Raw genomic sequence first — 57,671 nt, forward strand, 5'->3', positions numbered from 1 at the left:
TAATACAACAACTATATACTATTTTATAACAACTTTAATTAACTATACATAATTATACATTAATAATTTCTATATTTAAAGCTTTATCCTATCTTTTGGATAAACTTTAATAAGTCATTTATAATGAAATTTGCTTGTTTTTCTGTATATAACATGAATTTGCATATAAAAAACTTTAAACTTAAATAATTATATATTTTCAAAAAATTATGTATGTTACTAATTTCTAATTTGTGCTATTATAGTATTGTAGATTAATTTAAAAATAGTTATACAGGAGGTATTTAAGAATGATTTTATCAAAACGAATCACTGCAATGCAAGAATCTCCAATTAGAAAACTTGTACCATTTGCACAGGCTGCAAAAGCGCAAGGCAAAAAAGTATATCACTTAAATATTGGACAGCCTGACATTGAAACTCCAAGTTCATTTATGGAAGCAGTAAAAAATTTCGATGAAAAAGTTTTATCTTATGCTCTATCCCAAGGTTCTCCAGAATTAATTGATGGAATAAGACAATACTATGCAAAACATGGTATGAACTTTGAAAATGATGAAATCTTAATTACTAACGGAGGTTCAGAAGCAATTTTATTTGCAATTATAGCAATAGCAGATCCAGGAGACGAAATATTAGTGCCAGAACCTTTCTATACAAATTATAATGGATTTAGCTCAGCTGTAAATGTAAATGTATCTCCTATTACATGTAAAGCTGAAGATGGTTTCCACTTACCAAGCAAAAAAGCTATTGAAGAAGTTATTAATACAAAAACAAAAGCTATCTTATTATCTAATCCTGGTAATCCTACAGGTGTAGTATATACAAAAGAAGAAATTCAAATGTTGGCTCAATTAGCAAAGGAATATAACTTATTCATTATAGCTGATGAGGTATACAGAGAGTTCGTATATGATGGACTTGAATTTACAAGCTTTGGTGAAATTAAGGAGATTGAAGATAGAGTTATTATAGTAGATAGTATTTCTAAACGTTATAGTGCTTGTGGTGCTAGAATTGGTTCAATTGCAAGTAAAAACAAAGAATTAATGAAACAAATACTTAAATTATGTCAAGGAAGACTTTGTGTACCAACTCTCGAACAAGTAGGTGCTGTTGAGCTATACAAAACTTCAGATACATATTTTAATGCTGTTAATCAGGAATACGATAAGCGTAGAAAAATTGTATATGAAGCATTACAAACTATGCCTGGTGTATTATGTAAAAAGCCTACAGGAGCTTTCTATGTAGTAGCAAAACTACCTGTAGATGATGCTGAAAAATTTGTTGTTTGGCTATTAAGTGAATTCGATGTTAATGGTGAAACTGTAATGATGGCTCCAGCAGAAGGTTTCTATGCTACCCCTGGACTAGGAAAAGATGAAGCTAGAATAGCTTATATATTAAACGAAGATGATTTAACAAAAGCAATGGAAATCTTAAAAATTGCTCTTGAAAAATATCCAAATAAAACAATCTAATTAAACTGACATAATTCTTATATTATAAATATTAAAGCCCAGCTTAGCTGGGCTTTAATATTTATAATATACAAACTAAAGTATTCGCAATTATGTAGCACTTTTTATTTTTAATATTCTTTGAAATATGGATGTTTTTTGGTACTCTTGCCTTTTTAACTTATCCTTTAATTCTGCTATTTCATATGATTTTTCTTTTACTTTTAATTTTAACTTAGCATTTTCACAAATTAATACGTCTTTATCTTTATTTTTCTCTTCATTATTTAATTGCTGTGTTAGTTCTTCAATTTTTTGTTTTAATTCATTTATCTCATTTTTATAGTTATATTTTTCTAAAGTTGTCAATATTTCATTTTTAAACTGCACAGTAATATTATCAGTACTTTTTAATACATTTGTTAAATTACATGAATCATCTAATATACTAACAGCTACATCATTACTAAAATCGATTTCATTTTCTATGTTTTCTTTGCTTTGTAATATCTCCTTTATTTGTTTATTACTAGATCCACCACTTTGTAGCTCTTTGATATATAATAACTGATCTATCTCCCTATTTGTAAAATATCTCCTATTATTATCTTCCCTAGGTATATTCAGATTAAATTCTTTTTCATAAAAACGAATTACATGAGGTTTAAATCCTGTACGATCTGATACCTCACTTATTGAATAAGTGCTTTTATTATTAATCATTAGTTTCCACCTCCGATTAATATTTTCAATAAAAGAATAGCAATTTCCTTTTAATTTATATAAGAATCGTTAAACAAATTACATCAATATTATATAAAATTTTATATAATATTGTAATTAAAGTCGAAATATAAAAGAAATATACATAATTATAATAATGTATATTTCTTTTGTATAATATATTAAATTTCTTCTTCTAGTATTCTTAATGATAACTCAACCGCATTTGATACATCGATTAATGATACCATTTCACAATCACTATGAATATATCTTGAAGGAATTGATAATACACCTGAAGGAACTCCGGCCCTAGTTAAATGAATTGCTCCAGAGTCTGTACCACCAAATTCTAACACTTCTAATTGATATGGTATTGAATTTTTTTCAGCTTGTTCAATCATTAGATTCTTTACCTTAGGATGGCATAAAATAGAATTATCTTTAATTTTAACTGCAGGACCATCACCTAATTTAACAGCCATAGGCTTAGACTTTGGTGTATCACCAGTAGCTGTAACGTCATAAGATATTGCAATATCTGGCTCTATAGCATAACCTGCCGTCTTAGCTCCTCTAGTTCCTACTTCCTCTTGCACCGTGAAAACAAAATAAATATCATTTTCAGAAGCTTTAAGTGACTTTAAGATTTCAATCATAATAAAACAGCCTATACGATCATCTAATGCTGGTGCAATAATATTTTTATCATCCATAATTACTTCACTATAGTACACGCATATATCTCCTATAGAAATCTTTTCTTCCGCTTCTTCCTTTGATGAAGCCCCTATGTCTATAAACAGTTTATCTAAGGTTAAATCCTTCAAACTATCTATTTTTTCACATCCTACTACACCAATGGTACCATTTTCAAATATAACTCTTTGGGAAAAGGTAACTGCTGGAGATATTCCACCAACATTAGTAAATCTAATAAATCCTTTATCGTCAATATATGTAACCATAAGTCCTATTTGGTCCATATGTCCAGCTAAAAGAACTTTTTTACCTTGTCCTTTTTTTCTTACAATAAGGTTCCCAAGAGGATCGGTATAAACTTCATCTGCATAATCTTTAACTTCTTCTTTAATTAATTCACAAACTCTAGTTTCATTTCCGGATGGAGAATAAGTAGCTACTATTCTTTTTAATAAATCTAAATTCAAATTTCTCATTACAATAATCCCCTTTCGCTAATTCTATCAACGAATTTAAATAAAAGATTTTTACAATTATAGTAATCATCTTTGCTTAATACAGACACAGGTGAGTGTATATACCTACAAGGAACTGCTAAGGATACACATGGTGTTCCTCCTTTTGCTGTATGAAATTTTCCTGCATCATTTCCACCAAATGATGACCTTCGGTATTGCCAAGGAATTTCGGATTCTGTAGCAGTTTTAACCAACATATCTACGAACTTTCTATTGTATATTGAAGTTCTGTCCATCAATGATATGGCTGGACCTTTATCTAGCTCTGTCACTTGCAAGTGAGGGTCTATACTTGGTATATCAGAACAAGTTGTACCTTCCAAAACAATTGCAAGATCAATATCAATTTGATTAGCTACTACTTCCGCACCCCTAAGCCCTACTTCCTCTTGTACTGAAAATACCCCTGTAATACTAAGCGGCGTTTCACTTTTTAATAATTCTATTAATATTGCACATCCTACTCTATTATCTAATGCTTTCGCTTTAATACGATTTCTACCAAATTCAACATATTCACTATAGAAGGCAATATAATCTCCCATCTGTACTAACTTTTCTGTTTCAGCCTTAGTTTTACATCCGATATCTATATATAATTCATTTATAGATATTGCTTGCTTTCTTTCATCCGGTTTTTGCATATGAATTGCCTTGGCACCAATAACTCCATTAATTTTATTCTTACCAATAATAACTTGTTTGGATACTAATACTCTGGCATCCATACCTCCAATTGGTGCAAACTTAATCAAACCACTATCATCAATACCTTTGACTATAAAGCCTACCTCATCCATATGGGCTGCTACAGCAACATTAATATCCTCTCTTTTACCTTTCTTATAAGCAATTATATTACCCATTGTATCAATTTTAATATTATCAACATAGTTTTTGATTTCATCAATTATAACCTCTCGAATTTCTTTTTCATTTCCAGAAACACCCAAAGCATCAGTTAATCTTTTTAATAACATAATAATTCCTCCATATCAATTTCATTCAAACTTACAATAAAATTGGCAAGTAGTTTTCCTGTTTTTTTAATGTCAGATAAACTGAGAGTTTCTACAGATGTGTGCATATATCTTAATGGAATAGATAATACTCCTGTAGCAATGCCTGATCGGCTTACTTGCATTGGCCAAGCATCTGTACCAGAGTGTCCTGGAGCTACTTCAATTTGATAATCAATATAATCTTGAATCGCAACCTGTTTTATTTTATCAAATATGTTTGGATGGATATTTGGACCGACAGTAATAGCAGGACCATTGCCCATTTCAATTGTTTCATATTGACTTAGTTCAGGTGTTTTACCAAATCCAACATCAACAGCTATCCCTATATCAGGATTAATTGAGTAAGCTGATGTAGTTGCACCTCTTGTTCCGACTTCTTCTTGAACAGTAGCAACAAAGTAGATGTCAACCTCATGGTTACAATGCTGCAATTCTTTTAAACATACTAACAGTGAGGCAATACCAGCCCTATCATCCATTGCCTTGCCTGCTACCCAATCATTCTGTAGAGTTATCATACTCCTTTTAATTGTGATTACATCTCCAATCTTAACCCTAGATGTAAGTTCATTCTTTGTAAATCCTGTATCAATCGCTAGGTCATCTATGCTTAAAGCTTTCTGTCTTTCTTCTTCATTTGTTATATGTGGAGGTTTAGCCCCTATTATCCCATAAGTCTTTTTCTTACCATGAATAATCACTTCTTGACATAGAAGTGTCCTTTGGTCTACTCCCCCAATATTAGTAAATTGTATGAATCCATTATCATCAATATTCTTTACCATTAGACCTATCTCATCTACATGAGCAGCTAACATAATCTTTTTATTGTCAACTCCTCTGCCCTTTTTTAATCCAATAATGTTTCCTAAAGGGTCTTCTATAATTTCGTCACAATACTTTTGAAAGTGCTCTTTAACTATTTGAGCTGCCTCTTGTTCATATCCAGAAACTCCAGAAGCTTCTGATATTTGTTTTAATATTTTTTCTAAATTCATAAGTGTCCTCCTTTCCATTTTTAACCCACTATACTATTATACCACTTGTTAATTTAAAAATAATATAGATACATATTATTTTTTGAAAATTCTATACTTAACTTCGAAAATTATATATTTAGCTTAGCCTTTTTATAAAAAAATGTTTTCAATGGAGTTAAGTTGTACCTATTTGGTAAAATTATTTGTTCAGTACTACCTACAAATAAAACTCCTTCATTACTTAGTGAGTCATGAAAATTTTTATACATATCATTTTTAGCTTCTTCAGTAAAATAAATCATCACATTTCTACATAAAATTAAATCACATTGTTTTGGATATTCATCTTCAAGCAAATTGAATTGCTTAAAAGTTACTTGTTTTTTTATTTCTTCTTTTATTTTATATTCCTCGTTATGTTTCTCAAAAAATGAATTTATAAACTCTTTAGGTAAGTTTTCTAAACTTTTAGCAGAATAAATGCCTTTGTTAGCTTTGCTAATTGCTCCTTCATCAATATCTGTAGCTAATACACTAATTTGACTAAGAGGAAAAAACTTAGAAAGTAACATTACTAATGAGTATGGTTCTTCTCCAGTAGAGCAAGCAGAACTCCAAATCTTTAACTTAGATTTATTTTTTAGTAAATGAGGTATTACTGTACTTTCTAATACTTCCCATTGTTGAGGATTACGATAAAATTCTGATACATTTATAGTTAAGTAATTAATAAATTCATCTAACAATTTTAAATCTTTATTTATAGCATTAAAATAAGAATCATAAGAGGTAAAATTATTACGTGTAATTAAAGACTCTATCCTGCGTTTCATTTGACGTTCCTTATAACTACTTAAGTTTATTCCTGTTTTTTTATAAACTTTATCTTTGAAAATTTCATACCCTTCCATAAAATTTCCCCCTTAAATTTAAATAAAAAATAGTACCTTATTATAAAAGTTATTTACTCAAGTATATCATAAAAAATAAAGAGTCAAAGACTCTTTATTTTTTATGATCATTTTCTAAAATTTCTCCAATTGTTGTTGTATTGTTAGCATCAATATATTCGATTTCTTCTGTTTCATTTTCTTCATCAACTGCTGTAATACTTAGGCTAATACGTTTTTCATCTGGTTTAATATCTAATACTTTCACATTGATTTTTTGGCCAATATGAAGTTCTTCTGATGGCTTTGAAATATGTTTTTCACTAATTTGCGAAATATGAACTAATCCATCTAATCCCAATTCTAATTCAACAAAGGCACCAAAATCTACTAGTCTAACAACTTTTCCCTCAACTACACTTCCTATAGGGTATTTTTCTAATGCAGCTTCCCATGGTTGTTGCTGTGTTTGTTTTAATCCCAAAGCCACTTTTCCCTTTTCTTTTTCAAAATCTAACACTTCTACCTCTATAATATCTCCAACCTTTACTACCTCTGTTGGATGCTTTATTCTACCCCAAGATAACTCTGAAATATGGATAAGACCGTCAACTCCACCAATATCTACAAATGCACCAAAATCAGTAATACGTTTAACTTCTCCTTTAATGCGTGTACCTTTCTCTAGATTAGAGAATAATTCTAGTTTTTTGTTTTTGTTTTCTTCTTCTAGTACAAGTTTTCTTGATAAAACTACTTTGTTTTTCCTACGATCGATTTCAATTACTTTAGTATTAAAATTTTTACCTTCAAAGGACTTTAGATCATCTACATAACGATCAGATAACTGACTTGCTGGTATAAAGCATCGAATACCACGAGCTACAGCTACCACTCCACCTCTTACTGCCTCAATTATCTTTGTTTCAACTAAGGACTGAGCATCTTTTATTTTTTCTAAATCATCCCATCCTTTTACCATATCTACTCTTTTTTTAGATAATAGAACATTACCTTCTCCATCGTCTAGACTTAATACATAAACCTTAATTTCATCTCCTTCTTTTGCTACTTCAATAGGATTTATCGTTGTATCATTTGATATCTCATTCTTTGGTATAATTCCATCTGATTTATATCCTACATTTACTATAATTTCATTATGAGTAACATTAATTACTTTACCTGTAACAATTTCTCCTCTTCGTAGTCTTACCATCGTTTTTTCTATTTCTTCCATTAAATTTTGCATATCGTTAGTCATATTAAGACCTCCTAAAATAAGTTATTATAAACTATTAATTTTCTCTATTACTTCATCAATAATCCATTTAGGAGTGGATGCACCTGCTGTAACACCTACAGTTTCATATCCTCCTAGTAAATTAATTGGTAATTCACTTGCTGTTTCAATATGAAAAGTTGTATTTGGTTTTTCTTCCTTACAAATTTCTACAAGTTTTTGGGTGTTAGAACTATGGTATCCACCTACTACTATCATTACATCCACTTCTTTAGCTAGATCTCTAGCAGATTCTTGTCTATCTCTAGTAGCAGAACAAATGGTATTAAACTTTACAACATCAATAGCCTTCTTTTCTAGTATATCAGTAAGTTTAAGGTACAGAGACGTAGACATAGTTGTTTGAACAACTATACACATCTTATCTAAAAAAGGAATTTTTTCAATGTCATCTTCTGTTTTTACAACATAAGCTTCATTATTACACCATCCATTAATTCCTACTACCTCTGGATGATCAGGATTCCCTATAATAACAATATTATATCCCTTTTCCTTATATTCTTTGACGATATTTTGAATTTTTCTAACAAAGGGACAAGTTGCATCAACTAGGTTTATTTTTTTTTCATAAGCTATATCATATATATTTTTAGAAACCCCATGAGAACGAATAATTACAGTACCATCTGAGACTTCATTCAGATGGCCAATTACCTTTATTCCATCATTTTCTAATTTATTTACAGCTTGTTGGTTATGAATAAGAGGTCCTAGTGTATAAATATCTCTTTTAATATTACTATTATTATTCACCTCATCGAAAGCAGTATGTATAGCTTTTTCTACACCAAAGCAAAAGCCAGAATGATTTGCCACAATTACTTTCATTATTATCCTCCTGTGGATTTTATAATGTAAAATTAAATACATAACTTTATAAAATTTCTACATAATATATGAAAATCCTTCTTTAATAATCAGTATTTCCACATTTTTTTTAATTCATTAATTTTTTTATATGCTCTAACACACTTTGACTTAATTGTTGGTATTCTTCAATAGAAATTTTTTGATCATAATAATCTGAAAAATCTATTGGCTTATCAATTATTATCTTTATTTTACTAAAAGGTTTATAATTTCCTATAATAGCAACAGGAATAATAGAACTTTGTGACTTAATTGCTATCATAGCAAGACCAGGCTTAGCCTCCAGCATTTCACCAGTTTTACTTCTAGTGCCCTCTGGAAATATTCCAAATACCTCTTCATTCTTTAAAATTTTTAATGCAGTTTTGATGGCACTAATATCAGCACCACCTCTCTTCACGGGAAACACTCCTAATTTATTTAAAATTAAAGCAAAAATCTTATTTGAAAACAGTTCTTCCTTTGCCATATAATTAATCTTTCTTGGTAAACAAGTTCCAATAAAAACTGGATCTAATAAATTAAAGTGATTTGAACAAACGATAGATTTGCCTTCCATGGGTATATTTTCTTTACCTTGAATTTCAACTCTATAAATTAATGAGAGTATGAATCTAATCGAATTTTTTACTACTTTGTAAAACATCACTTCATTATTCCCCCCTTAGAAGATCTATTATTTTTTCTACAACATCATCTATCGATAAGCCTGTTGTATCAATAACAATAGCATCTTCTGCTTTAACCAATGGCGCAGACTTTCTTTCACTATCAATTTTATCCCTATTTATGATATCTTTTTTTATTTCATTAAAGCTTATATCATTACACTTTCCTTTGAGCTCAGTATATCTTCTAGTAGCTCGTTCTTCAACAGATGCAGTTAAAAAAATTTTCAATCTAGCATTAGGCAATACATGGGTTCCTATATCTCTACCATCCATTATTACATCTTGATCTAATGCAATTTTTCTCTGTAAATTAACTAAAATTAGTCTTACTTCTCTAATTTTAGCTACATAAGAAACATTTTTATTTACTTCAATACTTCTAATTTCTTCATTAACTTTCTGATTATCTAGGTAAATATTTTCTTGAAAAAATTTTATATCACTTTCTCTGGCTAATTTAATTATTTCCTCCTCATTATAAATATCTACATTATTAACTAAAACTTTATAAGTAAGAGCTCTGTACATTGCACCTGTATCTATGTACGTTATATCTAAGCATTTAGCTATTTTTTTTGCAATTGTACTTTTACCTGCCCCAGCAGGTCCATCTATTGCAATTTGAATATATTCCATATAATACCTCCTTAGAATAGATTTAACCACCAGTTATGGTGGTTATTTCAAACAAAGATCAGGTCTTAAATTTTTAGCCTCTCTTAAATACACATGAACCATATCCTCTTTTTCTTTATCAGTATGTATGTATATTAGCACCCGAATGCATTTCTCTAAGCTATTAACTATGTCCTTTTCTTCAAAGTTTAAAATGGGAGTGTTTCTCCAGTTAAAATGACTTCTGATAATAGTAGAAGGATATTGCTGATTCAAGTCTTTAGTTGCTGTAAATATAATACTTATAACGTCGTTTTCATTAATTGAGTTTAAATTAATGATTTCTTTCATCATTTCATATGTAGCATCTTCTATTTGTTGAGCCGTATTTTCTTCAACCGTTATGGCTCCTCTAATACCTCTTATATTCATATGTATCCCTCACTTTAACCTACCTAAAGAAATTATACATCAAATTATAATATTCCTCAAGTATATCTACATCCTTATTATAGCTAAAGTGCTTATATTTTTTTTCACAACTACTTTCCTATTGCTTAAGTAATCAATAATATTTGAAGATATATCTTTTATACTAACTATAATATCATCATTATACATAGAACCATTTATCTGTACAATATCCCTATCAGTAACATTTATTGTTACTTCATTATTTTCACCGAACTTATCAACTAATTCGCCATTCACAATTATCTCTAACAATGGGTATACTTCATTTGATTCGATTGTAAGAGTTAGGGTTCCACTTGGAAATAAAATACTTTCGAAGTCATGGACGGCTTTAGTTTCAGAATGCTGCACTATTATGTAATCTCTACATATTCTTAAAATATTAAGTCCTATTAATAAAAAGATCATAAACATAACAATAATAGCAATACAGTTGTCTATTCTAAAGTAATGTACGTTGTTTCTTCGATCATTCATTAATCACATCCCTCCTTAATAATTTATATATATACTATACATTTATTCCCGCAACATAGCCTGTAGAAAAAGCAATTTGCAAATTATATCCTCCTGTAAGAGCATCAATATCTATTACTTCACCAGCAAAATATAATCCCTTCATAAGTTTAGATTCCATTGTTTTACTATCAATTTCTTTAACTGAAATCCCGCCAGATGTAACAATTGCTTCTTTTATATGTCTAAATCCATTTGTTGTTAATGTTAAAGACTTTATTGTATTTATAATCTTATTTCTATCCTTTTTTGATAATTGACCTAACTTAATATACTCATCGATATTTAATAAATCTAGTAATTTACTACAAAGATTTTTAGGTAACAAATCTGTTAAAACTGTTTTAACTAACTTACTTCCATTAAATTGAGATTCTTGATGGAAAATTTGTTCTAATTCTTCTTGGTTATAATTAGGTAGTAGGTCTAGATGTATTGTGGATTCTAATATTTCAGAGTATTGGCTTAAATATGCACTGTGCTCTAATACCGCTGGACCAGATATACCATAATGAGTGAATAACAAATCGCCTTTAGAAGATATTTTCTTTTTATTGCTAATTTTAGTTGTTATCTTAACAGAATTTAAAGAGATTCCCATTAAATCCTTTATCCACTTTTCCTTAATATTAATTGGTACTAAACTCGGTCTAATCTTAACAATATTATGTTCTAAATCACTTGCAAAACGATATCCATCACCCGTACTACCTAGGTGAGGATAGGACATTCCCCCAGTTGAAATTACAACCCCATCACATCTTATAATATTGTTATCCTGTAATCTAACACCACTAACCTTATTATCAGAAACTAAAACTTCCTTTACTTCGCAATTCATCTTTAAAATAACTTCATTATTATTTAGTACTTTTGAAAATACATTAATAATATCATCTGATTTATCACTAACAGGGAAAACTTTTCCCTTATGTTCAACTTTTAGTTTACAACCGTTACTTTCAATAAAGTTAATTAAATTTATGTTGCTAAATTTATTTAAGCTATTATATAAAAACTTTCCGTTACTTAAGGTTTTTTCAATTATTTCATTAATACTACAGTTATTTGTAATATTACATCTTCCACCACCAGTTATTCTTAATTTTCTACCAATGTGATCATTTTTATCAATTAAAACTACTTCTTTATTATGCTCTGCTGCTGATATAGCTGCCATAATTCCCGCTGGTCCCGCACCAATTACAACTACCTTCTTCTTCATTTAATTTCACCTTTCTATAATTATGTCCAGATGGCATGTATCATTATACTTTAATAATACGGGACCATGATGTCTAAATTCTATTAAGTTAATTGCACAATTATCCTGTTTTAGCTTATAATAGTGCATTAGATCCATAGAAAGAAGATGAAGTAAAAGTAACCGTATTGTTGTACCATGGCTAACTATTAAAAATGTATTATTATTAGATTTTATAATCCTATCGTTGACAAACTCAACCATACGTTTTTGAGCAATTTCTATGGTTTCACCCTTTGGTATCTTTGCAATATGAGGTTCTTTCCTCCAAGATTTAAAGTCTTCTGGGTAATTTTGTTCAATTTCCGCATGGGTTAGTCCTTCCCACTCCCCAAAACTCATTTCCATTAATCTATTATCTAGTATACAATCAAGATTTTGCATATTAGCAATAATTTGCGCTGTTGAGTATGCGCGTTTTAATGGACTACAATAAATTGCATCTAGTTGTACTTTGCTCAATCCTTGTCCCAAAAGTTCCGCTTGCTCTAGACCAAGAGGAGTTAAATTAGAATCCTTATTGCCTTGAGTTCTTCCTTCCAAATTCCATGATGTTTGTCCATGTCTAACTAAATATAACCTTTTAATTTTAATCAACTCCTTATTAATTAGTTTGTATATAGTATTTTAACAAATAACAAATTAAATTAGTACATAATCCATAAAATAAATATTTATACTTTTAAATTTCACATTTATAACATATATAAATATATTTTCTTAAACTATAATAAACAAAGCGATCTTACGGATCGCTTTGTTTATTCAAAGGAAATTATTTGTTAATTTTAGCTTTGATTTTTTCTCTCATAAACATTATACTTTTCCCAAATTCCTTCCAACTTGTTAAAATACTCAGTTATTTCATCTTTCTCTCGCATTCCAACAGCAACAATTAGTGCATTTATTAAACTTAAAGGAGCTACTAAAGAATCAACAAAAGAAGCCATATTACTTTTTGCAGTTAAAGGATAATCTGCTATACTCGCAAGTGGAGACAGTAGACTATCAGTAATTCCTACAATTGTTGCTCCTTGTTCCTTTGCATAGGTTAATGCATCAACAGTTTGGATAGAATATCTAGGGAATCCAATACCGATAACCAAATCTCGTTCGGATATTCTTAACATCTGCTCAAAAATATTGCTAATACCATAACTAACTATTTTTACATTATCCAAAATTAAATTTAAATAGAAACCAAAATAATCAGCTAGTGCGGTGGAACTTCTTAAACCAACTATATATATTTTTTCAGCACTACATATCTTATCTATTACTTGTTGAAAAACATCATAATCTATTTTTTCTAAAGTAGTTCTAATATTATCCATATCAGATTTTAATACTTTTTTTAATATTGCTCCTTCATTTGAATATTCACTTGCCATTTCAACACGTTGGACAGTTGTTAGTTTTGTTTTTATAATCTCTTCTAACCCCTTCTGAAGCTGTGGATAACCCTCAAATCCTAGAGCATTAGCAAATCTAACAACAGTTGATTCACTTACTCCAACTTTGTTAGCCAGTTTAGATGCTGTCATAAATGCAGCTTTATCATAGTTCTCAATAATGTATTGAGCAATTAGCTTTTGTCCTTTACTTAATTTAGGAAACTTTTTTTGTATTTGGTTAATTAAGTCTCTTTTACTTTCATCTATCATAGTTAATCATCCTATTTTTTATTTTATCCTTTAATCAAATTATAGCCTTCCATCAAAGCATCCCTGTTTAATTGTTCCGTTCCCTTGGGAACTCTTTTTAATACCGAAGCTTCTAAAGAATTTTTAGATACAACATCTGTTATTGCCTGAATCGCTCCTAATGCAATTATGTTAGCGACCATAGGCTTTTTTATTTTTTCAATAGCAGTATTTAGTATTGGAATTTTAATTATATTAAAAGGTAGATCATCAAGTAATTCAATACTAGAATCTATAACTAATATACCACCTTCCTTAAGAGTATCTATATATTTATCACAAGAAACTTGAGTTAGTGACAACAAAAGATCTGCTTGTTCCACCTTTGGATAATCTATTTCATCATTGCTAATAATAACTTCGGCTTTACTAGCTCCTCCTCTTGCTTCAGGGCCATATGACTGAGATTGGATAGCATTCTTTCCATCAAGTATTGCAGCCTCAGCTAAAATAATTCCACCTAGAATTAAACCTTGACCCCCTGATCCACTAAGTCTTATTTCTTTTTGCCCCTCCATATTATCTCTCCTTTTTAAATTTATCAATAATTTTTCCATATTCCTCTGTATACTCAGGTTCTATAGCACTTTTAAACTCGCCAATTAGTAGCTTGCCTTTTTGTTTGTCTAAAGGTAATTTTTCTGCAACCTTTACATCTATAGTTGAATCCCTAAGCTCACTTAACATATCTACAGAAGACCCTTTTTTATTTTTACGTCCATAATAGGTTGGGCAAACACTTATAGCATCAACTACAGAAAAACCTTTATTCTCAATAGCTTTTTCGATTAGTTTAATAAGTTGATTAGCATGGTATGCAGTTCCACGAGCTACATATGTTGCTCCAGCGGCATCAACCAATTTACAAATATCAAATGGTTTATCTATATTGCCGAACGGAGCAGTAGTTCCATAGGCTTGGTTAGGAGTAGTCGGAGAGTATTGCCCTCCTGTCATACCATAAATATTATTATTAAAAACAATAGTGGTAATACCAATATTTCTTCTACTAGCATGTATTAAGTGGTTTCCTCCAATAGCTGAGCAGTCACCATCTCCAGTTATTACAATAACCTCTAGCTCTGGATTCGCCAATTTAATACCTGTTGCAAAGGCTAATGCTCTACCATGGGTAGTGTGAAGCGTATTAAAATCCATATAACCAGTAGCTCTTGAGGAACAACCTATACCAGATACTATACACACATTATCTTTATCTAATTTTAGGTTATCTATAGCTTTAGCCAAAGCTCGCATAATAATTCCATGTCCACAACCTGGACACCAGATATGCGGTAATCTATCCATCCTAAAATTATTATAAATTAACTCACTAGCCATATTATAAGACCTCCCTAATTTTTGTCAGTATTTCTTCAGGAGTTATTGCTTCACCAGTTACCTTGCATAAACTATAAATAGTACTTTGTCCTGATACAATTCTTTCCACTTCTAAACAATATTGACCTAAATTCAGTTCAGGAACTAATATTTTATCTACCTTTTTACTTATTTCTTTAATTTGTTTCTCTGGAGCTGGCCATATTGTTATAGGTTTAAACAATCCTACTTTGTAGCCTAATTTCCTTGCCTGTTTTACTGCGCTTCTTGCAGATCTGTATGTACCGCCATAAGCTAACACGACAATCTCAGCGTCATCCATATATTCTTCATCATACATAACAATATCATCTACATTGTCACTAACCTTATTTATAATTCTTCTAAGTAACTTATCTGATGTTCCAGCGTTATTAGTTGGAAATCCAAATTCATCATGCATTAAACCGGTCACATGAAATTTAAATCCTTCACCAAAAGCAGCCATTCTTGGAACAATTTCATTTTCCTTTACTTTATAAGCTCTATAATCAGAGTCTCCTTTTTCTGGTTTTAATCTATTATATATTTCAATATCTTCTATATTAGGTATTTCTATTTTTTCTCTCATATGTCCTACTATTTCATCAAGCATTAACAATACTGGCGTTCTGTATTTTTCTGCTAAGTTAAAGGCTTTAATCGTTAAGTCATAAGTTTCTCTTACAGAGGTTGGACTTAAAGCGATTACTGGATGATCTCCATGGGTTCCCCATTTAGCTTGCATAATATCTCCTTGTGCAGGAGCAGTTGGTAATCCTGTACTTGGACCATATCTTTGAACATTTACGATAACACATGGTATTTCTGTTAATGCCGCATATCCCATATTCTCTTGTTTAAGTGAAAATCCTGGTCCACTAGTTGCTGTCATAGATTTTAATCCAGCTAAAGATCCTCCAATCGTTGCTGCCATTCCAGCTATTTCATCTTCCATTTGAATAAACTTACCTCCTACTAGAGGTAATTTCTGTGCACATATTTCTGCAATTTCAGTAGATGGAGTAATAGGATAACCTGCGTAAAAGCGCATTCCGGCTGTAAGTGCTCCCTCAACACAAGCCTCGTTTCCTTGCATTAATTTAATTACTCTATTTTTCATTACCTACCACCTCCAAATAAATAGCATAGTCTGGACATCTTAATTCACATTGACCGCATTTAATACAGCTATCTATATCCTTTATGTTAATTTTGTCGTTTTTTATATCAAGTACATTTTTAGGGCAAAAATTAACACAAATTTCACACCCTTTACACCATTCCGTTTTGATTTTTAACTCTTTATTTACTTTGTTATTTTCCACGCCTCTCTCTCCCTTTCGACAAAGTGACTTTCTAACAATTCTTACTAATCAAATCATATCAGATTTAACTGAGTATTGCAATTTTTATTTCATCTTTCTAAAAGTTTTTTATGTTTTGCAAGATTAAATTCATTTTTTGCATTTCTACTTAATTAAAATAAAAAATAGCCTAGTTTAAATTAACTAGACTATATATGAAAGTCCCATTTTTTCAGTTCTTCGAAGTGTTTGAAGTGTGTTAAATCAAAATGTATTGGTGTAATAGAAATATAATTTTTATTAATTGCTGCAATATCACTTTCCACATCCTGCTTAATATCTCTTACCGTGCCTGAAATCCAATAATATGAGTTTCCCCAAGGATCTTTTCTTTCAATAAATGCATTGTCATATCTTCTTGTACCTAATGTAGTTATTTTAACACCTTTTATTTCACTTTTAGGTTTAGCTGGATAATTAACATTAATAATAATGTTATGCAGACTACTACTTTCAATCATTTTTTTAAATATTGATGAAATAAATTGTGCCGCATCATCAAATTGGTTTGACTCATAACTTCCCATTGAAACTGCAATTGATGGAATATCTAAAATAGCTGATTCTACAGCTGCTGAAACAGTACCAGAGTATATTACATCGGTTCCTAAATTAGGTCCATTATTAATCCCTGAAATAACTAAATCTGGTTTTTGAGTTTTGCATAACACTTCTACTCCTATTTTTACACAGTCTGCTGGTGTCCCATTTACCGAATAAGCTTCGATTTCTGTATTAAAAAATTTCACTTTCTTAACTGTTAATGGACTATGCATAGTGATTGCATGTCCACTAGCACTTCTTTCACTATCTGGAGCAACTACAACTACTTCCCCATTAGATTGCATATGCTTTGCTAGTTTATATATACCTTCTGCAAAAATACCGTCGTCATTAGTAACTAAAATACGCATATATTTTCTTATTCCTCCCTATAATTTATTTATTTGTTTACAACCTTTTTTATCAGTAGTACATAATATGTTACACATATATTTAAATAGTTATAAGCATAATAAAAATATCATTTAATTTATAATGTTGTTATTAACATAAATTTTAAAAATATATTGATTGCTTGAGGTGATATTTTGATTCAAATAGATGATGCAGGAAGTGGCAGTTTACTTGGTGGTACAGTAATTGGCATAACAAGGGTAGAAACAAAAGAATATGCATTCGATATTATACCCTTAAAATATTATCGAAATAGTTTCTTTGAAAATAAAGAATATATTAACCACGTAGTTACAATAGTAAAAAAACTTTTTAATGATTTAAATGTTACTCACAAAGAAAAAATTGAAGTTTGTAGAGGCTATATGTTTGATAAATTAAAAATATGGTTAGAAAACAATAACTATAGTTATGTATGTACACAAATAAATGATCCATTACAAAGTCTTGTGGAGACAACATTTGAAAATTATACAATTGATTTAGGTCTACCACGAAACTTTATTACATATACAAAGTATCCATTTCACTTTCATCGTATATTAAAATGGGTATATGCAGATTATGAAAATCGTAGTTTGCTTTGTAAAACAGGTTGGAAAAGTTGGCAAAAATACGGTAATCTACCCATTGAAATCACTGAAGAAAAAGTAAAAAATATTAATTTAATATGTTTTAAATGCAATAAACCTATACAGCAAAACTCTGTTGCAAAAGTAAAAAAATATCATAGTGATCGACCAAACAAAGTATTTTTGCATAGTAATTGCATATAAGAAAATTTTCTTTTAGAAAATCTACCGGTTGAACTTTTTAGAATTTATATGGCATTCATCCTCTACAATATAATATAGAGTAGAGAATGAATGCCATAGTTGTTATAAAAGACTGCTATTTTGTAGGAGCTTTTATATGTATATTTCTTTAATATGTTTTATTTTACACTGGATGAGTCTTTGCTTCCTCGTCGTACAAAGTAGTTTCTATTTTATATTTCTTAGCCCATCTCTCTTTAAAAAAGCTCTCCGCAATCTGTGGAAATAGTGCGTAAGAAAGCACATCTTCTTCTTGTTCACTGTATTCTTTCATTTCTTCTTTAAGAATTTCTAGTTGAGGTTGTATAAGATCAGCTGGTCGACAGGTGATGACCTCCTCATTACCAATAATTTTTTCTTTAATATCATCTTTAATAGGTACTGTTGTTTGTCCATATAGACCTTTAACATAATCTTTTATTTCTTTAGGAACCATTTTATATCTCTCACCAGTAATAACATTAAATACCGCCTGTGTACCTACCATCTGACTCATAGGAGTTACCAATGGAGGGTATCCTAGCTCTTCCCTAACCCTTGGTACTTCTTGAAGTACTTCTTCAAATTTATCTAACTTATTTTGAGATTTTAACTGCGATATTAAGTTGGATAACATTCCACCAGGAACTTGATATACTAATGTTTTTGCATCTACACCTAAAACCTTAGGATCGATTAAACCTGACTTTAAGTATTGTTCTTTTATAGGTCTAAAGTATTCTGCAACTTCATTAAGTAGTTCCAAATCTAAACCAGTGTCATACTTAGTATCTTTAAACGCTGCTACTAAAGGCTCAGTTGGTGGCTGAGATGTTCCTAATGCTAATGGAGAAATTGCTGTATCAACTACATCGATACCTGCTTCTATAGCCTTTAAATATGTCATTGATGCAATTCCACTAGTATAATGAGTATGTATTTGAAGTGGAATATTAACTGTCTTTTTTAATTCTGTAACTAATTCAAATGCTGCATAAGGCGTTAAAATTCCTGACATATCCTTAATACAAATAGAACTAGCTCCTAAACTTTCCATATCCTTTGCTTTATTTACATAATATTCTATATTATGTGCTGGACTAATAGTATAAGATAGAGCACATTGTGCATGTCCACCTTCTTCTAGTGTTGCCTTGACTGCTGTTTCTAAGTTTCTAATATCGTTTAAAGCATCAAAGATTCGTATAATATCAATTCCATTATAAATCGATTTTTTAACAAATTCTGATACAACATCATCAGCATAATGTTTATATCCCAATAAATTTTGACCTCTTAAAAGCATTTGAAGTTTTGTATTTTTAACAACCTTCCTTATACTACGTAATCTTTCCCAAGGATCTTCATTTAAAAATCTCAAACTAGCATCAAATGTAGCTCCCCCCCACATTTCTAGTGAATGATAGCCTACTTGGTCTAGCTTTTTAGCAATAGGAAGCATTTCCTCTGTCTTCATTCTTGTTGCAAATAAAGATTGATGTGCATCTCTTAACACTGTTTCTGTAATTTTTAACTTAGTCATCCTTTCCCCTCCTATATCTAATATATAATGCTAAAATAACATAATATTTAATGATATAAAATTATCAATCTCAGCCATATTATTCTATATCAAACTCAAAAACCCTTTATTTGTTTTTTTCAATAAAAATAATAATTGGCGGATTATTGTCATGATTAGTATAGTTACATTGCATTACAGTAACATCTTCTTGAGATAGTTTTTGTAAAAAATTCAACACCTCATCCTTCTCTTCTTTACCTCCATCATGCCCGTAGTATATGATTATAGATATAATCCCTCCAGGCTTAAGTATACTTAATATAGATAAAATACTTTTAATAGTAGAGCTAGCTTTTGTTATAATGGAATGATCTCCCTTAGGCAAATATCCCAGATTAAACATTGCTGCATTCACAGTACCCATTATATATTTATCTATATTTTCATGACTATCATTAATAAGTTTAATGTTATAACTATCTAATTTATTGCTACTAACTTTATTTTTAGTACTTTCCAATGCTACTGATTGTATATCGAAAGCAAAAACCATTCCTTTTAAGCCAACAAGTTTAGCTAAAAATAATGTATCATTTCCATTACCCATAGTTGCATCAATTACTACATTTCCTTCTTTAATTTTTTCTCTTAATATATATTGTACAAAAGATGTCGCCCTTTTAATTGAATTTAACATAATAATTCCTTTCTTGTATATATCTTATAGTATTTAATACCCACTTGTTTAGCTATTATGCATAATAAGTCATCTACTCATCTTATACTTTTAGATTATGTGAATTTAATTCACTTCCCTTACATTTTTGTTTAAAAAATTCTTCAATATTGCATATATAATATTCATGTAAATCCTCTTTTTCAAAGTGACTTTTAATTTGGTATGGTAATTTGCTGTAGTCTATTTGTTCTATACCTCTATTTATTAAAAACTTATCTAAATTTGTATGACTTTTTATAATAGTCCAAACAAAAAAATTAATACGTAAATAGTGAAATACTGCTCTTAATAATGCATCTCCTAAACCATTATTTCTTTCTTGGGGTAGAATATATATTTCATTGACTTGAGCAGTTGAAATGCTTGAAAATAAAATAACTGAAGCATGTCCTAAAAGTTTTTTCCCATCAGTCACAGCAAAAAATTCTATTCTGTTATTACTATTATATTGTTTTTCTAAACTAATATCTATTTCAGCATAGGTTATTAAGTCATAAACATCACTAGTATTAATTCTTCTAATAGTTATCATATTAAATTTTCTACCTTTCTAATTTGTTCTTAAAAAAATATTACTATCTTAAAATATAGTTCGTGCAAAGGAAACTTTTATATAGAAAGATATATTAAATTTGCCTTTGCACGAATTATCTCTGATATGAGGTTAAAATTACACCCTGGTTTAATTACTTGTCTTGTTAATCAAATAATATAATAAAACTAAAGTTGTTTTAAATAGTCAATTTCTCTTTCAGTAAAGTATCTCCAATTTCCTACTTCTAAGTTTCCAAGATGTATTCTTCCCATCTTAATTCTTTTTAACTCTAACACCGGATGACCTATTGTGTCACACATTTTTCTAACTTGACGATTTCTTCCTTCTCGAATTGTTACTTCAACAACACAATTACCGTTTAGCTCTTTTAATATCTTTATTTTTGAGGGTGCCGTAATATAATTTTCAATTTTTAATCCATTCTCAAAAGCATTTAATTCATCTTTAGTAGGAACACCTTTAATTTTTGCAACATATACTTTTTCAACTTTAAACTTTGGATGAGTTAATCTAAAAGTTAGCTCGCCATCATTCGTTAATATAAGTAATCCTGAAGTATTATAATCTAGCCGTCCAACCGGGAATATGCGATAAGGTACATCGACTAAATCAGTAACTTTTTTTCTATTGAATTGTTCTGCTACTGTAGTTACATATCCTATAGGCTTGTTCAGCATAATATAAACCTTACGCTCCTCTAAAACTACATTTCTATCATCTACAAATACATGATCAATATCTGGATTTACCTTAAATCCCATCTCAGTAATTATATTACCATTAACCTTTACTCTACCACTAATAATTAGTTCTTCACTTTTTCTTCTGGATGCAACACCACATGTGGCCAAAAATTTCTGTAGTCTCATCTATTTCACCCCATCTTTTGTCTGCTAATTCTATTTTAATCTTTCAGAGTAAATATTCAATAGGTTTAATCTTTCTAATTTATTTTTTATAACTTCTGTATCTACAGTATATAAATTAAGATCCTTCATACGTTTAAAATAATCTGATCCAGCAAATGTAAATCTTTCTTTCAACCCTTCTGAAGTAGAAATTCTTTCATTTGCATAAGCTATCAAATCACCAGACGCAATGTCTCTTGGTAACTGTAAAAGTGGAATTCCTAAAAATGCTCTAATACTATTATGCCCTGCTAAGCTTCCTGTTACAATAGCTTCTGTATGCCCTACAAAAAGTCCCGATTTTTCTCCTGCACAAAGTAGATTTTTTATTCCTTTTACATTCATATTATTTTCTCTAGGTGCCATAGATAAGTAACGTACTGAATTTCCTATTCCACCTGAATAAGGATCTTCATATTTTGCATTTTCAAATCCCTTAAGTTTTCTAAGTTTTTCTAATGGATAGAATGGAGCCATAAGTTTAGCATGACCTGTATCAAGTAATATTATGTTTTCTGCATATTCTCTTAATGCATATTGCTGACAAACTTTCATATCAAGCTTACCCATATTAATATCTTCTTCAGGAACTGGAACAACTACTACTCCATTTATATTTAATTCATTAACAATTTCTTTTGATAATGAATCTTTATTAAGTTTACAAGAACCACTAAATGCACCAAACTCCCCGCTTGCTCTTTGTCCTAAAATATCTTCTACACCAGCTCTTTGACTTAAGCTTATTCTTGGCCCAAATGAAGGACACCTTAATACACACATAGCACAACCATTTCCATGCTTTATACAGTTACCCATAGGTCCTGTGGAACCTGTAGCTTCTATAAATATATCACCTTCAAATGTAATATCGTTATGAAGTTTAATTGCTGTAATCTTATCACCATCTTTAACTATATCAGTTACCCGATGTTGAAGATATAATTTAATCCCCATAGATTCAATTAACTTTCTAACTTGAGATTCTATAATTGCTACATCATATAAGCTAGAATGCTTATGTCCTGGAAAGTCCAAATTTTTATGTCGCGAACAACGGTCGGTTACTTCAAACAGTTCTGGTGCTCCTAATAATATAGTTTCCTCGGCAGCAGTATATCTTCCATTGTTCCGCATAATTCCTCCTGCATTTCCTAACCCTAAGAGCATATCTGTTCTTTCAAAAAGATGAACATCTCCTCCTGCCTTTTTAGCAGTTATAGCTGCAGCACACCCTGCCCATCCGCCACCTACAATTATAATTTTAGCCATTCCGAATCCCCCTTTAGATTTAATCTACTCTTTGAACCTTACAAGTTTTTATCCATATTCCATCCTCATTCATCTTTGCACAAGCTCCGCAAATTCCTTCGCCACAACATATTGCATTGTTATTTGTTGTAACAAACTTAACTTGATTTAATTCTTCTATATTTTTAATTATTTTTCTTTGTAAAGAATCTGAACCCCCTATAAATATTAACTTATAATTATTTTCTTCCATCAATCGTCTACACAAAATAGCTACATCATTAGACCCCATATCTACTTCTTGTATTGAATCTAGATTAAAATATTCATTAATGAAATTATATTCATGAGCTCTCTTATTTACGATTATATCTACATTATTATTATTTTTTAATAATTGCTTTATAGCTAATATTGCAGGTGCTTGGGCTATCCCTCTGGCTAAAACTAAACATCTATCATTCTTTGTTGTTTTAAGATAATCCAATCCAAATATTCCGTTCCAATAAGGTCCTCGAATCATTATAGTGTCGCCATAACCCATTAATTTTTTAGTTTTTACTCCTCGAACTTCTATAGCTATTTTAATCAGTGATTTCTCTTCATCAGAATCCATAATTGATATTGGGACATCAAAAAAATAGTCATTATTTTTATCTCTTACAAAAACATATGAACCTGGCTGTTTCAAAACCCTAGCCATATATTTTGTGACTTGAATAGATAGAATTATAATATCATTTACAACTTTGCCATCCAATATTGGAAATTCTTGAGCAGTCCTAGTGTCCTTTCTTTTATTTTCTAAAAAATAAAAATCATTGTAAATACATACTCCTCTCCAATTACAATCACAATAACTTTTTCCTTGTAATTGTGTGCATGTAATGCAATCATTTTCTTCTGCTAAATAGCAGGGACAATATTCACTACCAGCATCAACGCATTGCCATTGTTTAAAGTCCATATAACCCCTCCTTTAGATTAAATAGAAACATATTCTATCTAATTGTACATAATTGCAAATCAACATTTAAGTTTTACCATATTACTAGCATATTTTTTCAAAAAAATTATGTTACTAATTTCTATCATAAAAAATCTCTAATCAAATATATTTGATTAGAGATTTTTCTATTTAATATTCTATTGCCCTATTCCAAAAAAATCTTTAATTTTATCTTTAAGACTTTGCTTTTCTATAGATTCATTAGCAATAAGATAGGTTGTATTAATTATTTTCCCATATAGATAAGTAGTCATTTTTCCTATTCTTTGTCCCTTTTCTATTGGAGCGTGTAAAGCTTTAGGCATATCAATAACAGTTAGTAATTTTTTATCTTCTTCCTTATCCATCGGTATAATAGAACTTTTAAATGGTTTTAACGATACTTCCTTCTTCTTACCATCCAAAACTCTAGTCTTAGTAATTATTTGTTTTTCATCAAATAGTGTATATGGTTTATATATATTAAAACTCTCATCTAATAACATTTTAGTAGTATTAAACCAATCATAGTCATTAAATGTAATAGCAATTAACTGCATATCATTTCTGGTTGCTGATGCTACTAAACATCTACCAGATCTTCTTGTATATCCAGTTTTTACTCCGTCTCCACCATCGCATATATCTAAAATATTGTTTTTATTTGCAAAATGTTTATATCCATCTTTGTCAGCTGTCCAAAACTTAGTTCTTACTACTTCTTTAAATACTGGATTTTTTAGAGCTTCTCTTGTAATCAGACCTAAATCATAAGCTGTTGTGTAATGGTTATCATCATGTAAACCATGGGGATTTACAAAGTTTGTATTTTTAGCTCCAATTTCCTTTGCTCTTTTATTCATTAGTTCAGCAAAATCCTCAATAGACCCAGATATCTCATATGCAATAGCTGTAGCAGAATCATTACCAGACCTTAACATTAATCCATATATTAAATCAATTGCTTTAACTTCCTCACCTGCTCTTAAATAAATGGAAGAGCCTTCAACACCTTCAGCCTGTGCATTAATTTTTACTTTTTTATCTAATGAAATATTTTCAATTGCTAATAGGGCTGTTATAATTTTTGTGGTACTAGCCATAGGAAGTTTTTTATATATATTTTTCTCATATAAAACTCGACCAGTTTCTACATCCATAACAATAGCTGATTCTCCACCTATTTGGATACTTTTCAAATCCTCATTTCCATAAGATAAAGTAAGGGTCATCATAATACAAACTAGTATAATACAAATTCCTCTTTTATACATATATTTCACCTCAAAACCTAATTTGGTTAAGCCACTTAAACATTATTAGTATTTACAATAAAGTACTAATAATTCTTTTCATAAAAAAAATAAGTAAAGTTTACTTATTTTTTTTATAAATTAGATTAAATTATTCATATTGTATTTCACATCCAAACTCTTTTGCTAACTTTTCGGCTTCTTTTATATCTTCCTTACCCCAAATTGACCAACCGCCCTTCAAAATTCCATTAACGTATATTTCTACCTTATCATTTTTAAGTATCATTATCTTCTCATTCCTTTTTTGCATTTGTTTTACTTGATTATTAACTGCTTCTATAGGATCTACATCCATAACCTTCATTGCGATAAATAAACAAGACATAGCATCCTGAAGTTCACGTTTAGCTTTGTCTACATCACCTTTCATTAATGCCTTTAGTGATTCAGCGATTTCTTCATTTAAATGACTTATAGCCGTCTTAGGATCATTTGTAGTATATTTCCTGTTTTCCCATATGCTTTCTATTGCTTTTCTTATGTCCATTATTTTTCCCCCTTGTAACAAATATCTATATATATTATACCCTTTTGCATACATACTTTCAAACTAGCATTATTAAAAAAGCAAAAGAGGACATAACTTATGTCCTCTATTGAAAACTAATAATTTCATTTTCTCCATTGTTTTTCTTATTATTTTTACTGAATACAGATTGTAAACTATTTATCATTTTAGGTGTCGAGTTAATAATATTATCAATTAGATTTGCATTTTGATCTACAGACATTAACTTCATTTGACCATTTCCTACTACCATGAAAGCCACTGGTTGTACAGATACACCAGCACCAGCACCACCTGCAAATGGAAACTGATCCTTTGTTATTTTCTGATTGTCTTCTTCACTTTTTCTATTTTTTATGTTTATATATTCACCGCCACCTGATGCGAAACCAAAGGAAACTCTTGAAATAGGTATTATTACAGTACCATCAGGTGTCTCCACTGCATCCCCAACAATAGTATTAACATCCACCATTTCTTTAATACTTTCCATTGTAGTCTTCATTAGTGCTTCTATCGGATGCTCACTCATTTTTTACACCATCCTTTATTTTAACTAATAATGTTTTTAATCCTGCATTAATAATATGGCCTAATTTGATCCTAAATATACAATCTATAGATGTTTTAAAAGTTTTAATATTATAGTTTGGTACTACATTTACAAATATATCTAATGAATTATACCTATTACACACAAGAGAAATTAAACCTAGTTTTATTGTCCATATGACACCGGTAATAATAGCAGTTTCGGCAGCATCACCTGTTCCAAGTTCTGTAACCCAGGATATATTGCTAATGATAAGTTTTTTTCTAATATGTGTTATTAGTGTCTTATATTTAATATATAGGCTTCTATATTTATTTATTATCTTTTCTATTTCATGTATATTTACTATTGATTTATTGTCACCTATATGTCTTTCATTTTTCCCTAACTCAACCTCAGTTTTTACTTCTAACGCAGGTATTTCATTCTGTCCTTTAACTAAGTCTACAAAAGGAATTTTTGTTGTATGCCTAAATATACCATAAAGAGCTGTAAAATTCATAGTTATAACATCATCTTCATGATACCGAGTAAAATTAATATCTATTTTTAAATTTGAATATAGTATTATAAATAAAAAAATACCAATTATTATTAAAATGCCCATCATATCTAGCCACCTTATCTATTTTATAGTCCTATTTTTTCCACTTTTTTAAATAATAGACCTATTAATGTTAAATAATGATTAGTTATACTATCCTTTTATTGTTTATATATAAATAAAAAAGTTATAAAATCTATTGACATTTTTGAAAAAACATTTATATTTAATATATGTAAACAAAAAGTTTACTTTTAGGAAGTATTCTATAGTAATTTAACTTAGTTGATTTTAGCCAAGTAAGCGAGGTGATAGAGTTGGATATAGGTGAGAAAATTAGACGTTTACGCCTTTTAAATGAACTAACACAAGATGAACTGGCTCAACGATGTGATTTAACCAAGGGATTTATTTCAAAAATAGAACGTAATATTACATCACCTTCTATTGCCACTTTAATGGATCTTCTAGAAGCACTAGGAACAGATGTAAAAAAGTTTTTTAATGAAGATGTCCAAGATAAAATTGTATTTACCAAAGAGGATATATACGAATCCATAAATGAAGAATTACTACATAGAGTTTCTTGGCTTATACCGAATGCTCAGAAAAATGCAATGGAGCCCATTCTAATAGAATTAGATCCTTATGGTACTAGTAATATTGAAGAACCTCATAAAGGTGAAGAATTTGGATACGTCTTAAAGGGAGCTATTAATTTATATCTTGGAAGTAAAAAAATCAAAGTAAAAAAAGGCGAGAGCTTTTATTTTAAATCTAGTCAATTACATTATATTGAGAATCAGACTAACAAACCAGCTGTAGTGCTTTGGGTTGCAAGTCCACCTTCATTTTAGAGAGGAGTTTTATTAAGATGGAAAAACTAGGAACACATATATTAGCAGAATTCTACAACTGCAATCTAGATACTTTAAATGATCATAAGTTAATTGAAAAATACATGGTTGAAGCAGCTAAGACAGCAAATGCCACGGTTGTAACCAGTAATTTTCATATGTTTAACCCTTGGGGAGTAAGTGGTGTTGTTGTAATACAAGAATCTCATCTTACTATTCATACATGGCCAGAATATGGTTATGCTTCTATAGATGTGTTTACTTGTGGTGGAGATGTAGACCCATGGTTAGCATTTGAATACTTAAAAGATAAACTTGATGCAGAACAAACAGATACAGATGAAGTACCTAGAGGTATTATTGATAACATTAGAAAACATTCTAACAACAAATATAAAGATATAAAATACAAAGTATCTGTTTAATTCTTACTTATTTTATATTGAGTGTTTCGTACTAATATCAAGAAGGCTCCTATGCTTTCTTGATATTTTAATGTTTGATACTATTTATTTTGCCAATACTATTAATAACTTATTTAATGATAGGAGGAAATTATTATGGAATTATGGTATACGGAAGAACAAACTGAACATGTTAGATTATCATTAAAAGTAAAAGAACATTTATTCTCTGCAAAAAGTGATTTCCAGACTGTTGATGTGTTAGATACATATGAATATGGAAGATTAATGACTATTGATGGACTAGTTATGGTTACAGAAAAAGATGAGTTTGTTTACCACGATATGATTGTGCATACTGCTATGGCAGTTAATACTAATATTAAAACAGCTTTAATTATTGGTGGCGGTGACGGTGGCACTGCAAGAGAAATAATGAAATATAAAAATATTGAACACGTAGATATGGTTGAAATCGACAAACTTGTATGTGATGTATCTAGGGAGTTCTTTCCCACCATTTCATCTGAATTAAGTAATCGTAGACTTTCATTATACTATGAAGATGGCGTTGCATTTATGAAAAACAAGGAAAATATTTATGATTTAATAATTATTGATTCAACTGATCCTATTGGCCCTGGCGAAGGATTATTTACTACAGAATTTTATTCAGATTGCTTTAAAGCATTAACTAAAGATGGCATTTTAATTAATCAAAATGAAAGCCCAGTCTACGATCAGTTTGCTAAGGAAGCAGTAAGAGCAAATCAAAAACTTAAAAAAATATTTCCAATTGTTAAAGTATATCAAGCACAAATTCCAACATATCCTTCAGGATATTGGTTATTTGGCTTTGCCTCTAAAACCCTAGATCCATTAAAAGATCTAAAGGCAGAGGATTGGAATAATCTTGGCCTAAAAACAAAGTATTATAATACAGATCTCCATTTAGGTGCATTCGCTCTACCTAATTATGTTAAGGAGAAAATTGAAAATGGAAATGTTTAATAATTATTCATTTATTGGTTGTGATGCAGATTATGAGAAATCAGATATTGTAATTTTTGGAGCTCCTTACGATGGAACAAGTTCTTTTAGACCTGGTTCAAGATTTGCAGCTAGTAGAATCCGAATTGATTCTTACGGTTTAGAAACGTATAGTCCTTATTTAGATAGAGACCTTCTAATCAAACATGTTCATGATGCAGGTGACCTAGATTTTGTATTTGGTAATCGAGATTTGGTACTAAGTAATATTAGAGAATTTGCTACTAAACTTATAGAAGAAAATAAGAAGCCTTTAATGATTGGTGGAGAGCATTTAGTTACACTTCCTGTAGTTGAAGCGCTAAATGAAAAGTTTGAAGATTTAGTTATTTTGCATTTTGATGCCCATACAGATTTAAGAGAAGATTATATGGGTGAAAAACTTTCACATGCTACTGTTATTAAAAGAGTTTGGGAAATCCTTGGAGATAATAGAATCTATCAATTTGGAATCCGTTCAGGTTTAAAAGAAGAGTTTAAATGGGCAGAATCAGGTCACACTACATTAAATAAATTTGGATATGAGATGCTGGATCAAGTTATTAATTTAATAAAACATAAGCCTGTTTATATAACAATCGATTTAGATATACTAGATCCATCTATCTTTCCTGGAACAGGAACTCCTGAACCTGGAGGTATCTCCTTTACAGATATGATGACAATTATTAAAAAACTATCTACTTTAAATATTATTGGAGCAGATGTTGTAGAACTAGCGCCTGACTATGATTCTACTGGAGTTTCTACAGCTGTAGCATCTAAAATTATTCGAGAAATGCTATTAATACTATAAATAAACAACATACATTACAATGGAAATAGTAAGGATTATAATCCTTACTATTTGTTTTTTTATTTATCATATATATCTCTCACTAAATCTTCATTCGTAGATAAATCAAAATCATTAATACTTGGTAATTCTTTTAGAGACTTTATGCTGAATACCTTTAAAAAATTAATTGTTGTACCATATAAAATAGGTCTTCCTGTTTTTTCTAATCTTCCTTGCTCTTCTATCAATTCTTTTTCTAGCAAGGTTCCTATTGCCTTATCGCTCTTTACACCTCTAATTTCTTCAATCTCTGTTTTAGTAATTGGTTGTTTATAGGCAATAATTGCTAATGTTTCTAAGGCTGCTTGGGTAAGGCCTCTATTCTGCCTAGGCACAAAGAGTTTTTGTAAATGTTCATGGTGCTCTGGTCTTGTTGATAGCTGATAGTGATCATTCATTTGTAATATTTGAATACCTCTCTTATTATAATTAAATTCATCTATCATCTCTTTAAGAATACTTGCTATTTCTTTGGTTCCCACACCTAAAATATCACTTAAATCTTTAGCTGATAACGGATCTGCCCAAGCAAATAAAATAGCTTCAATTGCTGACTTTAGTTCATCTTTATCCATCAGTTTGCACTCCCTGTTCTTCTTTGTTTCTTAGCTCAATAATAATATCTGTATAAGCAATATTTTGTTTTGCAATCACTTGTTTTAACCTAATCAGTTCAAGAAGGGCTAAAAAAGTAGTTATTATTTCCATTTTACTTGATAAATTTGAAAACATATCTTGAAACCGAATTTGCTTTTTTTTATTTAATAAACAAATAAGTTCATTGATCTTATCCTCAATTGTAATTATATCTCTTTGCATCTCTCTTATTGTTTTTTCAGGTGATATTGTTTTTAATTTTTTTTCAATAAATCTATTTAGAGCTGATAAAAGATCGGTTATTCCAATAGAATCCATTACAAATTGTGCCTGATCTGCTTCATCAAAAATGAATTCTTCTTTAGGCTTAAAGTATATCCTTTGATATCGCTGTTCTTTATCTTTTAATTCTTCAGCTGCGCCTTTATATTTTTTATACTCTAATAACCTTCTTACAAGTTCGTCCCTAGGATCTAAATCTTCAATCTCAAGTTGTTTGTCTTCAGTTATTTGTATAGGTAATAACATTCTTGATTTTATTTCAATAAGAGTAGCAGCCATTACTAAAAATTCACTAGTAATATCTAAATTTAATTCCTCTAGTTTTTCTATGTAGGAAATATATTGTTCAGTAATTTCTGTCATAGGTATATCATAAATATCTATTTGGTTTTTTTCTATCAAGTGAAACAGTAAATCAAAAGGTCCTTCAAAAACCTCAATTTTCACATTATAAGCCATAATATCCTCCTATACTATAATCATTACTACATGGGATAATAAACCAATCAAATAATTCACTATTGGATATAGGACCTTATCAATTACTCTAAAATAAATTAATATAAACAAAAATATATAACTATATTTTTGAATATGATAATATTTTTCTTCAAATCTACTAGGAAGTAGTATCAATAGTAGTTTTGAACCATCTAAAGGCGGGATTGGAAATAAGTTAAATATAGCTAATACAATATTAATTATAATACCATAACTAATTATATTATTAATAATTACACTATCAATAAATTTAATTTGAATTCCAAGTAAAATTGTAAATATAATAGCTAACAAAATATTAGATATCGGCCCTGCTATAGATACAATAAAATATCCTAATTTTCTTTTTTTAAAATTATTAGGATCAATTGGTACTGGTTTTGCCCAACCAAAGCCAGCAAATGCTAATAATAAAAAACCTGTAATATCAATATGTGATATTGGATTTAATGTTAGCCTTCCATAATGCTTTGCTGTTGGATCTCCCAATAAAAACGCGCTATAGGCATGAGAAAATTCATGTAATGTTATAGCAATCAATATTATAGGTAAATTTAATAAAATACGACTTAAATCAAAACTAAACATATTATTATCTCCCCACTAGCATTATTAACTTTTTCGCCCTTTCAATTTTATTATCAGTTAAGTATATATTCTCTTCCAGCTTTTAGTCTGGTATTTCTTATTGAAATAATCGTAAATTTCTTATTTTCTCAATCCAAGCTCCTTCAGAGACTAAATATATATCTATTGATATCAAGTTTTAATATTAACACCTTAAGAATTCTCCTACAACAAAAATAATTTTATTTGGTTATAAATAATTTCTACAATTTTAAAAATTTTAAATATGAGTTACTATTGTCAAAAATTCTATACTCTCTAACATATCACTTTTCACTATACTACATAATTATATCATACATATAATGCTATAAAAAGTAGAGTAGTACAAATGTACTACTCTACTTTACTTTCCCATCATTTTATTAAACATTTTTCCTAATATATTCACTATTGAAGCTTTCTCTATACTTTCTTTTGATACAATATCTACCCTACCTATTTCCTTTCCATCTATTTTAGCTATAATTTCTCCTAATTTATCGCCTTGTAATACTGGAGCAATAATAGATGGAGGAAGTATTATTTCTTTTTGAACATTAGCCTCATCACCTTTTTTAACTAAAGTATTCAAATCATCTTTTGCAACTGCATCTACCTGTATTTTTTTACCCTTACTTAACATAACATTTCCTATAATACTATCCTTTTTAACAATTTCCACATTGTTATAATTAGCAAAACCATAATCTAATAACTTCGATGCTTCAGCAAAACGAACCTGCGAAGTTGGAGCAGCCATAATTACAGCAATAAATGTAGTATTTCCTCTGGTTGCTGATGCAGATATACAATGTAATGCTTCACTTGTATATCCAGTCTTAATACCATTGGCTCCTTTGTAGGTATTAATTAGTTTATTTGTATTAACCAATGATTGTTGCGATTGCCTTTTACCAACTACTACCGTATCCATCCAGGTTGTAAGCCATTTATGGATATCCTTATGTTTTAATAACTCTCTAGACATTAAGGCTATATCATATGCTGTTGTTACATGACCTTCTGCTGGTAATCCATTTGTATTAATAAATGTTGTATTTTTCATCCCTAATTCTTTAGCACGATTATTCATTTGCTGTATAAATAGTTCTTCGGTACCAGCAATATATTCACCCAATGCCAAAGAAGCATCATTAGCTGATCGTATGGCTACACCTTTCATTAGTTCTTCTACTGTCTTATTTTCTCCTGGCTCTAAATAAAGTTGAGTACCACCCATTTTAGAAGCTCGTTCACTAACAACAACCTTATCATTAAGAGTAATCTTATTATTATCAATAGCCTCCATTACTAAAAGCATGGTCATAATTTTAGTTACACTCGCTGGAGGCAGTTGTTCATGTATATTCTTTTCGTATAAAATTGTTCCTGTACCTGCATCCATTAATAATGCCGACTTACTATTTATATCGAAGGGTTGTTCCTCTCCGCTAACATTATAGGCTGGCAAAAGTAAAGAAATTATCACCAATGTACACAAAAACATATTAAATTTTTTCCTCATTTATTATCCTCCTTATTACGTATTTAATGTTAGGGTTTCCAGCCAGCTATTTTGTTATGCAGTAAGTAAAAAAGTAAATAAAAAAAAGAATAAAGAGGTAGTTTTATAACCTCTTTATTCCATCACAAGTAACTATACCAAACAATAAAGGTGACTTTGATCGACTTGCTTCTTCAATTAAATATGCTGATTTTAATTTTTCTGTTGCATCTTTTCTCTTATCATCATTATTATAGTGTATATATGCTAGTGTTTCTCCAGCTTGTACATAATCTCCAACTTTTTTATTTAATACAATTCCCACCGTAAGATCTATAACACTTTCTTTAGTTTCTCTACCTGCACCTAATGTTAATGCAGCTAATCCCACAACATCTGCCTCTATTTTATTAATATAACCAGTTGCTTCAGACTTTAGCTCATATACTCCTTTAGCTTTTGGAAATAAATCTATATTTTCTACATAGCTTACATCTCCACCTTGCTCTATAACAAATGTTTTAAATACATCAAAGGCTTTTCCTGTAGAAATAACATTCTCTACTTTTCGTCTTCCTTCTTCCACTGTTTCTACACATCTAGCTAACAGAAGCATATAGGAGCCTAAAGTTATACATAGTTCTTTAAAGTCTTCTGGTCCGCCACCTTTTAAAGTTTCTATTGCTTCCTTAATCTCAAGACTATTTCCAACTGCATTACCTAAAGGTTGATCCATATTTGTTACTAGAGCAATAGTATCGCGACCCATATTGTTCCCTATTTTAACCATTTCCTGAGCCAACTCAAAAGCATCATCGATATTTTGCATAAATGCACCACTACCAGTTTTTACATCCAGCACTATAGAGTCTGCTCCAGATGCGAGTTTTTTACACATTATACTGCTTGCTATTAATGAAATATTATCTACTGTAGCTGTAACATCCCTTAATGCATATATTATTTTATCTGCAGGTGCTAAATTAGCTGTTTGACCTGCAACAGCGATTTTGAAATTATTAACATTATTTATAAATTTATCTATAGCCATATCTACACTAAATCCAGGAATAGATTCTAATTTATCAAGAGTTCCGCCGGTATGACCTAAACCTCTCCCTGACATTTTAGCCACTGGTACACCGCAAGCAGCCACTATAGGCGCTAATGCAATAGTTGTTTTATCACCAACGCCACCAGTGCTATGTTTATCTACCTTAATTCCATTAATAGCATTTAAATTAATGATATCTCCAGAGTTCATCATTGCTTCTGTTAAATCGGCAGTTTCACATTCATTCATTTTTTGGAAATATATAGCCATTAATAGAGCTGATGCCTGATAATCTGGAATGTCACCATCAGTATATCCTTTAATAAAATAATTTATTTCCTTCTTAGATAAAACACCACCATTACGCTTTTTAAATATTAAATCATACATCCTCATTATAAGGTCACCTCATTAATGACTTCTTTAACTAGGTTAATAAATTTAGGTCTAGTTTTATTGGCAACTTCCATTACTTGCTCATGACTTATTGATTCTAATTCATCTGGAATAGCCATGTCAGTCACACAGGATATACCTATTACCTTCATTCCACTATGTTTTGCAACAATTACCTCTGGAACAGTAGACATTCCAACAGTATCTGCCCCTAATTTTTGCATCATCCTTAATTCAGCCTTCGATAAATAATTTGGTCCACTAATAGAAACATATACTCCTTCATGAGTTTGGACATTAATTCTTTTGCTAACTTTATGTATTAGCTTAATTAGATCCTTATCGTATGCATTAGACATATCAGGGAATCTTGGCCCTAATTCTGAGTAATTTGGACCAATTAATGGATTATCTCCTGTCATATTAATATGATCATTAATAATCATTAATGCTCCTGGGTATAGATTTGGATTTAACCCTCCACAAGCATTTGTTATTAATACTAATTCCACACCTATAGCTTTCATTACTCTTACTGGAAATGTAACCTTATCCATGCTATAACCTTCATAGTAATGGAATCTACCTTTCATTGCAATAACCTGTTTGCCCATTAGCTTTCCAATCACTAATTGTCCAGCATGCCCTTCTACTGTTGAAACTGGGAAGTTAGGTATATCCTTATAATCAATAACAATAGGGTTCTCTATTTCATCAGCTAATGTACCTAAGCCTGATCCAAGAATTAAACCTATTTTAGGACTTTCATCTATGGAATCTAGTAAAAATTTTTTTGTGCTTTCAAGCTTCGTTAATAAATTTTCCAAATATATCTCCCCCTTAAATGCTTTCTATAATTCCTTCAATATATGTAATAAATTTTTTCTTTACTTTTTGAGTTGTATCTATAACCTCATCATGACTTAAGGGCTGGTCTAAAATACCAGAAGCCATATTCGTAATACAAGAAATCCCTAAAACATCGATACCACCATGGACGGCAGCTATTACTTCAGGTACTGTAGACATTCCTACAGCATCAGCCCCTAAAATGCTCATCATCTTTACCTCAGCAGGTGTTTCATAGGTAGGACCTGTTAGAAATGCATATACACCTGTTTTAATATTAATATTATTTTCTCTAGCAACTCTTTTAGCTATATCTATTAATTCCAAATTATAGGCTTGAGACATATCTGGAAACCGTACTCCTAATTTATTATCATTAGGTCCAATTAATGGATTATCAAATGCAAAGTTAATATGGTCTTCAATTATCATCAAGTCTCCAGGAGCGAAGTTTTTATTTACTCCACCTGCAGCATTAGTAACAATTATTTGCTCAACACCTAAAGCAATCATAACTCTTACTGGAAATGTAACCTTATCCATACTATAGCCTTCATAGTAGTGAAATCGACCCTTTAGTGCAATTACCTGTTTTCCCATAAGTTCTCCAATAACTAATTCACCAGCATGCCCTTCTACTGTTGAAATAGGGAAATTAGGTATATCCTTATATGGAATAATGTGCGAATTTTTGATTTCATCTGCTAATATACCTAGTCCAGATCCAAGAATTAATCCTATTGCTGGCTTTAAATTTATCTTGCTTTCTAGATGGGACTTTGCTTCCAAAATTTTTTGAGAATATTCTTTCATATATAACACTCCTATTAAATATTATTTAATGATTATATCTTTAAAACTTTCTCCATTACCTGTTGATTGTATTTCAAAAATATCAGAAATTGTTGCAGCAATATCAGCAAAGGATTTTCTTGTTCCAATATTAACATTTTGTTTAATTTTATTTCCATAAATAACAATTGGAATGTATTCCCTAGTATGATCACTTCCTTTGTAAGTTGGGTCATTTCCATGATCTGCAGTAAAAATTATAATATCATCATCATTCATACTATCTAATATTTCTGGAATCCTCATATCTAAATTTTCTAAAGCATCTTTATAGCCTTTTGGATCCCTTCTGTGTCCATATTTAGAGTCGAAATCAACTAAATTTGTGAATATAATACCTTTACTGCTTTTTTGTATATACTCAATTGTTTTATCAATTCCATCCATATTATCTATTGTATGTACAGCATCTGTAATGCCTTTTCCATTAAATATATCTTCTATCTTTCCTATTGCAACTACATCTAAGCCTTCGCTTTTTGCAATATCTAATACTGTGTCCCCTGTAGGGTTTAGAGAATAATCTCTTCTATTATGAGTTCTAGCAAAACTTCCCGGGGTCCCAATAAATGGTCTAGCAATAATTCTTGCAACTGCATTATCCCCCATCATAATTTCTCTAGCAATTTTACATATTTTATATAGCTCCTCTAGAGGAATAATCTCTTCGTGAGCAGCAATCTGCAATACACTATCAGCTGAAGTATAAACAATTGGATATCCTGTACTCATATGTTCTTCGCCAAGTTCATCTAATATTGCTGTACCAGAGGCAGGCTTATTTCCTAAAGTTTTTCTACCGATTTTATTTTCTAATTTATCTATTATATCCTTTGGAAATCCTTTTGGAAAGGTTTTGAAAGGTTCAGTTAAGTGTAAACCTGCTAATTCCCAATGTCCTGTTGTAGTATCCTTACCATTAGAAACCTCTAGTGATCTACCAAAAGCACCTAAAGGCGATTCAATTGATTCTACTCCAACAATATTATCAATATTTCCTAACCCAAGTCTTTGTAAATTAGGTAAATTGATTCCACCTTCATTTATAGCAATGTTACCTAATGTATTTGCACCAACATCACCAAAATTTTTAGCATCAGGTAAAGCTCCTATACCTACACTATCCATTATAAATAAAATTACTCTGTTAATCATAATTTCCCTCCTCTTTTTTAATTATTATACCCTTTTAGTTTATTTTAAAATTATTTATTATGTGAATCTTCCTATTGCAACGCTTATTTTTTATAGTATACTTTCCTATAGCAATAAAAACTTTACTATTTACTATTTTCATAGTATATTAGGCAAGATATCTTTCATTAAAATTTCTTATACTATAAAATAGGACCTGTAATCAGGCCCTAGGATGAGTTTTATTATAAACCTCTTTTATTCTATTTTTCATCAAATGAGCATATACTTGTGTCGTCGATATGTCAGAGTGTCCTAACATTTCTTGAACAGATCTTAAGTCCGCCCCATTTTGTATTAAATGGGTTGCAAATGAATGCCTTAGTGTATGAGGCGTAATAGTTTTTCCTATTTTAGCCTGTTCTGTATATGCCTTAATGATCTTCCAAAATCCTTGTCTAGTCAAACGATTCCCATAATAATTTAGAAAAAGAGATTCTTCATCCTGATTTTTTATAAAGTTTATTCTATTATCATTAATATATTTAGTTAAAGAATTTAATGCTATAGAACCAATGGGTATAACTCGTTCTTTAACTCCACTGCTACATTTAATAAAACCTAAATCCAAGTTAACATCTTCAATATTTAATGAGATTAACTCAGTTACCCTTATACCTGTAGCATATAAAAGTTCAAGCATTGCTTTATCCCTAATACCTTTGTCTGTATGCTCTAGTGGTTGTGTTAACAAGGTATCAACTTCTTGTAACGTTAGGATATTAGGTTGCCGTCTTTCTGTCTTTGGTGTTTCCAAATTAATAGTAGGATCACTTTCAATTTGTTTATTCAACAACAAAAATTTATAAAAACTTCTAATTGAAGCTAAATTTCTAGAAATAGTAGATGTAGATTTCCCGTTTTTCTGTAAATATAATAAATATGTAATGACAGTGGTTGTATTGCTTAAAGAAATATCAAGAATCCCATTATTATTAAGATATGTTAAATATTGAGTTATATCACGTTTGTATGATTCTAAGGTATTTTGTGATAATTTTTTTTCTTTGTCTAAATAAACAGTAAAACTCGATATTAACTGTTTCATTTTAATAACTCCCTTTATTTGCAACATCGTATTATGTACATACTATCAATTATTCAACAAAATATATAAAATTCCTGCAAAGATTTTTATTATTCTATATATTATTTTATTGAATATATCCACTGATAATTTTCATAAAAATAGGAGAGATAAAAGTTTCAATAGAAACAGCTATTAAAATCAATAAAGCAAGTACCACATATGATGTAGTATATATTAAGAATTGTTTATAAAAATTAATTTGTTTTGATTTATTTAATTTATTTTTAATTAACATCAGAGCAAAGGACAAAGAGAGGGTAGAGGCTGTAATAAATATAGGAATAATAATTAAGTTTTGAGGTAATACCCCTAATAAAAATAAGAGTATACCCTTAAATTTGAACTGTTCAATTAGTAGACCTACAGTAAACCCAATTACAAAGCCTTTAAAACATATTATAAAAATTATTCCTGGGATAGCTACTACTAATATACCAAATATCCAGCTTAAACTCAGTAGTTGAAGGTTATTAATTAATGATTGCAGAAATATATCAACACTTCTGATTTCTTCATTATGAAAAAGCTGAAAAAATCCTTTTAAGTAGGCAACTAATTCTTGTTTATGGCTTGAATTAATAACCTTTACAGTAAATCCTCCAACAGATATACCTATTAAAAGACATAATATAATTAAAAAATAAATAATAAAATTACTTTTTATATGTTTTTTAAATGAATCCATAATAGTAGGCATAAACAGACTTCCTTTCTTCAGTAAACTCATATAAAACATTATGCTAGGTTAAGAAGTTTTATGCCTATCTTGTCCATATATTAATTTTAATAAAAAGAACTGATATTATGATTATTTATACTTATATAAGTTGAAATAGGTAAGTATTGCTATTATTGTCTTAGCATCTTTTATTTCACCTATATTTATTTTTTCCATAGCTTCTTCTATTGACAATTCAACAACATCTATATTTTCATCTTCATCTGGATTAGCAATACCTTCTTTAAGATTTTCAGCTAAATAAATATGTATTATTTCATTTGAAAATCCTGGTGTTGTATAAAACTCTAAAAGCTTTTCTACAGTATCAGTTTTAAAGCCAGTTTCTTCTTCAAGTTCCCTAAGAGCACATATATACGGTTCTTCCTTGGGTTCAATCTTTCCTGCTGGAATTTCAAGTAAAATATCTTCTACTGGTTTGCGAAATTGCTTGACTAAAATAATTTTTTTATCTGATGTTATTGGAATTATTCCTACCGCTCCAGGATGTTCCACTATTTCTCTTTTAGAATATTTCTTATCGGGCAATTCTACAGTATCTACCCTCACATTGATAATTCTTCCTTCGTAAACCCTTTCACATTTCATAGTCTTTTCTTCCATAGTCATATTTTTTCCTCCTAGTGAATAAAATAGGACATACCTAATAGTAAAATAGTAAAAATTAAGGGGTGTTCATTCATATGATTAAAATAACTAATAACAAAATAATCTATATTGGAAAAATTAAAGATCTTCTACCGCGACTACTTAATATTTCAGGCTGTGAATCTACATTACAAGAGTTGATTATTGATTATTTAGCAGAGAAACAGCGTATATAGCTGCTGCACTGCAAGTAGCAAAAAACTCTGGATCATTCTTTAGATTCCTTCCCATAGATTTAACTTTAAGTCCATATTGGTCTAAAGCTTGTTCTAGTATATTTTTTTCAACCTTAAATATATTATGCTTTTGCATTAGATTATTTTCTTTAATTTGTTTCATAATAATAGTTTCATGTTCCAATGAAAAATTAGGAAGTGCAATATTAGACTTTGTTTTCATTATTTTGCTCAAAACAGTTAAACTATGGTGACTGAGTCCATAATGCCTTTCTCTTTCATCTTTAAATGTAATTCTAGGAACAGTAATAGAAACACCACCTAAGTCATTTACAGCATCAGCTATATATCCTTGTTCAACTCCAGTAAAGCCGTATGGTGTCCCCGTACCCACAATGCCAGGCCCCATAGTTACAATTGCAATATCGCATTTAGCAATTTCTTTTGCGGCAATTAAGGCATTGTATATATTTACAACTTCGTAGTCACCACCAAAAGCATGCCCCAGTGTAATAGTTTTATAAATAATATTTTTTTCTTTTAATTCGTATATAGCATTACTTAAATACAAAGGAAGAGCTGCACCATCAGTCATAATAAATGCGATTTTTATATTATTGTTTAAATACTTTAATGTAGATGAAATTGGAACTAACATACTATGTAATGTCCCTACAATCACAGGCATATCATTTAAAGATTTAAATTCATGAAATAGTTTATGATAAGGGCTTTCTTGTTCTTCTACTGCATATGTTTTAAGCTGAAATGGAGTGTATCTAAGTTTCATAATATGCCCTTTTGTATCTATACTTTGATTACTAATATTTAAGTTCCATATTACAAAATGATATCCTCCAGTACCTAAATTTAATTCTACAGCAGTTGTATTTAAAATTACTTCGTCACCTACTGCTATACATCCAGTTAAATAATCATAGTTAATTGCATTTTCATCTTTATTATCTATATTTACTAAAATATCAGTACGGCCTTCTAATTTTTTTATAATTTTTGTCACTTTACCACGTTTTATACTAATCATATGTATTCCTCTCTTCATAGAGCTTAATTAATCTAAGACAATATATTAATAACGACCTAACTCATCGAGAAAATTTAAAATAGAATTCTTTTTAATAATTTCAGTTATAGAATATTTTTCTGCAATAATATGAATCAAAACTAGCAGAGCTAATATAATATATTTCACAGTCATAGTATAGCTAATTACGGCTACAATTCCTAACGTAATACCTAAGGTATTTGATCCAATATCTCCCATCATACTTTTTGCCTTTATATCCTGTGGGAAATAGCCTATAGCATAGGCTATAATGGAACCTAGTATAATTCTAGTTTCTTTTGATAACCCAATAATTATGAATAGTATAGCGATAGTTAAAAATCCTTTTATTGCTCTACCAGGTCTTAAATCTAGCAGATTTATTAAATTTGTAAATAATGCAATAATTAAGGAATTGACCACAATTTCTATTATGTGAAAAGAAAATAAACTACCTATCAATATTGAAATTAACCCACCAACTATAGCTTTTAATCCACCCGTAGTTAACTTTCCTTTCAATAAAGATTTAATATGTCCCTTAAAGCCTAATGTATCCCTATTTCCCATTAAATCATCAATTAAGCCTATTACGGCCATGGTCATAATACCTATTAAAAAAACTAATAGTAACTGTTGCATATTAGCATTATTGCCAATAAAGTAATTAAACAAAATCCCATTGATAATAACAACTGGAACAAATGTAATTCCCATACCAACTGGAATCTTATGCCCTTTATAATTACTTCCAGTTATATTTGCTGTCAAGAGCATTTCTTTAACAAATGGAATTATCACTAATGTAGTTAACAAACTAATTATAAAAATAATAATTTCCAAAAAATCACCTTCTTTTCAGCTTTGTTGTAATGGTTTTAGGTACTAAAACCATTAATATTTGCCAAAATTGTTTCCCACGATGTATAAATCCTGACAAATCTCTGCCTGTTTCATTATGATACATATTTACATCCACTTCCATAATATTATAACCTTTATTTAATATATCTATTGTCATGCCTAATTCTACACCATATCCTGTGTAAGAATAATTAATTTGTTCTAGAACTTCTCTTTTAAATGCTCTTTGTCCCGAAAGAACAGTATCTATTTTTACACCAGTATTTATATAAACACCCTCTCTAGCTAGCTTCTTTACAAAACCAAACCCACCTTTTCGTTTGGCAGATGGAAACTTAGCTATTGTAACATCTGCTTTGTTTTCTAGAATAGGAAATATTAATTTTTCAACATCTTTGGCACTCTCTTGTAGATCTGCATCAGCAAATACAATAATATCAGAATTATTTAGTGCAAGTCTTAATCCTTCATATAGTGCTTGGCCCTTTCCTTTATTTAAAGGTTGACGCACTACATTCACATCTGAAACACTACTTGCACTTATATATGTACTATCTGTAGATCCATCATCAATTACATAAATATGCTGAATGTGATCAATCTCCTTTAAAGCTAAAAGTGTGCTCTTAATTCGATTTTCTTCATTATATGCGGGTACAATAACTGAAACTATTTTATTCATAATATTCACTCCTAACTAGGATCTGTAACAATAAATGGTGCTAATGATTCAGCTGATGATTTTTCTCCATAATGACCTTCAGCACCTCTAAGCACATATACTAAAGAAATTTTACCTATTTTGGTATTAATATTATCCACTGTTGGAATGTCTAATTTTTTAAGTTCAGGAATATACGATAATTCAACATCCAATCTTTCTACTCCTACTACATTTAAACCTTTATCTTGTAAATTCTTTACTAAATTTATATCTAGCTGTTCTGTTTTATTTTCCTGATTTTTTGTACTTCCTCCGGCAATAATAATATTATCTATATTTAATTGATCTATTTTATTATAATTAAAGCTATAAAGAATATATTTATTATCAATTAAAAACTTCAAAATATCCGTCATATCTTTATAAATAAAGAAGTTGGTTACTTCATTATTTATAAGATTAATAAAATCATCATTTTTTTTCAGGTCAGTTCCTATTAAATCATTAATTTCTTTTAATTGTTCTTCTGTAACAGTATATATTTTATCAGTATACTTTACGTGCAAAGGAACATCAGCACCTGATAGTCTTAATGTTTCATCAATATCATCGTAAAAATAATGATCCGTAGTTTCAATAACAGCAATGCCTAGCTCAGATAATTTATTATGAATAACCTCGTAAAACACATTTTCAATAAAAGTATTTTGCTTTTCCTTTTCAGTACTTAAGCTTTGAATTTTTTGCTCTAATGTTTCTTTTTCTTTTTTAAATTCGCTAAACCTATTTTCTAAGCTATCAACTAAAATTTGTTGCTGTTCTAAGTATAACTCTTGTCCATTCATATTAAATCCTATAAATATACCTATCCCTAATGAAATAAATATAGCTGCAATAGAGATAATATAATATTTAATATTAATACCCATGAAATCCCCCCTACAGTCCGAATATCATTCTTAATCTTATAATCATTAACTTAAATAAATTTTGAATTGGGTTAGATATAAGCATTATCATAATTATTGGAATAAATGCAGCAATAACAAGCCAAATAATATACTTAGCTTTAATACTGCTTTTATATAACTTGTTAACCCCTCGAGCATCAACTAACTTAGACCCTACTTTCATTCTAACTAAAAAAGTACTAGCCATACCCTTTCTTCCCTTTTCAAGAAAGTCAATCATGTTCGAATGTGTACCTACAGCTACAATCAAATCTGCTCCCTTATCATAAGATAGTAACATAGCTATATCCTCACTAGTACCAGGAGCTGGAAAAGATACTGCCTCTAATCCTAAGCTTTTTACTCTATCCATACCTGGTGCTTTCCCATCAGGATAAGCATGCACAATTATTTCATTGCATTTTTTTAAACATTCGTCGCTAACACTATCCATATCTCCAACTATTATATGAGGAGTTAAACCAAATTCCAATAATGCATCTCCACCACCATCCACACCTATCAAAATAGGATTAACTTCATTTATATAGGATAATATAGCACTTAAGTCTTCTCTATAATTTTGCCCTCTAACAACTACTAAAACATGTCTTCCTCTAATTTCAGTCTTAATGCTTGGAACTTTTAAATTACCTAAAATAAAGTCTTTTTCTTTATTTGCGTAAACTAAAGTATTCTCAATAAACTTTTCTAATTCTATCTCTATATTTTCTTCTGCTAACATAAGTAATTCATTAACTTTATCTTCAGATAAAAATTCAATCTTACTAATTAATCTTCCTTCAAAAAAAATTTCATTATCTATTATTTCAATAGTATTTCCTTCTTCCAAAATACTAAATAAATCACCCTTAATTACATCAAAAATAGGTATGTTAGCTTTACATATTATACCTGGGCCTAAATTAGGATACCTACCACTAATTGACTTTCCACAGTTAATAATAGCTGAAATTTTTTTGTTCACAAGAGAATTTGCAGCTACCTCATCTAAATCATCATGGTCAATTACTGCTATATCTCCTGCTTCTAATCTATTAACTAAACTTTTTGTTTTTTTATCTAATCTTACGGGAGCTTTAATTTGCATAGACTTCCCTCCAATAGTTTCTATATATAGTATTTGTATATTTAATATAAACATTCTTGTTATGTGTATAAATCCACTTGAATCTATAACTTCAATTATAAATTACACATGATTATATCATAAAAATTGCCGTAATAGTAATTTTGCACAATTTCAAATCTTATAAAAATACAAATACTTTAAATACTTAAAATTATGATATATAATATAGTGTCGTAAGTAGCTTTAAGTGAGGTGAAATAATGCATAAGATATCTAAGATTCAATTGCAAAATAAAAATAAAAATAGAGCTAATGTGTACATTAATGATGTTTATTCTCTTTCTTGTGATGTAGAAATTATATTAAAATACAAATTAAAGGAAGGCTTGAACATAGATAAAAAGAATTTAGTAGAGTTAATTGAAGAAAGTAATGAAAAACGTGCTTTTCAAATTGCACTACACTATCTATCCTTCAAGCCACGCACTCATTATGAAATTACTATGTATCTATTAAAAAAAGATTATGAAGATAATATTATAAATAAAGTATTAGAGAAATTGATTTACTATAAATATATAGATGATAAGCAATATGCACTAAACTATATTTCTAGTGCTATAGCAGAAGGAAAGAAAAGTTCAAATACTGTTAAATCAAAATTAATAAGTAAAGGAATCTCTCTAGAAATAATCGAAGACTGTATAAAGTTATTTTCCTCTGATGTTAATATAAAAATTGCCAAAGAAATTAGCAACAAATATTTTTATCAAAAATCAAATTTACCGTTAAAACAATTGAAAAGTAAATTATCGCAACTATTGGTCCGTAAAGGCTTTACTTGGGAAGTTATAGATGCGTGCTTGAATGATTTAGATCAAAACAGCGAAGTTCAATCCACTATAGATTCTAATAAGGAAGAATACCAATTACAAGCGATAAAATTAGCTGAAAAATACTTTGATAAGTATAGCAAAAAAGAAAATAACTCTTATTTAGTAGAGAAAAAAGTTAAACATACATTGTATCAAAAAGGTTATGATATAGATATAATAGATGTTGCATTTGAAAGTATAAAAAAGTAATAGATAGCGAAAATTAATTTTGCTATCTATTACTTTTTATATTACATATTACAAATAGAGTTTTTACTTATGACTTAAATAATAAGTTACACTTATTTTAAAATTAATCAATAGCATATACTATATTATTTTACCTACAAGTATACATAATATAATTATGGTATATCTATTTATAAATAAAAATCTTCTATTGTTTTATCTTTAATATCTTGGTTAATACCTATGTATCGTAAAGTTATACTTGGAGCCGAGTGATTAAAAATATCTTGAAGAATTGCTACATCTTTATATATGTGATAATGCCAATATCCAAATGTCTTTCTCAAAGTATGAGTTCCAACCTCCTTAATACCTACCTTAACAGCTGCTTGATTAAGAATCCTATAAGCTTGCACTCTAGAAATAGGTCTATTCTTTCCCTTCCTACTTTGAAATATATATTCTTCATTATTCATACCAGAAATAAATTTCTCTATATCCTTCCTTAACTGGCTATTAATTAAAAATCGTTTCTCTTTTCCAGTCTTTTTTTCTTTTATAGCGATATGAGACCTATCTCTTACATCATATACTTTAAGATTTAATATATCACTTATTCTTAACCCTGTATTAATCCCTACAATAAATAGTATATAATTCTTGTACCCTAACTTTAACAATTCATTTTTCATATCTTCTATTTTATTCTTATCACGAATGGGCTGTACTGTATTCATTTTTGTCCTCCTTATCCCAAATATACTAATAAATATTATATTACATTTAAAGTTATATTCCAATACAATATGTTACTTAATAAAACCAGTTCTTTTTTAGGTCTGTAAATTCCAATGCTTTTAGTCATTTGCCAAATGTAACACAATAACTATTTTGTTACATTAACTATTAAGAAGAAAGTTTAAACTTGGTTTAAAATAAAGTCCTATATATTACGACCATCCTATAAGCACTAACTAATAGGGATACCTATCCCCTTACCACATCAAAAAAATCGCTTACAATCTAAATATGCAAGCCAACAAAAAAATCCTTATCAAAAATCTAAATAGAAATTTTAATAAGGAGTTTTCTTATAATATTTTTAGTTGTTTAAGTTTGGCGTACAGTTTAGAAAAATTATTACGGTCTGTGCATCTAACTATTAGTTTTTATTTGAATGATTTTTTTTATAATATTTTTATAAGTTTACTTTAATTATTTAACCAGTGTCTTAATGCCTAATCCTAGGATTCCAAGAGCTTCCTTGCTAGATTTTTTATGTATAAAAGCATAAGCTTTTCAATTTCAAACTCAAATTTTGGCTTTTTTATAAGAATAAACTAAACACCTCTATAATATTAATATTGGCTATATAATCTAATAAATATGAGGTGTTCATAAAAGTTTATTATTATAAAGTTTATAGGTCTAAAATATAGTTTATAGCTTTTTTAAGTGATTGCAATGAACTTGCACATGCTATAACAATTTAAATAACCATATTAACCCACTTGTTGCTCCAATCTTAATTTATCTGCAACCATGGCGATAAATTCTGAGTTAGTTGGTTTCCCTTTATCATTATGAACAGTATATCCGAATAGATTGTTTATTGTATCTACCTTTCCACGGCTCCATGCTACTTCTATAGCATGTCTTATTGCCCTTTCAACTCTACTTGATGTTGTATTGAACTTCTTGGCTATCGATGGATACAGTTCCTTTGTAACAGCACTTAATAGTTCTATATTTTCAACTACCATGGTAATAGCTTCTCTCAAATAAAGATATCCTTTAATATGTGCAGGAACTCCAATTTCGTGAATTATATTAGTAATTTCTGCCTCTAAACTACGATTATTTGTAACTAAGGATGAACGATTTTGTACATTTTGCCGTTTTTGATCAAAATTATTTTTGGAAGTATTAACTTCTCCTGTCATTTGTCTAATTCTTTCAATAAAGATTTCAAAATCAAAAGGTTTAATAACATAGTAATCTGCTCCTAAGTTAATTGCTCTTTGTGTAATTTTATCTTGTCCAACTGCTGACAATATTATAAACTTAGGAAACTTACTTAAATTCATTACATTAACTTTCTCAAGCACCCCTAATCCATCTAGATGTGGCATTATAATATCTAGTATAACTAAATCTGGTAGTTTTTGTGGTATTAATTCTATAGCTTCCTTACCATTATTAGCAACTCCTACTATTTCAATATCATCCTCCTTTTCCAAATACTCACTTAAAATATCACAAAAATCCTTATTATCATCAGCAATTAAAACCCTAACCTTTTTATTATTCATCAAAATTCTCCCCCTTGAACCTTAATCTACATATATTTTATCTATAAATATGCGACTTTTAACATATTCGACATATGGAGTTTATTTCCTTCTAGTATGGACTAATTCTTTTTAAAAATATTAATACATTTTTCTAAGTTTTTCTTTAAATTTATACTTTTTTTAAATTATTTTATCAATTTTTATCGTTTATTCCCGATTCCGAAATCATCCATTCTATAAATATTCCATATCCTTTTGTGGGATCATTAACCAAAACATGAGTAACAGCTCCTACCACTTTTCCATTTTGAATAATTGGACTTCCACTCATGCCTTGAACAATTCCCCCTGTTTTTTCTAATAATGTTTTGTCAGTGACTTTAATAACCATACTTTTCCCCTCTGGCTTTGTTTGAAAATTTATCTTTGTAATCTCTATATCAAATTTTTCTATTTTATTATTATCTAATGTAGTTAATATATATGCAGGCCCCTCTTGTATTTCATGTTGATATGCAATAGGCATGGTATTTTTATTATTAATTCCTGCTATATCTGCAAACAGTTCACCATATACACCTAACTGAGTATTCTTTTCTATTTTTCCTACTGGATTACTAGTCTCATAAAATACTCCTCTTATTTCTCCAGGTTTTCCTCTCTTACCTTGTTCGATAGATACAACCCTAGATTTTATAATCTCTCCGTCTTTTACCGACAGCAATGCCCCTGTGTCTACATCTGTAATAGCATGTCCTAATGCTCCAAATTTTCCACTAATAGGATGGAAAAAACTTAATGTTCCAACACCAGCTGTCTTATCTCTTACCCATAATCCAAGTTTATATTGTCCATCCTGTTCTGCCTTAACAGGAGAAATATTAGCTTTAAACTCTCTCTTATCTCTTTTCATTGTAAGATTAAGTTCTTTTCCTTTACTTGCTTTTACAATTTCACTAACATGTGATGCATTATTTATTTTTATATCATTAATTGCAACTAATGTATCTCCTATTTTTATTCCTGAATTAGATGCTAAGTTATAACTTCTACCATTATCATCTGTAATCTCACTTACTCCAACAACCAATACACCATCTGTATTTAATTTCACACCTACAGATTCTCCTCCAGGAATAACTTGGATTTTAGATACAACATTAACTTTTACCGTTTTATATGGTATTAGTCCCAGTATCTTTAACTGAAGATCAGCAGTACCTTTTTTAAGAGTTTTAAGCTGAAAAATACTCTTCTTAGTTAATAATGTACTGGTAATATTCTTTGCTTGATTTATTTCTAATATATTGTCTATGTCATCAGAATCCATGGAAAAACTTAAAGGAAACCTAGTTTGTAATGAATATTCATCACCTACTGGTATATTATACTCTGAAGGTATACTCCTAATAATTCCAAATGCTAATGTGCATACAAAAAATATAAAAAAAATAGATAAACTTATTGCCGAAATTGGTTTAAGTTTTCTATAGTTCTTCATTTGTGTCACTCTCCCGCCATCTTAATCTAGCAAAACTTAATTTTGTCTACTATGATTAGATTGGCTTTTTGGAGGCAGCTTTATAATATATAAAATATAATAAAGTTGTAATTATAATCCTTTTATGGTTATATAATCAAAAAACTCATTTTAGAAAAGCTTAATTGCTTTTTCTTAAATGAGCTTGATCAATTATTTCCTCTGCATGTTTAATTGTAATATCCGTTAGTTCTCCACCTAATAATCGTCCTAATTCTTTAATTCGTTTTTCTCTGTTTAATTTTTTTACTATTGTCTTCATATTATTTTCTTTTTCTATTTTTTCGATTAAATAATGATGATTCGCCATAGAAGCTATTTGTGGTAAATGAGTTATACAAATAATTTGATGATGATTAGATATATCATAGAGCCTTTCGCCAATAATTTGAGCCGTACGTCCACTTATACCAGTATCAATTTCATCAAATATTAATGTAGGTATATTATCAACATCGGCTAATATAGTTTTAAAGGCTAACATAATTCTTGACATTTCTCCACCAGATGCAATTTTAGAAAGCGGTTTTAATGGCTCACCTAAATTTGTAGATATTGTAAATTCTATTTGATCAATTCCTTTAGAAGTAAACTTAATGCTTGAATAATCATTTTCTTTATTATCAAAAGATACCTTGAATTGGACTTTACCCATATTTAATGTAAGTAATATACCCGTTATCTTTTTTTCAAAATCAGCAGCAATAGTTCTTCGGAGTAAACTTAATTCTATGGATAAATTTCTCAGTTCTTTAGATTTAGAATCTATTTCTTTTTTTATTCTTCCAATTTCTTCTTCATTATTTTCAAATTCCCATAAATCAGCTTCAAGCCTTGCTTTATACTGTAACATTTCCTGTATAGAACTTCCATATTTCCGTTTTAAACTATTAATTAAATCCAGCCTCATTTCAATATGTTCAAGAACCTTAGGTTCAAAGTCAATTTGATCTTTATAATCTCTTATATCTCTTGCTACATCTTCTAATTTATATTTTGCTTCTTCTAAAATATTGTTAAAATCTAAAAAATTTTCATCTAATGAAACAATGCCGTACATAGAATGTACAATATTAGATAGCTTATCTAAAACTGATGTATCTAAATTCTCACCACAAATAGTTTCATAGGCATTTGAAAGAGTCCGATAAATTTTTTCACTATTTGATAGAATATTTCTTTGTTTTCCTAATTCCTCTTCTTCATCAGTTATTAAGTTGGCTGATTCAATTTCCTCTATTTGAAATTTCATCAAATCAATTTTTCTCTCTCTTTCCATTTCATCAAAGCAAATAGAACTTAATTCTCTTTCTAAAACCTGGAGTTCACTATATTTCTTTGATACAGAATCAACTAGGCTTAAAATTTCTTTCCCACCATATGAATCTAACATATCTATATGAAAACTTGAATTTAAAAGTGATTGATGCTCATGTTGCCCATGAATATCAATTAATCTTTGAGTAATCATTTTCAAAACTGCTTGAGTTACAATGATTCCATTTATTCTACAAGTGCTTCTTCCGTTTGAATGTATCTCTCTAGTAACAACTAATATATTTTCACTATCAATCTCAATGCCATATTGCTCTAATATATCATCAAAACCATTTAAATCATTTGCCGAAAATATTGCTTGCACCATACATTTATCTGATCCAGAACGAATAAGGTTTCTATCAGCTCTTTCTCCAATTGCCATATTAACAGCATCAATTATAATTGACTTTCCAGCGCCTGTCTCTCCTGTTAAAATATTAAGCCCTTTATGAAAAGCAATATTTAACTCATCGATTAATGCAAAATTCCTAACCTCTAACTCTAGAAGCATACAGAACCCCCATCCTATTTCATCAGTTTTCTAAAATGCTCTATATTTTCTTCCATCTTGCTTGCATCTCTAATTACTATAAAGATAGTATCATCCCCTGCAATTGTCCCCACAGCATCATCTAAGTTAACTGCATCTATCGCTGCAGCTGCAGCTTGTGCAGATCCAGTTAAAGTTTTCATTACTATAATGTTACCAGCATAATCAATTGATACAATAGAATTTTTAAATATCCTTACTAGACGATCTGATAAAACATTTTCTTGACTTTGCAATGTTGCATATTTGTATTTTCCATTTTTCGTTAAAACTTTAATTAACCTAAGCTCTTTAATATCTCTAGACACCGTGGCTTGAGTTACATTTAAGCCTAGTTTTCTTAACTCCTCTGATAACTCTTCTTGTGTTTCAATTTCCTTACTTTCTATTATCTCTAACATCTTTGCATGTCTTGTATACTTCATAGGATTCCTCCTTAAAATAAGTACTAATATCACTATATTATTAATTAAAAATAAATTAATAATTTGTATATTTAATATTCTCTGTAAAACGACACAATCCTTCAATAATATAAATAATTAAATAAAAAAACATCTAGTATTAGTACATACCCCTAATATGAACAAAATTTATTCTATTTGTATTCATTGATTATAAACACTGATGTGATTGCTCGATTATATTTTCTATGTAATCCATATCTATAGACATATTGCAAGATTCTACATTTTTCATATATAATAAGTATTCTATGTTTCCTTCTGGACCTTTAATAGGAGAATATGCAAAATCAATTATTTGAAGTCCAAGTTCTATAGCAAATTTAATAACATTCGATGCTACACTCTTATGAACCGATATATCTCTTACTACTCCCTTTTTACCAACATTTTCCTTGCCTGCCTCAAACTGTGGTTTAACAAGAGCAACTATTTCACCATCTATTTTAAGAAGTTGTTTTAGTACAGGTAATACTAATCTTAAAGAAATAAAAGAAACATCTATAGATGCAAAATCTGCCATATCTCCCAAATTATCTAAAGTAACATACCTAATATTTGTTCTCTCCATAGGAACAACCCTTGGATCCTGTCTTAATTTCCAGTCTAGTTGACCATAACCTACATCAATAGAATACACTTTTAAAGCCCCATTTTGAAGCATACAATCAGTAAATCCACCTGTTGAAGCACCAATATCTAAACAAGTCTTGTTGTTTAAGTCTATATTAAATTCCTTCACTGCTTTTTCTAACTTCAGCCCACCTCTACTAACATAAGGAATTAAGCTTCCTTTTACCAATACATCTCCACTTTTACTAACCTTTGTACCTGGTTTATCAACTTTCTGATTATCAATAAAAACAAGTCCAGCCATTATAGCTCCTTTTGCCTTTTCTCTACTTTCAAAAAAACCTCTTTCAACTAATAGAATATCTAATCTTTCTTTATCATCCATAGCATTTCTCCTAATTATTTTGTTATTGCAACATTACTAAGAGCATCATAGTTAAAGTCACTTTTAATTTCCTTAATTATACTATCACAGTTTAATCCTAATTTATTATATAAAATATCAACATCACCATGTTCAATAAATTCATCAGGCAAAGCAAATACTTTGACCTCTTTTAATATTTTATAGTCATTTAGCAAGGCTTGAACTTGACTTCCAAATCCTCCAATCTTTGCATTATCCTCAATAGTATAAATTCGCTTATGTTTTTTCGCTAGGTTAGTAATAAGTTCCTTATCAATTGGCTTAATAAATCTAGGGTTAACTAAAGTAGTAAAAATATTATTTATTTCTAGTTCCTTACATATATCTAATGCCATTTGATTAACAGTTCCTAAGGCAATTATTAAAGCATCGTAGCCTTTCTCATAAATAACTTCTCCCTTACCAACTTGTATAGGATTAAGCAATTCTTCATTTTCTAATTCAACCGATCCTCTAGGATAGCGAATCGCTATAGGCCCATTATGATCCATAGCAAATTTAACCATTTGCCTCAACTCCAAACCATCTTTAGGTGCTAAAAAAGTTAAGTTTGGAATACAAGATAAGAAAGATATATCTAAAGAACCATGATGTGTTTCCCCATCATTTCCTACTAAACCAGCACGATCAATCAAATAAGTAACAGGTAAGTTTTGAATACAAGCATCATGAATCACCTGATCATAGGCTCTTTGAAGGAAAGTCGAATAAACAGCAAAAACTGGCTTATACCCTCCAGCAGCCATTCCAGCGGCAAATGTAGCTGCATGTTGTTCGGCAATTCCAACATCGAAAAACCTATTTGGATATTTATTAGCAAAATCACTGAGTCCAGTTCCCGATGGCATAGCGGCAGTAATAGCAACGATTTTCTCATCCTTCTCTGCACATTCTACCAAAGTTTTTCCTGCAATTTCAGAATAAGATAAAGTAGATTTATTGTAAACCGGTTTTCCTGTTTCTACTTTGAAAGGATTCACCCCATGAAATTTATCTGGTGACTTCTCAGCTAAATGATATCCTTTACCTTTTTTAGTTATTACATGCAATAAAACTGGTCCTTTAATATTTTTAGTACGATTCATTACTTCATATAGTGCATTATAATTATGTCCATCAATAGGGCCTATATAGGTGAAACCTAACTCCTCAAATAGTACTCCAGGTACAAAAAAGTATTTTATGCTATCCTTTGCCTTTTCTGCAGTTTTCATAACTGTTTTCCCTATTGCGGGGATATTACTAATTAGGTTTTCTACATCATCCTTAACTTTAGAATAAATCGGTGCCGTTCTTATTTTATTTAAGTAATTAGATAGTCCACCTACATTTGGGGATATAGACATTTCGTTGTCATTTAAAATAACGATAATATCTTTTTCACTCTGACCTATATGATTCAATGCCTCAAAAGCCAAACCACCTGTCATTGCTCCATCACCAATAACTGCTATAACATGATGATTATCGTTATTTAAGTCTCGTGCAGTAGCCAGCCCCATAGCCGCAGATATAGATGTACTACTATGACCTGTATCAAAATGATCGTGTTCACTTTCATATCGCTTTGGAAAACCACTTAACCCTTTATATTGTCTTAGGGTAGAAAATTGTTCTCTTCTACCAGTCAATATTTTATGAACATATGCTTGATGTCCAACATCCCAGATAATCTTATCATCAGGACTATTAAATACAGTGTGTAGAGCCAAGGTTAATTCTACTACACCTAAGTTAGACGCTAAATGTCCCCCTGTTTTAGAAACCGAATCTATTAAAAAACTTCTAATTTCATCGGCCAGTATTTGTATCTCTCTATTATTTAGTCTTTTTAAATCATCAGTAGAATCAACCTTAGACAAATATTGATACATTTTATAATCTCTCCTTCCTATCTTTTCTCTTTTATTTTTGATGAAGGAATTATATCTATTCCGGTTTTTTTGTGTATAAAATTTAAAAATCGAGCTGTATTAAAAACAATAATATGAGCATTATTTATAGCAATACCTTTTCCAATAGCCTTACCACCAACAGTGAGGGCTGCGACTAGACCACTTAAAATAGTAGTTAATAAAGGTCGAGACATAGATAAAGGTAGAGTTTTCAAGTTTATAATGATACTTGCTCCTGCCACACCGCTTAAAATACCACAAATATCACCAATAACATCATTACAAAAATTTGATACTGGACCTGCATTCTTTAAAAGCTTAATAGCAAACTTTGCTCCTTCTACCTTATTTGCCGCCATAGCATGAAAAGGTTTTTCAGATGCAGATGTTACCGAAATTCCTATAATATCGGTAAATACTCCAATAGAAATAATAATTAAAAGTATAATAAAAGCAAAATAAACTTCAGCATTACTTAAAACCGCTTCAGAGAAAACACTAATTCCCATTGCTAGAAAAAATGTCCAAATAGTAATCGTAATAACCCATCTAAAATTATACTTTTTCCATAGATTTGTTAATCCACCACTAGATACTTTGGCGTTTTTATTCCATTTGAACAAAATTATCCCTCCATGTTTTATGTATAAAACATTACATTATATAAATATAAAGCTGATAGCATATGCTACCAGCTCCATAAGCAGTGATAGTATAATAAGTAAATTTTACGGCTTAGGTCCAGTTGGATTTCCCAAATCAGTACTGCCTGTCACCATTGCAGCGGTTTCCCTTTAAACCGATATCTACTTTGTCACCAATAGTAAGACTGGATTGCCACTTAGTCCGCACTGTAATCCTTAATATACCTCAATATGAACAGTCTAGGAGTTTTCCTCAACAATTAAATTAACCCTTAGCCTCTTTTGCAACATAGGTTTCAAGTAGCGATGAATCCTTTCACCGGGCCCTGGTTTCTGGAAACTGATCTACTTATCTGCCTACATCACTCAAGGCAGGCTACACTGCTCAATCGCACTTTCATACAAAATTGCAGGTTCCCCCTCTTCACATAACTGAAGTCGGTCTCCACGAGGCAAGGGTCAACGCCCGCATGCCATTGCGGATCGCCCCCACCTCTTACTCCCAGAACCGACCCCCAACTGGGCGTCAGCGGCCGAAACTAGGAACTTCATCGATATGCCCTTCAACGGATTTTTAGCCCCGCCTTCGAGGTTAATTTAATTGACTAGAATACTGCATCACTACAAATTAATCATAGAACATTATAGCATAGAAACTTATTGTAATCAAATCATTAAATTAGCCAATAGTATACCTAAAATAGCACCTGCAAACACTTCTACTGGTGTATGACCAATTAACTCCTTTAGTCTCTTTTCAGTCAATCTTTTCTCCTTTTTATGATGCATATCTTCAATCATTTTATTTAATATAATTGCCTGTTTGCCTACTGCTCTTCTTACACCTGCTGCATCATACATAATTACCAGTGAAAAACATAAGCAAATAGCAAAATACGCGGAATCCCATCCATGTGTCAGTCCTACAGCTGTTGTAAGTCCCATTACGAATGAAGCATGAGAACTTGGCATCCCTCCAGAACCCACAAACCTGGTAAAGTCAATTCGTCTGCTTTTAATAAATGTATGAACTACCTTTATTGCCTGTGCTATAAACCAAGATAAAAATGCCACCCACAAAATCTTATTTTCACCAATTAATTTAACAAAAGTCACTGATGTTCCTCCTTAAATTAGAACTCTCTTTTCATTAGATAATTACTCAGCTCTAAAAGAAAATTCGACTTGTCACTATATGGTTTAAGTAGAGAGTTTACATTATCAGTTAATTCTTCTACACGCTCGATAGAAGATTCTATGCCAAACAAAGATGCGTATGTAGACTTGTGTTTTTCCATATCACTCCCAATACTTTTTCCTAACTTACTTTCATCGCCTATAACATCTAATATGTCATCCGTGATTTGAAATGCTAGTCCCAAATTTAAGCCTATTTCTTCCATACATTTAATATCTTCCTCTCTAGCACCACCAATAATAGCTCCTACTTTTAAAGGGGCAGTAATTAGTGCAGCGGTTTTATTCATATGTATGTAGTTAAGAGTTTCTTCTTTTATAGCTTTATTTTCACTTTC

At 29.9% G+C, this 57,671-nt stretch carries 62 protein-coding genes (1 of these 62 cut by a window edge); 7 read left to right on the plus strand and 55 right to left on the minus strand.

All coding sequences use genetic code 11. The features are described from left to right. The first annotated feature begins 290 nt into the window (after positions 1-290). Positions 291-1,487 carry a pyridoxal phosphate-dependent aminotransferase gene (locus tag KQI88_RS13840; RefSeq protein ID WP_216418281.1) on the plus strand — a complete coding sequence of 399 codons (1,197 nt, stop codon included), beginning with the start codon at positions 291-293 and terminating at the stop codon, positions 1,485-1,487. Positions 1,488-1,577: 90 nt separating this feature from the next. Here the strand turns inward: KQI88_RS13840 and KQI88_RS13845 are convergent, their stop codons facing one another. The 19 genes from KQI88_RS13845 to surE form a co-directional block, all read right to left on the minus strand. Next, entirely contained in the window at positions 1,578-2,189 is a 612-nt protein-coding gene (locus KQI88_RS13845) for a helix-turn-helix domain-containing protein (protein ID WP_216418283.1), read from the minus strand. Positions 2,190-2,371: 182 nt separating this feature from the next. Further along, a complete protein-coding gene (locus KQI88_RS13850; RefSeq protein WP_216418285.1) occupies positions 2,372-3,367 on the minus strand; it encodes a M42 family metallopeptidase in 996 nt (331 codons plus the stop codon). After that, a complete protein-coding gene (locus tag KQI88_RS13855; RefSeq protein WP_216418287.1) occupies positions 3,367-4,389 on the minus strand; it encodes a M42 family metallopeptidase in 1,023 nt (340 codons plus the stop codon). Before KQI88_RS13855 ends, KQI88_RS13850 begins: the two co-directional genes overlap by 1 nt. Beyond that, positions 4,380-5,432, minus strand: a complete 1,053-nt coding sequence (locus tag KQI88_RS13860; protein ID WP_216418288.1) for a M42 family metallopeptidase — start codon at positions 5,430-5,432, stop codon at positions 4,380-4,382. The genes KQI88_RS13855 and KQI88_RS13860 overlap by 10 nt, the downstream gene beginning before the upstream one ends. A gap of 110 nt (positions 5,433-5,542) precedes the next feature. Further along, entirely contained in the window at positions 5,543-6,325 is a 783-nt protein-coding gene (locus KQI88_RS13865) for a CheR family methyltransferase (RefSeq protein ID WP_216418290.1), read from the minus strand. Positions 6,326-6,419: 94 nt separating this feature from the next. Further along, entirely contained in the window at positions 6,420-7,568 is a 1,149-nt protein-coding gene (gene rpsA, locus KQI88_RS13870) for a 30S ribosomal protein S1 (RefSeq protein WP_216418293.1), read from the minus strand. A 24-nt stretch (positions 7,569-7,592) separates the two neighbouring features. After that, positions 7,593-8,438, minus strand: a complete 846-nt coding sequence (locus tag KQI88_RS13875; protein ID WP_216418295.1) for a 4-hydroxy-3-methylbut-2-enyl diphosphate reductase — start codon at positions 8,436-8,438, stop codon at positions 7,593-7,595. A 109-nt stretch (positions 8,439-8,547) separates the two neighbouring features. Further along, positions 8,548-9,126: a lysophospholipid acyltransferase family protein gene (locus tag KQI88_RS13880; protein WP_246579320.1), complete on the minus strand. Its 579-nt coding sequence runs from the start codon at positions 9,124-9,126 to the stop codon at positions 8,548-8,550. Between the two features lie 7 nt (positions 9,127-9,133). Next, positions 9,134-9,787, minus strand: coding sequence for a (d)CMP kinase (gene cmk, locus KQI88_RS13885; protein WP_216418299.1), 654 nt, complete (start codon positions 9,785-9,787; stop codon positions 9,134-9,136). A 42-nt stretch (positions 9,788-9,829) separates the two neighbouring features. Next, a complete protein-coding gene (gene aroH / locus KQI88_RS13890) occupies positions 9,830-10,198 on the minus strand; it encodes a chorismate mutase (protein ID WP_216418300.1) in 369 nt (122 codons plus the stop codon). A 66-nt stretch (positions 10,199-10,264) separates the two neighbouring features. After that, complete coding sequence (locus tag KQI88_RS13895) at positions 10,265-10,717, minus strand: hypothetical protein (RefSeq protein ID WP_216418302.1); 453 nt, start codon at positions 10,715-10,717, stop codon at positions 10,265-10,267. Positions 10,718-10,751: 34 nt separating this feature from the next. Further along, a complete protein-coding gene (locus tag KQI88_RS13900; RefSeq protein WP_216418304.1) occupies positions 10,752-11,981 on the minus strand; it encodes a BaiN/RdsA family NAD(P)/FAD-dependent oxidoreductase in 1,230 nt (409 codons plus the stop codon). A 6-nt stretch (positions 11,982-11,987) separates the two neighbouring features. Beyond that, positions 11,988-12,617, minus strand: coding sequence for a histidine phosphatase family protein (locus tag KQI88_RS13905; RefSeq protein ID WP_246579308.1), 630 nt, complete (start codon positions 12,615-12,617; stop codon positions 11,988-11,990). A gap of 191 nt (positions 12,618-12,808) precedes the next feature. Beyond that, positions 12,809-13,684, minus strand: coding sequence for a MurR/RpiR family transcriptional regulator (locus KQI88_RS13910; RefSeq protein WP_216418306.1), 876 nt, complete (start codon positions 13,682-13,684; stop codon positions 12,809-12,811). A 23-nt stretch (positions 13,685-13,707) separates the two neighbouring features. Further along, entirely contained in the window at positions 13,708-14,241 is a 534-nt protein-coding gene (locus tag KQI88_RS13915; protein ID WP_216418308.1) for a 2-oxoacid:acceptor oxidoreductase family protein, read from the minus strand. Between the two features lies 1 nt (position 14,242). Beyond that, entirely contained in the window at positions 14,243-15,064 is an 822-nt protein-coding gene (locus tag KQI88_RS13920; RefSeq protein ID WP_216418310.1) for a 2-oxoacid:ferredoxin oxidoreductase subunit beta, read from the minus strand. 1 nt (position 15,065) lies between these two features. Further along, entirely contained in the window at positions 15,066-16,205 is a 1,140-nt protein-coding gene (locus KQI88_RS13925) for a 2-oxoacid:acceptor oxidoreductase subunit alpha (RefSeq protein WP_216418312.1), read from the minus strand. After that, on the minus strand, positions 16,195-16,410 hold the full coding sequence (locus KQI88_RS13930) for a 4Fe-4S binding protein (RefSeq protein WP_212377983.1): 216 nt from the start codon (positions 16,408-16,410) through the stop codon (positions 16,195-16,197). Before KQI88_RS13930 ends, KQI88_RS13925 begins: the two co-directional genes overlap by 11 nt. A 188-nt stretch (positions 16,411-16,598) precedes the next feature. Then, positions 16,599-17,363: a 5'/3'-nucleotidase SurE gene (gene surE / locus KQI88_RS13935; protein WP_216418315.1), complete on the minus strand. Its 765-nt coding sequence runs from the start codon at positions 17,361-17,363 to the stop codon at positions 16,599-16,601. Between the two features lie 177 nt (positions 17,364-17,540). On the opposite strand from surE, the gene KQI88_RS13940 reads away from it, so the two are divergent. After that, positions 17,541-18,182 (plus strand): hypothetical protein, encoded by a 642-nt coding sequence (locus KQI88_RS13940; RefSeq protein ID WP_216418316.1) that lies wholly within the window; start codon positions 17,541-17,543, stop codon positions 18,180-18,182. 163 nt (positions 18,183-18,345) lie between these two features. Here KQI88_RS13940 and KQI88_RS13945 read toward each other — a convergent pair whose 3' ends face one another. The 10 genes from KQI88_RS13945 to KQI88_RS13990 all read right to left on the minus strand — a co-directional run bounded on the left by KQI88_RS13945 (position 18,346) and on the right by KQI88_RS13990 (position 27,154). Then, positions 18,346-19,743 (minus strand): oxaloacetate decarboxylase subunit alpha, encoded by a 1,398-nt coding sequence (locus KQI88_RS13945; RefSeq protein WP_216418318.1) that lies wholly within the window; start codon positions 19,741-19,743, stop codon positions 18,346-18,348. Positions 19,744-19,849: 106 nt separating this feature from the next. Then, positions 19,850-20,422: a class I SAM-dependent methyltransferase gene (locus KQI88_RS13950; RefSeq protein WP_216418320.1), complete on the minus strand. Its 573-nt coding sequence runs from the start codon at positions 20,420-20,422 to the stop codon at positions 19,850-19,852. Positions 20,423-20,504: 82 nt separating this feature from the next. After that, complete coding sequence (locus tag KQI88_RS13955) at positions 20,505-20,996, minus strand: GNAT family N-acetyltransferase (RefSeq protein ID WP_216418323.1); 492 nt, start codon at positions 20,994-20,996, stop codon at positions 20,505-20,507. Between the two features lie 188 nt (positions 20,997-21,184). Continuing rightward, positions 21,185-21,889 carry a pseudouridine synthase gene (locus KQI88_RS13960; protein WP_216418325.1) on the minus strand — a complete coding sequence of 235 codons (705 nt, stop codon included), beginning with the start codon at positions 21,887-21,889 and terminating at the stop codon, positions 21,185-21,187. Positions 21,890-21,919: 30 nt separating this feature from the next. After that, on the minus strand, positions 21,920-23,200 hold the full coding sequence (locus KQI88_RS13965; protein ID WP_216418327.1) for an FAD-dependent oxidoreductase: 1,281 nt from the start codon (positions 23,198-23,200) through the stop codon (positions 21,920-21,922). 19 nt (positions 23,201-23,219) lie between these two features. Continuing rightward, on the minus strand, positions 23,220-24,146 hold the full coding sequence (locus tag KQI88_RS13970) for a sulfide/dihydroorotate dehydrogenase-like FAD/NAD-binding protein (protein ID WP_216418329.1): 927 nt from the start codon (positions 24,144-24,146) through the stop codon (positions 23,220-23,222). Between the two features lie 179 nt (positions 24,147-24,325). Beyond that, entirely contained in the window at positions 24,326-25,441 is a 1,116-nt protein-coding gene (locus KQI88_RS13975; RefSeq protein WP_216418331.1) for a D-alanyl-D-alanine carboxypeptidase family protein, read from the minus strand. A gap of 130 nt (positions 25,442-25,571) precedes the next feature. Continuing rightward, the gene (locus KQI88_RS13980; RefSeq protein WP_216418333.1) at positions 25,572-25,970 is read right to left on the minus strand and encodes a MazG nucleotide pyrophosphohydrolase domain-containing protein; all 399 of its coding nucleotides are present in this window, start codon (positions 25,968-25,970) and stop codon (positions 25,572-25,574) included. A gap of 106 nt (positions 25,971-26,076) precedes the next feature. Further along, positions 26,077-26,523, minus strand: a complete 447-nt coding sequence (gene ytfJ / locus KQI88_RS13985; RefSeq protein ID WP_216418335.1) for a GerW family sporulation protein — start codon at positions 26,521-26,523, stop codon at positions 26,077-26,079. Then, complete coding sequence (locus tag KQI88_RS13990; protein ID WP_216418336.1) at positions 26,516-27,154, minus strand: DUF2953 domain-containing protein; 639 nt, start codon at positions 27,152-27,154, stop codon at positions 26,516-26,518. The genes ytfJ and KQI88_RS13990 overlap by 8 nt, the downstream gene beginning before the upstream one ends. Before the next feature lie 251 nt (positions 27,155-27,405). Here KQI88_RS13990 and KQI88_RS13995 point away from each other — a divergent pair, with 251 nt between their 5' ends. From KQI88_RS13995 to speB, 4 genes are all read left to right on the plus strand, one after another. Further along, positions 27,406-27,945 carry a helix-turn-helix domain-containing protein gene (locus tag KQI88_RS13995; RefSeq protein WP_216418338.1) on the plus strand — a complete coding sequence of 180 codons (540 nt, stop codon included), beginning with the start codon at positions 27,406-27,408 and terminating at the stop codon, positions 27,943-27,945. A gap of 17 nt (positions 27,946-27,962) precedes the next feature. Continuing rightward, the gene (gene speD / locus KQI88_RS14000) at positions 27,963-28,370 is read left to right on the plus strand and encodes an adenosylmethionine decarboxylase (protein WP_216418341.1); all 408 of its coding nucleotides are present in this window, start codon (positions 27,963-27,965) and stop codon (positions 28,368-28,370) included. Between the two features lie 135 nt (positions 28,371-28,505). Then, positions 28,506-29,360, plus strand: coding sequence for a polyamine aminopropyltransferase (gene speE / locus KQI88_RS14005; protein WP_216418343.1), 855 nt, complete (start codon positions 28,506-28,508; stop codon positions 29,358-29,360). Next, on the plus strand, positions 29,347-30,195 hold the full coding sequence (gene speB, locus KQI88_RS14010) for an agmatinase (protein ID WP_216418345.1): 849 nt from the start codon (positions 29,347-29,349) through the stop codon (positions 30,193-30,195). Before speE ends, speB begins: the two co-directional genes overlap by 14 nt. A 59-nt stretch (positions 30,196-30,254) precedes the next feature. Here the strand turns inward: speB and scpB are convergent, their stop codons facing one another. The 16 genes from scpB to steA all read right to left on the minus strand — a co-directional run bounded on the left by scpB (position 30,255) and on the right by steA (position 45,383). Next, positions 30,255-30,812: an SMC-Scp complex subunit ScpB gene (gene scpB, locus KQI88_RS14015; RefSeq protein ID WP_216418346.1), complete on the minus strand. Its 558-nt coding sequence runs from the start codon at positions 30,810-30,812 to the stop codon at positions 30,255-30,257. Beyond that, entirely contained in the window at positions 30,805-31,575 is a 771-nt protein-coding gene (locus KQI88_RS14020) for a segregation and condensation protein A (RefSeq protein ID WP_216418349.1), read from the minus strand. Before KQI88_RS14020 ends, scpB begins: the two co-directional genes overlap by 8 nt. A gap of 9 nt (positions 31,576-31,584) precedes the next feature. Further along, positions 31,585-32,205: a site-2 protease family protein gene (locus KQI88_RS14025; protein WP_216418351.1), complete on the minus strand. Its 621-nt coding sequence runs from the start codon at positions 32,203-32,205 to the stop codon at positions 31,585-31,587. 385 nt (positions 32,206-32,590) lie between these two features. Further along, positions 32,591-33,751 (minus strand): D-alanyl-D-alanine carboxypeptidase family protein, encoded by a 1,161-nt coding sequence (locus KQI88_RS14030; protein WP_216418353.1) that lies wholly within the window; start codon positions 33,749-33,751, stop codon positions 32,591-32,593. 103 nt (positions 33,752-33,854) lie between these two features. Next, on the minus strand, positions 33,855-35,180 hold the full coding sequence (locus KQI88_RS14035; protein ID WP_216418355.1) for a pyrimidine-nucleoside phosphorylase: 1,326 nt from the start codon (positions 35,178-35,180) through the stop codon (positions 33,855-33,857). Further along, the gene (locus tag KQI88_RS14040; RefSeq protein WP_216418356.1) at positions 35,180-36,007 is read right to left on the minus strand and encodes a purine-nucleoside phosphorylase; all 828 of its coding nucleotides are present in this window, start codon (positions 36,005-36,007) and stop codon (positions 35,180-35,182) included. The genes KQI88_RS14035 and KQI88_RS14040 overlap by 1 nt, the downstream gene beginning before the upstream one ends. 13 nt (positions 36,008-36,020) lie before the next feature. Further along, complete coding sequence (locus tag KQI88_RS14045) at positions 36,021-36,842, minus strand: purine-nucleoside phosphorylase (RefSeq protein ID WP_216418358.1); 822 nt, start codon at positions 36,840-36,842, stop codon at positions 36,021-36,023. 21 nt (positions 36,843-36,863) lie between these two features. Further along, positions 36,864-38,036: a phosphopentomutase gene (locus KQI88_RS14050; protein ID WP_216418360.1), complete on the minus strand. Its 1,173-nt coding sequence runs from the start codon at positions 38,034-38,036 to the stop codon at positions 36,864-36,866. A gap of 202 nt (positions 38,037-38,238) precedes the next feature. Beyond that, positions 38,239-39,123, minus strand: a complete 885-nt coding sequence (gene xerD, locus KQI88_RS14055; RefSeq protein ID WP_216418362.1) for a site-specific tyrosine recombinase XerD — start codon at positions 39,121-39,123, stop codon at positions 38,239-38,241. Between the two features lie 106 nt (positions 39,124-39,229). Continuing rightward, positions 39,230-39,862 carry a stage II sporulation protein M gene (spoIIM, locus tag KQI88_RS14060; protein ID WP_216418364.1) on the minus strand — a complete coding sequence of 211 codons (633 nt, stop codon included), beginning with the start codon at positions 39,860-39,862 and terminating at the stop codon, positions 39,230-39,232. A gap of 111 nt (positions 39,863-39,973) precedes the next feature. After that, positions 39,974-40,513: an NUDIX hydrolase gene (locus KQI88_RS14065; protein WP_216418366.1), complete on the minus strand. Its 540-nt coding sequence runs from the start codon at positions 40,511-40,513 to the stop codon at positions 39,974-39,976. A gap of 180 nt (positions 40,514-40,693) precedes the next feature. Next, positions 40,694-41,773: a DUF3866 family protein gene (locus KQI88_RS14070; protein WP_216418367.1), complete on the minus strand. Its 1,080-nt coding sequence runs from the start codon at positions 41,771-41,773 to the stop codon at positions 40,694-40,696. A 45-nt stretch (positions 41,774-41,818) separates the two neighbouring features. Then, entirely contained in the window at positions 41,819-42,637 is an 819-nt protein-coding gene (locus KQI88_RS14075) for an MraY family glycosyltransferase (RefSeq protein ID WP_216418369.1), read from the minus strand. A gap of 4 nt (positions 42,638-42,641) precedes the next feature. Continuing rightward, positions 42,642-43,340 (minus strand): glycosyltransferase family 2 protein, encoded by a 699-nt coding sequence (locus KQI88_RS14080; protein ID WP_216418371.1) that lies wholly within the window; start codon positions 43,338-43,340, stop codon positions 42,642-42,644. An 11-nt stretch (positions 43,341-43,351) separates the two neighbouring features. Beyond that, on the minus strand, positions 43,352-44,251 hold the full coding sequence (locus KQI88_RS14085; protein WP_216418373.1) for a copper transporter: 900 nt from the start codon (positions 44,249-44,251) through the stop codon (positions 43,352-43,354). A 10-nt stretch (positions 44,252-44,261) separates the two neighbouring features. Beyond that, entirely contained in the window at positions 44,262-45,383 is a 1,122-nt protein-coding gene (steA, locus tag KQI88_RS14090) for a putative cytokinetic ring protein SteA (protein WP_216418375.1), read from the minus strand. 242 nt (positions 45,384-45,625) lie between these two features. Between steA and KQI88_RS14095 the strand changes: the two genes are divergently transcribed. Beyond that, the gene (locus KQI88_RS14095; RefSeq protein WP_216418377.1) at positions 45,626-46,450 is read left to right on the plus strand and encodes a regulatory protein RecX; all 825 of its coding nucleotides are present in this window, start codon (positions 45,626-45,628) and stop codon (positions 46,448-46,450) included. 170 nt (positions 46,451-46,620) lie between these two features. On the opposite strand, the gene KQI88_RS14100 is transcribed toward KQI88_RS14095, so the two are convergent. The 10 genes from KQI88_RS14100 to KQI88_RS14145 form a co-directional block, all read right to left on the minus strand. Beyond that, positions 46,621-47,166 carry a site-specific integrase gene (locus KQI88_RS14100; RefSeq protein WP_212377922.1) on the minus strand — a complete coding sequence of 182 codons (546 nt, stop codon included), beginning with the start codon at positions 47,164-47,166 and terminating at the stop codon, positions 46,621-46,623. 765 nt (positions 47,167-47,931) lie between these two features. Continuing rightward, the gene (gene spo0A / locus KQI88_RS14105; RefSeq protein ID WP_216418379.1) at positions 47,932-48,741 is read right to left on the minus strand and encodes a sporulation transcription factor Spo0A; all 810 of its coding nucleotides are present in this window, start codon (positions 48,739-48,741) and stop codon (positions 47,932-47,934) included. A gap of 175 nt (positions 48,742-48,916) precedes the next feature. After that, the gene (spoIVB, locus tag KQI88_RS14110) at positions 48,917-50,224 is read right to left on the minus strand and encodes a SpoIVB peptidase (protein ID WP_216418381.1); all 1,308 of its coding nucleotides are present in this window, start codon (positions 50,222-50,224) and stop codon (positions 48,917-48,919) included. A 160-nt stretch (positions 50,225-50,384) separates the two neighbouring features. Beyond that, positions 50,385-52,094 carry a DNA repair protein RecN gene (gene recN, locus KQI88_RS14115; RefSeq protein ID WP_216418383.1) on the minus strand — a complete coding sequence of 570 codons (1,710 nt, stop codon included), beginning with the start codon at positions 52,092-52,094 and terminating at the stop codon, positions 50,385-50,387. A 14-nt stretch (positions 52,095-52,108) separates the two neighbouring features. Continuing rightward, a complete protein-coding gene (locus KQI88_RS14120) occupies positions 52,109-52,558 on the minus strand; it encodes an arginine repressor (RefSeq protein ID WP_216418385.1) in 450 nt (149 codons plus the stop codon). Positions 52,559-52,748: 190 nt separating this feature from the next. Next, the gene (locus KQI88_RS14125) at positions 52,749-53,555 is read right to left on the minus strand and encodes a TlyA family RNA methyltransferase (RefSeq protein WP_216418387.1); all 807 of its coding nucleotides are present in this window, start codon (positions 53,553-53,555) and stop codon (positions 52,749-52,751) included. 14 nt (positions 53,556-53,569) lie between these two features. Further along, positions 53,570-55,471, minus strand: a complete 1,902-nt coding sequence (dxs, locus tag KQI88_RS14130; protein WP_216418389.1) for a 1-deoxy-D-xylulose-5-phosphate synthase — start codon at positions 55,469-55,471, stop codon at positions 53,570-53,572. 17 nt (positions 55,472-55,488) lie between these two features. Then, the gene (locus KQI88_RS14135) at positions 55,489-56,115 is read right to left on the minus strand and encodes a hypothetical protein (RefSeq protein WP_216418390.1); all 627 of its coding nucleotides are present in this window, start codon (positions 56,113-56,115) and stop codon (positions 55,489-55,491) included. A gap of 687 nt (positions 56,116-56,802) precedes the next feature. Next, the gene (locus KQI88_RS14140) at positions 56,803-57,252 is read right to left on the minus strand and encodes a divergent PAP2 family protein (protein WP_216418392.1); all 450 of its coding nucleotides are present in this window, start codon (positions 57,250-57,252) and stop codon (positions 56,803-56,805) included. Between the two features lie 17 nt (positions 57,253-57,269). Continuing rightward, positions 57,270-57,671: the final stretch of a polyprenyl synthetase family protein gene (locus KQI88_RS14145; RefSeq protein WP_216418394.1), read on the minus strand. It continues 486 nt past the right edge of the window; 402 of the gene's 888 nt are visible here — the last part of the coding sequence; its start codon lies off the right edge, out of view; the stop codon is at positions 57,270-57,272.

The organism is Alkaliphilus flagellatus (assembly GCF_018919215.1).
Lineage (GTDB): Bacteria > Bacillota > Clostridia > Peptostreptococcales > Natronincolaceae > Alkaliphilus_B > Alkaliphilus_B flagellatus.

Coding starts and splice junctions, on each gene's coding strand:
- KQI88_RS14020 (WP_216418349.1), bottom strand. CDS start 31,575: ATGGCTTATAATGTGAAAATTGAGGTTTTTGAAGGACCTTTTGATTTA.
- KQI88_RS13945 (WP_216418318.1), bottom strand. CDS start 19,743: ATGACTAAGTTAAAAATTACAGAAACAGTGTTAAGAGATGCACATCAA.
- KQI88_RS14125 (WP_216418387.1), bottom strand. CDS start 53,555: ATGGATGATAAAGAAAGATTAGATATTCTATTAGTTGAAAGAGGTTTT.
- spo0A (WP_216418379.1), bottom strand. CDS start 48,741: ATGAATAATAAAAAGGTTAGGGTTTTAATTGCTGATGATAATAAGGAT.
- KQI88_RS14025 (WP_216418351.1), bottom strand. CDS start 32,205: ATGTTTAGTTTTGATTTAAGTCGTATTTTATTAAATTTACCTATAATA.
- KQI88_RS14045 (WP_216418358.1), bottom strand. CDS start 36,842: ATGAAAGAATATTCTCAAAAAATTTTGGAAGCAAAGTCCCATCTAGAA.
- KQI88_RS13865 (WP_216418290.1), bottom strand. CDS start 6,325: ATGGAAGGGTATGAAATTTTCAAAGATAAAGTTTATAAAAAAACAGGA.
- scpB (WP_216418346.1), bottom strand. CDS start 30,812: ATGGATAAAGATGAACTAAAGTCAGCAATTGAAGCTATTTTATTTGCT.
- surE (WP_216418315.1), bottom strand. CDS start 17,363: ATGCGTATTTTAGTTACTAATGACGACGGTATTTTTGCAGAAGGTATA.
- dxs (WP_216418389.1), bottom strand. CDS start 55,471: ATGTATCAATATTTGTCTAAGGTTGATTCTACTGATGATTTAAAAAGA.
- speD (WP_216418341.1), top strand. CDS start 27,963: ATGGAAAAACTAGGAACACATATATTAGCAGAATTCTACAACTGCAAT.
- KQI88_RS14085 (WP_216418373.1), bottom strand. CDS start 44,251: ATGGGTATTAATATTAAATATTATATTATCTCTATTGCAGCTATATTT.
- KQI88_RS13980 (WP_216418333.1), bottom strand. CDS start 25,970: ATGGACATAAGAAAAGCAATAGAAAGCATATGGGAAAACAGGAAATAT.
- KQI88_RS13975 (WP_216418331.1), bottom strand. CDS start 25,441: ATGTATAAAAGAGGAATTTGTATTATACTAGTTTGTATTATGATGACC.
- ytfJ (WP_216418335.1), bottom strand. CDS start 26,523: ATGAGTGAGCATCCGATAGAAGCACTAATGAAGACTACAATGGAAAGT.
- KQI88_RS13855 (WP_216418287.1), bottom strand. CDS start 4,389: ATGTTATTAAAAAGATTAACTGATGCTTTGGGTGTTTCTGGAAATGAA.
- KQI88_RS13875 (WP_216418295.1), bottom strand. CDS start 8,438: ATGAAAGTAATTGTGGCAAATCATTCTGGCTTTTGCTTTGGTGTAGAA.
- KQI88_RS13895 (WP_216418302.1), bottom strand. CDS start 10,717: ATGAATGATCGAAGAAACAACGTACATTACTTTAGAATAGACAACTGT.
- rpsA (WP_216418293.1), bottom strand. CDS start 7,568: ATGACTAACGATATGCAAAATTTAATGGAAGAAATAGAAAAAACGATG.
- KQI88_RS14120 (WP_216418385.1), bottom strand. CDS start 52,558: ATGAAGTATACAAGACATGCAAAGATGTTAGAGATAATAGAAAGTAAG.
- KQI88_RS13915 (WP_216418308.1), bottom strand. CDS start 14,241: ATGGAGGGGCAAAAAGAAATAAGACTTAGTGGATCAGGGGGTCAAGGT.
- KQI88_RS13900 (WP_216418304.1), bottom strand. CDS start 11,981: ATGAAGAAGAAGGTAGTTGTAATTGGTGCGGGACCAGCGGGAATTATG.
- KQI88_RS13850 (WP_216418285.1), bottom strand. CDS start 3,367: ATGAGAAATTTGAATTTAGATTTATTAAAAAGAATAGTAGCTACTTAT.
- speB (WP_216418345.1), top strand. CDS start 29,347: ATGGAAATGTTTAATAATTATTCATTTATTGGTTGTGATGCAGATTAT.
- KQI88_RS13920 (WP_216418310.1), bottom strand. CDS start 15,064: ATGGCTAGTGAGTTAATTTATAATAATTTTAGGATGGATAGATTACCG.
- KQI88_RS14065 (WP_216418366.1), bottom strand. CDS start 40,513: ATGACTATGGAAGAAAAGACTATGAAATGTGAAAGGGTTTACGAAGGA.
- spoIIM (WP_216418364.1), bottom strand. CDS start 39,862: ATGCCTACTATTATGGATTCATTTAAAAAACATATAAAAAGTAATTTT.
- KQI88_RS14030 (WP_216418353.1), bottom strand. CDS start 33,751: ATGAGGAAAAAATTTAATATGTTTTTGTGTACATTGGTGATAATTTCT.
- KQI88_RS13970 (WP_216418329.1), bottom strand. CDS start 24,146: ATGGACTTTAAACAATGGCAATGCGTTGATGCTGGTAGTGAATATTGT.
- KQI88_RS14070 (WP_216418367.1), bottom strand. CDS start 41,773: ATGATTAGTATAAAACGTGGTAAAGTGACAAAAATTATAAAAAAATTA.
- speE (WP_216418343.1), top strand. CDS start 28,506: ATGGAATTATGGTATACGGAAGAACAAACTGAACATGTTAGATTATCA.
- steA (WP_216418375.1), bottom strand. CDS start 45,383: ATGCAAATTAAAGCTCCCGTAAGATTAGATAAAAAAACAAAAAGTTTA.
- KQI88_RS13955 (WP_216418323.1), bottom strand. CDS start 20,996: ATGATAACTATTAGAAGAATTAATACTAGTGATGTTTATGACTTAATA.
- KQI88_RS13965 (WP_216418327.1), bottom strand. CDS start 23,200: ATGGCTAAAATTATAATTGTAGGTGGCGGATGGGCAGGGTGTGCTGCA.
- KQI88_RS13880 (WP_246579320.1), bottom strand. CDS start 9,126: ATGTTTTACAAAGTAGTAAAAAATTCGATTAGATTCATACTCTCATTA.
- KQI88_RS13990 (WP_216418336.1), bottom strand. CDS start 27,154: ATGATGGGCATTTTAATAATAATTGGTATTTTTTTATTTATAATACTA.
- KQI88_RS13840 (WP_216418281.1), top strand. CDS start 291: ATGATTTTATCAAAACGAATCACTGCAATGCAAGAATCTCCAATTAGA.
- KQI88_RS13925 (WP_216418312.1), bottom strand. CDS start 16,205: ATGAAAAATAGAGTAATTAAATTAATGCAAGGAAACGAGGCTTGTGTT.
- recN (WP_216418383.1), bottom strand. CDS start 52,094: ATGCTTCTAGAGTTAGAGGTTAGGAATTTTGCATTAATCGATGAGTTA.
- KQI88_RS14095 (WP_216418377.1), top strand. CDS start 45,626: ATGCATAAGATATCTAAGATTCAATTGCAAAATAAAAATAAAAATAGA.
- KQI88_RS13910 (WP_216418306.1), bottom strand. CDS start 13,684: ATGATAGATGAAAGTAAAAGAGACTTAATTAACCAAATACAAAAAAAG.
- KQI88_RS13845 (WP_216418283.1), bottom strand. CDS start 2,189: ATGATTAATAATAAAAGCACTTATTCAATAAGTGAGGTATCAGATCGT.
- KQI88_RS14100 (WP_212377922.1), bottom strand. CDS start 47,166: ATGAATACAGTACAGCCCATTCGTGATAAGAATAAAATAGAAGATATG.
- KQI88_RS13950 (WP_216418320.1), bottom strand. CDS start 20,422: ATGTTAAATTCAATTAAAAGGGCGACATCTTTTGTACAATATATATTA.
- KQI88_RS13960 (WP_216418325.1), bottom strand. CDS start 21,889: ATGAGACTACAGAAATTTTTGGCCACATGTGGTGTTGCATCCAGAAGA.
- aroH (WP_216418300.1), bottom strand. CDS start 10,198: ATGAATATAAGAGGTATTAGAGGAGCCATAACGGTTGAAGAAAATACG.
- KQI88_RS14080 (WP_216418371.1), bottom strand. CDS start 43,340: ATGAATAAAATAGTTTCAGTTATTGTACCCGCATATAATGAAGAAAAT.
- xerD (WP_216418362.1), bottom strand. CDS start 39,123: ATGAAACAGTTAATATCGAGTTTTACTGTTTATTTAGACAAAGAAAAA.
- spoIVB (WP_216418381.1), bottom strand. CDS start 50,224: ATGAAGAACTATAGAAAACTTAAACCAATTTCGGCAATAAGTTTATCT.
- KQI88_RS14050 (WP_216418360.1), bottom strand. CDS start 38,036: ATGATTAACAGAGTAATTTTATTTATAATGGATAGTGTAGGTATAGGA.
- KQI88_RS14035 (WP_216418355.1), bottom strand. CDS start 35,180: ATGAGGATGTATGATTTAATATTTAAAAAGCGTAATGGTGGTGTTTTA.
- cmk (WP_216418299.1), bottom strand. CDS start 9,787: ATGGAATATATTCAAATTGCAATAGATGGACCTGCTGGGGCAGGTAAA.
- KQI88_RS13860 (WP_216418288.1), bottom strand. CDS start 5,432: ATGAATTTAGAAAAAATATTAAAACAAATATCAGAAGCTTCTGGAGTT.